Annotated in this window: 53 protein-coding genes, 8 tRNA genes and 1 other annotated feature (2 of these 62 cut by a window edge); of the genes, 24 read left to right on the plus strand and 37 right to left on the minus strand. The window is 51.7% G+C overall.

The window, feature by feature from the left end; translation table 11 throughout:
* The 8 genes in view from gloA to rsxA are tightly spaced (at most 37 nt apart) and all read right to left on the minus strand, a layout consistent with a single transcriptional unit that may run on beyond the window.
* Positions 1 to 199 carry the start of a lactoylglutathione lyase gene (gene gloA / locus CWI69_RS02145; RefSeq protein WP_126761464.1) on the minus strand. The gene continues 200 nt to the left of window position 1, outside the view, so the window shows 199 of its 399 coding nt (coding positions 1-199); it begins with the start codon at positions 197 to 199; the stop codon falls past the left edge of the window.
* Positions 200 to 236: 37 nt separating this feature from the next.
* Entirely contained in the window at positions 237 to 875 is a 639-nt protein-coding gene (nth, locus tag CWI69_RS02150; RefSeq protein ID WP_126761466.1) for an endonuclease III, read from the minus strand.
* A 15-nt stretch (positions 876 to 890) separates the two neighbouring features.
* The gene (locus CWI69_RS02155) at positions 891 to 1,577 is read right to left on the minus strand and encodes an electron transport complex subunit E (protein ID WP_126761468.1); all 687 of its coding nucleotides are present in this window, start codon (positions 1,575 to 1,577) and stop codon (positions 891 to 893) included.
* Positions 1,574 to 2,209 (minus strand): electron transport complex subunit RsxG, encoded by a 636-nt coding sequence (gene rsxG, locus CWI69_RS02160; RefSeq protein ID WP_126761470.1) that lies wholly within the window; start codon positions 2,207 to 2,209, stop codon positions 1,574 to 1,576. The genes CWI69_RS02155 and rsxG overlap by 4 nt, the downstream gene beginning before the upstream one ends.
* The gene (gene rsxD / locus CWI69_RS02165) at positions 2,206 to 3,264 is read right to left on the minus strand and encodes an electron transport complex subunit RsxD (RefSeq protein WP_126761472.1); all 1,059 of its coding nucleotides are present in this window, start codon (positions 3,262 to 3,264) and stop codon (positions 2,206 to 2,208) included. The genes rsxG and rsxD overlap by 4 nt, the downstream gene beginning before the upstream one ends.
* Positions 3,261 to 4,871, minus strand: a complete 1,611-nt coding sequence (gene rsxC, locus CWI69_RS02170) for an electron transport complex subunit RsxC (protein WP_126761474.1) — start codon at positions 4,869 to 4,871, stop codon at positions 3,261 to 3,263. The genes rsxD and rsxC overlap by 4 nt, the downstream gene beginning before the upstream one ends.
* The gene (rsxB, locus tag CWI69_RS02175) at positions 4,871 to 5,434 is read right to left on the minus strand and encodes an electron transport complex subunit RsxB (RefSeq protein ID WP_126761476.1); all 564 of its coding nucleotides are present in this window, start codon (positions 5,432 to 5,434) and stop codon (positions 4,871 to 4,873) included. The genes rsxC and rsxB overlap by 1 nt, the downstream gene beginning before the upstream one ends.
* Positions 5,431 to 6,015 carry an electron transport complex subunit RsxA gene (gene rsxA, locus CWI69_RS02180; protein ID WP_126761478.1) on the minus strand — a complete coding sequence of 195 codons (585 nt, stop codon included), beginning with the start codon at positions 6,013 to 6,015 and terminating at the stop codon, positions 5,431 to 5,433. The genes rsxB and rsxA overlap by 4 nt, the downstream gene beginning before the upstream one ends.
* A 176-nt stretch (positions 6,016 to 6,191) precedes the next feature.
* On the opposite strand from rsxA, the gene CWI69_RS02185 reads away from it, so the two are divergent.
* Both CWI69_RS02185 and CWI69_RS02190 read left to right on the plus strand, forming a co-directional pair.
* Entirely contained in the window at positions 6,192 to 6,716 is a 525-nt protein-coding gene (locus CWI69_RS02185) for a phosphatase PAP2 family protein (protein WP_126761480.1), read from the plus strand.
* A gap of 13 nt (positions 6,717 to 6,729) precedes the next feature.
* Entirely contained in the window at positions 6,730 to 7,818 is a 1,089-nt protein-coding gene (locus CWI69_RS02190; protein WP_126761482.1) for an MJ1255/VC2487 family glycosyltransferase, read from the plus strand.
* A 1-nt stretch (position 7,819) separates the two neighbouring features.
* On the opposite strand, the gene CWI69_RS02195 is transcribed toward CWI69_RS02190, so the two are convergent.
* From CWI69_RS02195 to CWI69_RS02205, 3 genes are all read right to left on the minus strand, one after another.
* Positions 7,820 to 7,896 (minus strand) — tRNA-Asn (locus CWI69_RS02195).
* Between the two features lie 38 nt (positions 7,897 to 7,934).
* Positions 7,935 to 8,011 (minus strand) — tRNA-Asn (locus tag CWI69_RS02200).
* A gap of 529 nt (positions 8,012 to 8,540) precedes the next feature.
* Positions 8,541 to 9,725, minus strand: coding sequence for a pyridoxal phosphate-dependent aminotransferase (locus tag CWI69_RS02205; protein ID WP_126761484.1), 1,185 nt, complete (start codon positions 9,723 to 9,725; stop codon positions 8,541 to 8,543).
* A gap of 203 nt (positions 9,726 to 9,928) precedes the next feature.
* Here CWI69_RS02205 and CWI69_RS02210 point away from each other — a divergent pair, with 203 nt between their 5' ends.
* The 3 genes from CWI69_RS02210 to CWI69_RS02220 are packed head-to-tail and all read left to right on the plus strand — an operon-like array spanning position 9,929 to position 13,804.
* Positions 9,929 to 11,287, plus strand: coding sequence for an MATE family efflux transporter (locus tag CWI69_RS02210; RefSeq protein ID WP_126761486.1), 1,359 nt, complete (start codon positions 9,929 to 9,931; stop codon positions 11,285 to 11,287).
* Positions 11,287 to 13,311 (plus strand): excinuclease ABC subunit UvrB, encoded by a 2,025-nt coding sequence (gene uvrB, locus CWI69_RS02215; protein WP_126761488.1) that lies wholly within the window; start codon positions 11,287 to 11,289, stop codon positions 13,309 to 13,311. Before CWI69_RS02210 ends, uvrB begins: the two co-directional genes overlap by 1 nt.
* 4 nt (positions 13,312 to 13,315) lie before the next feature.
* On the plus strand, positions 13,316 to 13,804 hold the full coding sequence (locus tag CWI69_RS02220; RefSeq protein WP_126761490.1) for a DUF2919 family protein: 489 nt from the start codon (positions 13,316 to 13,318) through the stop codon (positions 13,802 to 13,804).
* Positions 13,805 to 13,916: 112 nt separating this feature from the next.
* On the opposite strand, the gene CWI69_RS02225 is transcribed toward CWI69_RS02220, so the two are convergent.
* Both CWI69_RS02225 and CWI69_RS02230 read right to left on the minus strand, forming a co-directional pair.
* A tRNA-Val gene (locus CWI69_RS02225) sits at positions 13,917 to 13,992 on the minus strand.
* Between the two features lie 39 nt (positions 13,993 to 14,031).
* Positions 14,032 to 14,107 (minus strand) — tRNA-Val (locus CWI69_RS02230).
* 217 nt (positions 14,108 to 14,324) lie between these two features.
* On the opposite strand from CWI69_RS02230, the gene gltX reads away from it, so the two are divergent.
* From gltX to CWI69_RS02260, 6 genes are all read left to right on the plus strand, one after another.
* On the plus strand, positions 14,325 to 15,737 hold the full coding sequence (gltX, locus tag CWI69_RS02235; RefSeq protein ID WP_126761492.1) for a glutamate--tRNA ligase: 1,413 nt from the start codon (positions 14,325 to 14,327) through the stop codon (positions 15,735 to 15,737).
* 12 nt (positions 15,738 to 15,749) lie between these two features.
* A complete protein-coding gene (can, locus tag CWI69_RS02240; RefSeq protein ID WP_126761494.1) occupies positions 15,750 to 16,379 on the plus strand; it encodes a carbonate dehydratase in 630 nt (209 codons plus the stop codon).
* A 168-nt stretch (positions 16,380 to 16,547) separates the two neighbouring features.
* Positions 16,548 to 16,623, plus strand: a tRNA-Ala gene (locus tag CWI69_RS02245).
* Between the two features lie 37 nt (positions 16,624 to 16,660).
* Positions 16,661 to 16,736, plus strand: a tRNA-Glu gene (locus CWI69_RS02250).
* A gap of 36 nt (positions 16,737 to 16,772) precedes the next feature.
* Positions 16,773 to 16,848, plus strand: a tRNA-Glu gene (locus CWI69_RS02255).
* Between the two features lie 59 nt (positions 16,849 to 16,907).
* Positions 16,908 to 16,983 (plus strand) — tRNA-Glu (locus CWI69_RS02260).
* Between the two features lie 124 nt (positions 16,984 to 17,107).
* Here CWI69_RS02260 and CWI69_RS02265 read toward each other — a convergent pair.
* Positions 17,108 to 17,728 carry an arylesterase gene (locus CWI69_RS02265; RefSeq protein WP_126761496.1) on the minus strand — a complete coding sequence of 207 codons (621 nt, stop codon included), beginning with the start codon at positions 17,726 to 17,728 and terminating at the stop codon, positions 17,108 to 17,110.
* Between the two features lie 2 nt (positions 17,729 to 17,730).
* Here CWI69_RS02265 and CWI69_RS02270 point away from each other — a divergent pair, with 2 nt between their 5' ends.
* Positions 17,731 to 18,411: an ABC transporter ATP-binding protein gene (locus CWI69_RS02270; protein ID WP_126761498.1), complete on the plus strand. Its 681-nt coding sequence runs from the start codon at positions 17,731 to 17,733 to the stop codon at positions 18,409 to 18,411.
* Positions 18,401 to 20,914, plus strand: coding sequence for an ABC transporter permease (locus tag CWI69_RS02275; protein WP_126761500.1), 2,514 nt, complete (start codon positions 18,401 to 18,403; stop codon positions 20,912 to 20,914). Before CWI69_RS02270 ends, CWI69_RS02275 begins: the two co-directional genes overlap by 11 nt.
* On the opposite strand, the gene CWI69_RS02280 is transcribed toward CWI69_RS02275, so the two are convergent.
* Both CWI69_RS02280 and CWI69_RS02285 read right to left on the minus strand, forming a co-directional pair.
* The gene (locus tag CWI69_RS02280; RefSeq protein WP_126761502.1) at positions 20,895 to 21,782 is read right to left on the minus strand and encodes an alpha/beta hydrolase family protein; all 888 of its coding nucleotides are present in this window, start codon (positions 21,780 to 21,782) and stop codon (positions 20,895 to 20,897) included. The genes CWI69_RS02275 and CWI69_RS02280 overlap by 20 nt on opposite strands.
* The gene (locus CWI69_RS02285; RefSeq protein WP_126761504.1) at positions 21,763 to 22,317 is read right to left on the minus strand and encodes an inner membrane-spanning protein YciB; all 555 of its coding nucleotides are present in this window, start codon (positions 22,315 to 22,317) and stop codon (positions 21,763 to 21,765) included. The genes CWI69_RS02280 and CWI69_RS02285 overlap by 20 nt, the downstream gene beginning before the upstream one ends.
* A gap of 106 nt (positions 22,318 to 22,423) precedes the next feature.
* Here CWI69_RS02285 and CWI69_RS02290 point away from each other — a divergent pair, with 106 nt between their 5' ends.
* Positions 22,424 to 23,350, plus strand: a complete 927-nt coding sequence (locus tag CWI69_RS02290) for a TIGR01777 family oxidoreductase (protein WP_338051825.1) — start codon at positions 22,424 to 22,426, stop codon at positions 23,348 to 23,350.
* On the opposite strand, the gene trpA is transcribed toward CWI69_RS02290, so the two are convergent.
* The 7 genes from trpA to smpB form a co-directional block, all read right to left on the minus strand.
* Positions 23,283 to 24,113, minus strand: a complete 831-nt coding sequence (gene trpA / locus CWI69_RS02295) for a tryptophan synthase subunit alpha (protein ID WP_126761506.1) — start codon at positions 24,111 to 24,113, stop codon at positions 23,283 to 23,285. The genes CWI69_RS02290 and trpA overlap by 68 nt on opposite strands.
* Positions 24,113 to 25,306 (minus strand): tryptophan synthase subunit beta, encoded by a 1,194-nt coding sequence (gene trpB / locus CWI69_RS02300; protein WP_126761508.1) that lies wholly within the window; start codon positions 25,304 to 25,306, stop codon positions 24,113 to 24,115. The genes trpA and trpB overlap by 1 nt, the downstream gene beginning before the upstream one ends.
* The gene (gene trpCF, locus CWI69_RS02305; RefSeq protein WP_126761510.1) at positions 25,299 to 26,687 is read right to left on the minus strand and encodes a bifunctional indole-3-glycerol-phosphate synthase TrpC/phosphoribosylanthranilate isomerase TrpF; all 1,389 of its coding nucleotides are present in this window, start codon (positions 26,685 to 26,687) and stop codon (positions 25,299 to 25,301) included. Before trpCF ends, trpB begins: the two co-directional genes overlap by 8 nt.
* Positions 26,680 to 27,684, minus strand: coding sequence for an anthranilate phosphoribosyltransferase (gene trpD, locus CWI69_RS02310; RefSeq protein WP_126761512.1), 1,005 nt, complete (start codon positions 27,682 to 27,684; stop codon positions 26,680 to 26,682). Before trpD ends, trpCF begins: the two co-directional genes overlap by 8 nt.
* Complete coding sequence (locus CWI69_RS02315; RefSeq protein WP_126761514.1) at positions 27,684 to 28,307, minus strand: aminodeoxychorismate/anthranilate synthase component II; 624 nt, start codon at positions 28,305 to 28,307, stop codon at positions 27,684 to 27,686. Before CWI69_RS02315 ends, trpD begins: the two co-directional genes overlap by 1 nt.
* Positions 28,304 to 29,932: an anthranilate synthase component 1 gene (locus CWI69_RS02320; protein WP_126761516.1), complete on the minus strand. Its 1,629-nt coding sequence runs from the start codon at positions 29,930 to 29,932 to the stop codon at positions 28,304 to 28,306. The genes CWI69_RS02315 and CWI69_RS02320 overlap by 4 nt, the downstream gene beginning before the upstream one ends.
* A 59-nt stretch (positions 29,933 to 29,991) precedes the next feature.
* Positions 29,992 to 30,088, minus strand: a sequence feature (Trp leader region).
* 166 nt (positions 30,089 to 30,254) lie between these two features.
* A complete protein-coding gene (gene smpB / locus CWI69_RS02325) occupies positions 30,255 to 30,734 on the minus strand; it encodes an SsrA-binding protein SmpB (protein WP_126761518.1) in 480 nt (159 codons plus the stop codon).
* A gap of 124 nt (positions 30,735 to 30,858) precedes the next feature.
* Here smpB and CWI69_RS02330 point away from each other — a divergent pair, with 124 nt between their 5' ends.
* The 7 genes from CWI69_RS02330 to CWI69_RS02360 are packed head-to-tail and all read left to right on the plus strand — an operon-like array spanning position 30,859 to position 35,817.
* Positions 30,859 to 31,296, plus strand: a complete 438-nt coding sequence (locus CWI69_RS02330; protein ID WP_126761520.1) for a type II toxin-antitoxin system RatA family toxin — start codon at positions 30,859 to 30,861, stop codon at positions 31,294 to 31,296.
* Entirely contained in the window at positions 31,297 to 31,638 is a 342-nt protein-coding gene (locus CWI69_RS02335; RefSeq protein WP_126761522.1) for an RnfH family protein, read from the plus strand.
* On the plus strand, positions 31,622 to 32,131 hold the full coding sequence (gene sixA, locus CWI69_RS02340; RefSeq protein ID WP_157984228.1) for a phosphohistidine phosphatase SixA: 510 nt from the start codon (positions 31,622 to 31,624) through the stop codon (positions 32,129 to 32,131). The genes CWI69_RS02335 and sixA overlap by 17 nt, the downstream gene beginning before the upstream one ends.
* 16 nt (positions 32,132 to 32,147) lie before the next feature.
* The gene (prmB, locus tag CWI69_RS02345; RefSeq protein WP_241971016.1) at positions 32,148 to 33,050 is read left to right on the plus strand and encodes a 50S ribosomal protein L3 N(5)-glutamine methyltransferase; all 903 of its coding nucleotides are present in this window, start codon (positions 32,148 to 32,150) and stop codon (positions 33,048 to 33,050) included.
* An 8-nt stretch (positions 33,051 to 33,058) separates the two neighbouring features.
* Positions 33,059 to 34,144, plus strand: a complete 1,086-nt coding sequence (aroC, locus tag CWI69_RS02350) for a chorismate synthase (RefSeq protein WP_126761525.1) — start codon at positions 33,059 to 33,061, stop codon at positions 34,142 to 34,144.
* A gap of 3 nt (positions 34,145 to 34,147) precedes the next feature.
* A complete protein-coding gene (locus CWI69_RS02355) occupies positions 34,148 to 34,690 on the plus strand; it encodes an elongation factor P hydroxylase (protein WP_126761527.1) in 543 nt (180 codons plus the stop codon).
* A complete protein-coding gene (locus tag CWI69_RS02360; RefSeq protein ID WP_126761529.1) occupies positions 34,687 to 35,817 on the plus strand; it encodes an ATP-NAD kinase family protein in 1,131 nt (376 codons plus the stop codon). Before CWI69_RS02355 ends, CWI69_RS02360 begins: the two co-directional genes overlap by 4 nt.
* On the opposite strand, the gene CWI69_RS02365 is transcribed toward CWI69_RS02360, so the two are convergent.
* A complete protein-coding gene (locus CWI69_RS02365; RefSeq protein ID WP_126761531.1) occupies positions 35,814 to 36,134 on the minus strand; it encodes a 2Fe-2S iron-sulfur cluster-binding protein in 321 nt (106 codons plus the stop codon). The two genes, CWI69_RS02360 and CWI69_RS02365, sit on opposite strands and share 4 nt — an antisense overlap.
* Before the next feature lie 170 nt (positions 36,135 to 36,304).
* Between CWI69_RS02365 and CWI69_RS02370 the strand changes: the two genes are divergently transcribed.
* Positions 36,305 to 37,597, plus strand: coding sequence for an NCS2 family permease (locus CWI69_RS02370; protein ID WP_275070090.1), 1,293 nt, complete (start codon positions 36,305 to 36,307; stop codon positions 37,595 to 37,597).
* A gap of 6 nt (positions 37,598 to 37,603) precedes the next feature.
* Positions 37,604 to 38,089: a xanthine phosphoribosyltransferase gene (gpt, locus tag CWI69_RS02375; protein WP_126761535.1), complete on the plus strand. Its 486-nt coding sequence runs from the start codon at positions 37,604 to 37,606 to the stop codon at positions 38,087 to 38,089.
* A gap of 74 nt (positions 38,090 to 38,163) precedes the next feature.
* Here gpt and CWI69_RS02380 read toward each other — a convergent pair whose 3' ends face one another.
* The 3 genes from CWI69_RS02380 to tsaA all read right to left on the minus strand — a co-directional run bounded on the left by CWI69_RS02380 (position 38,164) and on the right by tsaA (position 42,833).
* The gene (locus CWI69_RS02380; protein ID WP_126761537.1) at positions 38,164 to 40,026 is read right to left on the minus strand and encodes a sensor domain-containing diguanylate cyclase; all 1,863 of its coding nucleotides are present in this window, start codon (positions 40,024 to 40,026) and stop codon (positions 38,164 to 38,166) included.
* A 322-nt stretch (positions 40,027 to 40,348) separates the two neighbouring features.
* Entirely contained in the window at positions 40,349 to 42,061 is a 1,713-nt protein-coding gene (locus CWI69_RS02385) for a proline--tRNA ligase (protein ID WP_126761539.1), read from the minus strand.
* A 64-nt stretch (positions 42,062 to 42,125) separates the two neighbouring features.
* Entirely contained in the window at positions 42,126 to 42,833 is a 708-nt protein-coding gene (gene tsaA / locus CWI69_RS02390; protein ID WP_126761541.1) for a tRNA (N6-threonylcarbamoyladenosine(37)-N6)-methyltransferase TrmO, read from the minus strand.
* 214 nt (positions 42,834 to 43,047) lie between these two features.
* On the opposite strand from tsaA, the gene CWI69_RS02395 reads away from it, so the two are divergent.
* Entirely contained in the window at positions 43,048 to 43,692 is a 645-nt protein-coding gene (locus CWI69_RS02395) for a hypothetical protein (RefSeq protein WP_126761543.1), read from the plus strand.
* 99 nt (positions 43,693 to 43,791) lie between these two features.
* On the opposite strand, the gene CWI69_RS02400 is transcribed toward CWI69_RS02395, so the two are convergent.
* The 10 genes from CWI69_RS02400 to CWI69_RS02445 all read right to left on the minus strand — a co-directional run.
* A complete protein-coding gene (locus CWI69_RS02400) occupies positions 43,792 to 44,424 on the minus strand; it encodes a hypothetical protein (protein ID WP_126761545.1) in 633 nt (210 codons plus the stop codon).
* Positions 44,425 to 44,605: 181 nt separating this feature from the next.
* Positions 44,606 to 45,010 carry an H-NS family histone-like protein gene (locus CWI69_RS02405; RefSeq protein ID WP_126761546.1) on the minus strand — a complete coding sequence of 135 codons (405 nt, stop codon included), beginning with the start codon at positions 45,008 to 45,010 and terminating at the stop codon, positions 44,606 to 44,608.
* Between the two features lie 102 nt (positions 45,011 to 45,112).
* Entirely contained in the window at positions 45,113 to 46,756 is a 1,644-nt protein-coding gene (locus tag CWI69_RS02410; protein ID WP_126761548.1) for an electron transfer flavoprotein-ubiquinone oxidoreductase, read from the minus strand.
* A 12-nt stretch (positions 46,757 to 46,768) separates the two neighbouring features.
* On the minus strand, positions 46,769 to 48,994 hold the full coding sequence (locus CWI69_RS02415; protein WP_126761550.1) for a putative bifunctional diguanylate cyclase/phosphodiesterase: 2,226 nt from the start codon (positions 48,992 to 48,994) through the stop codon (positions 46,769 to 46,771).
* A gap of 2 nt (positions 48,995 to 48,996) precedes the next feature.
* Positions 48,997 to 50,943 carry an acetoacetate--CoA ligase gene (locus CWI69_RS02420; RefSeq protein WP_126761552.1) on the minus strand — a complete coding sequence of 649 codons (1,947 nt, stop codon included), beginning with the start codon at positions 50,941 to 50,943 and terminating at the stop codon, positions 48,997 to 48,999.
* A 19-nt stretch (positions 50,944 to 50,962) separates the two neighbouring features.
* On the minus strand, positions 50,963 to 51,868 hold the full coding sequence (locus tag CWI69_RS02425) for a hydroxymethylglutaryl-CoA lyase (protein ID WP_126761554.1): 906 nt from the start codon (positions 51,866 to 51,868) through the stop codon (positions 50,963 to 50,965).
* Between the two features lie 2 nt (positions 51,869 to 51,870).
* Entirely contained in the window at positions 51,871 to 53,838 is a 1,968-nt protein-coding gene (locus CWI69_RS02430; RefSeq protein ID WP_126761555.1) for an acetyl/propionyl/methylcrotonyl-CoA carboxylase subunit alpha, read from the minus strand.
* Positions 53,835 to 54,623 carry an enoyl-CoA hydratase-related protein gene (locus tag CWI69_RS02435; protein ID WP_126761557.1) on the minus strand — a complete coding sequence of 263 codons (789 nt, stop codon included), beginning with the start codon at positions 54,621 to 54,623 and terminating at the stop codon, positions 53,835 to 53,837. The genes CWI69_RS02430 and CWI69_RS02435 overlap by 4 nt, the downstream gene beginning before the upstream one ends.
* Before the next feature lie 11 nt (positions 54,624 to 54,634).
* On the minus strand, positions 54,635 to 56,242 hold the full coding sequence (locus CWI69_RS02440) for a carboxyl transferase domain-containing protein (RefSeq protein ID WP_126761559.1): 1,608 nt from the start codon (positions 56,240 to 56,242) through the stop codon (positions 54,635 to 54,637).
* Between the two features lie 17 nt (positions 56,243 to 56,259).
* Positions 56,260 to 56,637, minus strand: partial view of an isovaleryl-CoA dehydrogenase gene (locus tag CWI69_RS02445; RefSeq protein ID WP_126761560.1) — the end only. Its footprint extends 792 nt past the window's final position; only the last 378 of its 1,170 coding nucleotides appear in the window; its start codon lies beyond the right edge, outside the window; its stop codon occupies positions 56,260 to 56,262.

Genomic DNA, 56,637 nt, shown 5'->3' on the forward strand with positions numbered 1-56,637 from the left:
CGTATTCGCTCTTGTCCCAATTGTACGTCAGCTCAAGCACTGTATGGTCTTTTTCATCGCCGTAACCAACGAAGGCGAGGGTGTAGGTGTACTCTTCATTATCCGTCTGGCGTAGTAGTTTCATGCCCATCAGTTCAGTGTAGAACTTGATAGAGCGGTCCAGATCGCCGACACGCAACATGGTGTGTAGCATTCGCATAGCGTACTCCTTACTTGTCTGAATTCAGCGGTCGAAATCAATCGTCCGAGGTTTTGTCTTTATACTCGCATAAATCTTCGATAATGCAGCTGCCGCAACGGGGTTTACGTGCGATGCAGGTGTAGCGACCGTGCAGGATAAACCAATGGTGCGCATCCACTTTAAACTCGCTCGGTATCACTTTCTCTAGTTTGTCTTCAACGGCACGAACCGTTTTACCAGGCGCAAACTTCGTGCGGTTCGAAACCCGAAAAATGTGGGTATCCACGGCAATGGTTGGCCAGCCGAAGGCAGTATTGAGAACCACGTTGGCGGTCTTGCGGCCCACTCCCGGAAGCGCTTCTAATGCGGCACGGTCTTCGGGTACTTCGCCGTCGTGTTTGTCGACCAGAATTTTTGCGGTTTTAATTACGTTTTCAGCTTTGGCGTTAAATAAACCGATGGTTTTAATGTAATCCTTGACGCCATCGACGCCAAGTTCGAGCATTTGCTCTGGTGTGTTGGCGACCGGGAAGAGTTTGCGGGTAGCTTTGTTCACGCCGACATCGGTGGCCTGCGCCGAAAGCATCACCGCAATCAGCAACTCGAAACTTGAGTCAAACTCAAGTTCCGTGGTGGGGTTGGGATTATTCTCCCGCAGGCGCGTTAATATCTCGATACGTTTTTGTTTGTTCATGATTCCGGTAAATTGTTATTGCGCTGTGACGCGAACACGGGTGACTTCTTTCGCCGGCTTGGTGGCACGCTGCTCACGGTAATGATCAATCAGATTCTTAATCGCAATGATAAAGCCCATGGCAATAAATGCACCAGGCGGTAATATCGCCAGTAACAGTGGGTAATCCACTGCAAACAGCTCAATTCTTAATGCTGCGGCCCAGTCGCCGAGCAGCAGTTCAGCACCATCGAACAGGGTGCCGTTGCCGATGACTTCACGAATGCCGCCTAACACGATAAGCACTAAGGTAAAGCCAAGCCCCATCATTAAACCGTCAAACGCCGAGCGCCGCCACGGATTCTTTGAGGCGAAAGCTTCGGCCCGACCTATGATGGCACAGTTGGTGACAATCAGTGGAATAAAAATCCCCAACGACTGATATAAGCCATACACGTAGGCATTCATCAGTAACTGAATCATAGTCACAAAGGTGGCAATGACCATCACAAACACCGGAATTCGAATTTCTTTCGGAACCCAGTTGCGGACCAGCGAAACGGTAATATTCGAACCTACCAGCACCAGCAAGGTGGCCAGCCCCAGCCCCAGAGCATTGGTGACCGTGGCGGTCACTGCTAATAATGGGCACAGGCCAAGCAGTTGTACTAAGGCCGGATTGTTTTCCCAGAGTCCTTGCCAGGTAATACTCTTGTAGCTCATGACGATTGACCTCCGCAGGCGGTGGTTTGTTGCAGCCACTGGTCTTTATTGCGTTTAAATTTGGAGACGGTGCGCGCGACCGCTTGCACGACTGCGCGTGGGGTAATAGTAGCACCGGTAAATTGATCGAAGACGCCACCGTCGCGTTGCACGGCCCAGCGCTGATCATCAGGTCCGGTCACGGTCATGCCGTTGAAGCTGGTGATCCAGTCGCTTTTGCGGCGCTCGATTTTATCGCCCAGTCCCGGCGTTTCCTGATGCTTGAGGGTACGCACCCCGGCAACGGTATTGTCCCAGTTAATGGCGACCAGCAAGCGAATACCACCGGAATAGCCATTGGGCGCGACCACTTCGAAAGCGGCGGCGGTGGGTTCGCCGTTTTGGGTTGCCAGATACATAGGCGTCGGCGATGCAGCCAGGGCGGGATCGTCAATTAACCGGCAACTCGCATAAAGGTCGTTGTCGTGCGCTTGCGGTGGGATCAATTGATTCAGCACCTGCAGCAGTTCACGCTGTTGTTCACGGGCGATGGGCTCGGCGGTCAGCCGCGCAGTCAGCATCACCAACAGGGTAGCGACCACGGCAAAAGCCGCGAGGATGAGTCCGTTACGTTGCATACTGCGGGCGATCATGATTTCTCTCCATGGCCGTAGGCGACGGGCTGGGTGTACTTATCAATCACGGGAACCGTCATGTTGGCCAGCAACACGGCAAAAGCTACGGCGTCAGGGTAACCACCCCAGGTACGGATTGCGAATACCAGGAAGCCGATGAGTAAGCCGAAATACAGGCGGCCGCGGTTTGAGGTCGCAGCAGTGACCGGATCCGTGGCAATAAAGAAGGCGCCGAGCATGGTGGCACCGCTGAACAGGTGCATGACCGGCGACACGCTCTGGTCAGGGCTGAACATCCAGGCCAGGGCAGCTGGAACGGCTAAACCGAGCAACATACCTACCGGAATGTGCCAGTTGATCACCCGCACTTTAAGTAGGACTAGACCACCTAACAGGAACGCGGCGTTGACCCATTGCCAGCCCAAACCGGCAATACTGCCGAAAATCGGTTGTTGCAGTGCTTCGTCGATGGTCATTTCGTGATTCAGGGCAGTGCGCAGGCTGTCCAGTGGCGTTGCCATGGTCATGCCATCGGCGCCCATGCGCAATTGTTCTAAATCGTAACCACTGGGGGTGTAGCCGGTGAAAATAAGTACCGCGCTGTCAAAGAAACTAAGGTCGATCTGGCTCAGTTGCACCGGCAGCGGCCAGCTGGTCATTTGTACCGGAAAACTAATCAGCAGTACCACGTAACCGGCCATGGCGGGATTAAAGATGTTCATTCCGACGCCACCGTAAACATGTTTAACGATGATGATGGAGAACGCCGTACCTATGACAATAATCCACCAGGGGGCGAAACCAGGAATGCTGATGCCCAGTAAAATTGCGGTAACCAGGGCGGTATGATCGTGCCAGGCGGATTCTATTGGCCGGCCGCGGAGTTTCATGCACAGTGCTTCGGCGACCCAGGCGGTGATAACGGCCAGCATAAGCTGCCAAATCACACCCCAACCGAAGAAATAAATAATCGTCAGTAAACCCGGTACCAGAGCCAGATAAACCCAGCGCATGACCTGTTTTGTGGTGCGACGTTGATGACTGTGCGGCGACGCAGCGAGTTTAAAGGTCATGCGTTATCCTCGTCGTTTGATGACGCTTGTTCATCGGCAGCTTTTTGTTGTGCGGCTTTGCGCGCTTTGGCGCGGGCAATGGCGGCCTGAACCGCGTCCTGCGGATTATCACCGCCAGATTTTACTTGTTCCTGCTGCGCTTTCTTACGCGCTTCCGCAGCTTTGCGATGGCGCTCCAGCCGTTGTTCTTTTTCGCGTTCTAAGCGTTCGTTGCGCGCTTCAAAGCGCTCGCGGGCAATTTCCGCTTTGGCTTTCTCGCGCGCGATATTACGGATCTCGGCTTTTGCCTTACGGTAATAATGTACCAGCGGAATTTCACTCGGGCAGACGTAAGCGCATGCGCCGCATTCGATACAATCAAACAGATTCTGCTTTTCCAGACCTTCGTGATCTTTGGCTTTCGCCAACCACTGCAGCTGTTGCGGTAACAGCTCGGCCGGGCAGACATCGGAACAGGCGCCGCAACGGATGCAGGGCATTTCCTGTTGTGCAGGAGCCAGCTCAGTGGTGCTGGGAACCAGCAGGCAGTTACTGATTTTCACAATGGGTACATCGACGTCGGGCAGGGTAAAGCCCATCATGGGTCCGCCCATGATAATGCGTTGTTCGTTATCCTGCGCCTGAAAGCCGGTTTGCTGCAGCACATGGGCCACCGGTGTGCCAATCCGCACCCAATAGTTGCCCGGTTTGGCGACGGCTTCACCGGTCACCGTAACCACCCGTTCGGTCAGCGCTTCACCGTGACGAATGGCGCGGCTCACGGCGTAAGCGGTACCGACGTTCTGCATGATCAGGCCGATATCAATGGGTAAACCACGGCTTGGCACCTGGCGTCCGGTTAATAACTGGATCAGTTGTTTTTCACCGCCCGACGGATATTTGGTGGGCACCACCCGTAAACTGAAATGCGGGTGCTGTTGCAGCACGTCCTGCATTGCTGCGATAGCTTCAGGCTTATTGTCTTCAATGGCGACCAGACCTTTGTTGCAACCGGCAAGGTGCAACAAAATTTCCGCGCCGTCGATAATACTCTCGGCATGCTCGCGCATCAGCCGATCGTCGGCACTGATGTAGGGTTCACACTCGACACCGTTAATAATCAGGTAATCAATCGGGCGTTGCAGAGCTAGTTTCTGTGCTGTCGGGAAGCCGGCGCCACCTAAGCCGGCAATACCGGCGAGGCGAATGCTGTCCAGCAGCTCGGCGCGGGAAACCTGAGTGTAATCGGTTAGCCCTTGTTGCGGTACGCTCTCATCTTCACCGTCAGCACGGATGCGGATGACGATATCCGCCATACCGGACGGATGCGCGATGCGGCCGGGACCAATCGCTGTCACCGTGCCCGAAGTTGGTGCATGCACAGGCAAACCCTGGCCCGTGGTCGATTGGGTTAACGGTTGACCGCGCAAAACGCGCTCGTCGACCGCAACACAGATCTCGCCAGGTGCGCCGGTATGTTGTTTGATCGGCACCACGTAGGTGGCAGCCAATGCCAATTGGCCGATGGGCGAGTGATTGGACAGTTCTTTTCGCTCTGGTGGATGAATGCCACCCGGGAATGTCCAGATTTTACCAGTTTCGATAGCCTTCTTGGCTGCTGCGGACATCAGGACTTTGCCTCCACAATCTGTACTGGAATTTTTTCCAGATCCCACTGCCAGTTATCTGGTCGCGTTGGCACCGGTACCATATCGATACAATCGACGGGGCAGGGCTCGACACAAAGATCACAACCGGTGCACTCATGGGCAATCACTGTATGCATATGTTTGGCAGCGCCCAAAATCGCATCGACCGGACACGCCTGGATACACTTAGTACAACCGATACATTCATCTTCGCGAATCACCGCGACCTTCTTCACGTCTTCGGTGCCATGGGCCGAGTCGAGCGGTTTTGGCTCGACGCCCAGCAAGTCCGCTAAAGCTTTGATGGTCGCTTCGCCACCCGGCGGGCATTTATTGATGTCTTCGCCGTTGGCGATAGCCTGGGCGTATGGCCGACAGCCGGGATAACCGCACTGGCCGCACTGGGTTTGTGGTAACAGGGCGTCGATTTGTTCAACGATAGGATCGCTTTCCACCCGGAAGCGCACCGCGGCAAAACCGAGCACCAGACCGAAGATAAGCGCTAATACGCCAATGGCAATCAGAGCGGTAACAATACTCATGAAAGGGTCACCAGGCCGCTAAAGCCCATAAAGGCAAGTGACATTAAGCCCGCCGTGATCATGCCAACCGCCGCACCTTTGAAGGGTAAAGGTACGTCTGCTGCAGCGAGGCGTTCACGCAGGGCAGAGAATAAAATTAACACCAGTGAGAAGCCGATAGCGGCACCGAAGCCGTACACGATAGACTCAATGAAATTGTGTTGTTCGTTGATGTTCAGCAGCGCCACACCCAGCACCGCACAGTTCGTGGTGATCAAGGGTAAGAAGATGCCCAGCAAGCGATACAAGGTCGGGCTGGTTTTATGCACCACCATTTCGGTGAACTGCACCACCACGGCGATAACCAAGATAAAGCTAAGGGTCTGCAGGGCGAGCAGATCAAAAGGTGCCAGTAAATAATGATTTACCAGGTAGCTGCACACCGATGCGAGCGTCAGCACGAAGGTCGTGGCCGCAGACATACCGATGGCGGTCTCAAGCTTGTTGGAAACCCCCATAAAGGGGCACAAACCGAGAAACTTCACCAATACGAAGTTGTTGACTAGTACTGTCGCTACCAGCAGTAGCAAATACTCACCCATTTGAATCGCCCGAATCAGCTATTAAATCTTGCGTATTATCGAATGTTTAGCGCTATGAAACAACCGACAGACTGTAGTGTTATTGAACTTTGTCACGGAATCTTCACGGTGCTGTAGCAAAACCGCCATTTTTACCGGGTAAATTGACCGCAACAACAGGAACGAAGGAGCCTGTTATGGTTCGCTGGTTAGCTACTTTGAGTCGCTATGACCAACAATGGTTTTGTTGGTGTTCGCAACGGTCGCAAAGCTTTCAGCAACAACGCTGGATACGCGTGTTGTCACGCACAGGTGACGGTCACTGTTACGCACTCATTGCACTGCTTTTAGGCTCCACCAGCGCGGCTCCCGGCAACGCATTCGTACTGACCTTAGCTGCCGGCTTTAGCATCGAAATTCCATTGTTCATCTTAATCAAGCGCTGGCTCAAACGCCCCCGTCCTTATCAAACCTTATCAATCACTGCGGTGATACGCGCGCACGACCAGTTTAGTTTTCCGTCGGGCCACACCACCGCGGCATTCTTATTCGCCGGTATCGCCAGTAGCTTTTATCCGGCGTGGACCCCGCTGTGGATGAGCTGGGCTACCGGCGTCGGACTTTCCCGTATCTTGCTTGGTGTGCATTACCCCGGCGATATTCTCGCCGGAGCAGTACTTGGCAGCGGTTTAGCATTCATAGCGTTGCAACTGATAAGTTAACAGGAGTTTATCTATGCGCATATTAGTCGGAGTTCAAGGCACTGGGAACGGTCATCTAAGTCGTTGTACGGCTTTAGCTGAAGCGTTGCAACAGCATCCCTCGGTGCAGGTTGATTATTTAATATCCGGCCGCGCCCGTGAACACTTTTTTGATATGGAGGCATTCCCTGGCTGGCAATGGCGCAAAGGCCTATCCTTTGCAGTCGAGCACGGTCAGATCAATGTGCGTAAAACCCTGGCCCAGAACGACTGGAAACAGTTCTGGGACGATGTTAAAGCACTGGATTTAACTGCCTATGATTTAGTGGTAACGGATTATGAACCGGTGGTTGCCTGGGCGGCGCGGCGTCAGGGTAAACGTTGTATCGGTATCGGCCGGCAATATGCCTTTTATAAACCGACGCAGACCCTGAAATTGCCCTGGTTCTATCAACAGCTGATCCGCTGGTTCGCGCCAGTACAGGATGTCGTCGGCATGCATTGGGTGGCTGACGGCAATCATATTTTGCCGCCTATCGTGCATCATCGCGCGGTTGCCGAGCAAATTGAAACGGATCGTTACCTGGTTTATCTGCCCTTTGAGTCGCTGCTTAATGTCCATCGTTTGCTGGTGCAGTTTCCCCAGTACAAATTCAGTGTCTTCCATCCTGATGCCAAGCGTCAGCGCATCGCCGGTATCGATTATTACCCACCGTCCAGACAGCGCTTTGCTGAGCATTTTGTTAAGGCGGAAGGGGTCATTAGCAATGCCGGCTTTGAAACCAGCTGTGAGGCTCTGGCGTACGGTAAAAAGCTATTAGTACGACCACTGGCAGGGCAATTTGAACAACTGGCAAATGCCCGCTGTCTGGCCGAGCTGGGATTGGCGTCGCAACTGAGTGAGATTACCCCTTCGAGTCTTGCCGATTGGTTTGCGACCGCTCAGCGGAATCAATGCTTCTGGCCTGATGTCGGCGCGGAAATTGCGGCCTGGTTGGCGGCTGGGGCGGAGACGCCGGTGGCAGAACTAAGTCGTCGCTTATGGCGACAGGCGGATCAAAGTGATTATCGGGATTTATTACGGAGTGATTTACGAAGTGATTTGCGTTTGCAACGAAGCTAGCTGGCTCCCCAGGTTGGATTCGAACCAACGACACATGGATTAACAGTCCACCGCTCTAACCAACTGAGCTACTGGGGAATTGCAAGGGTATGGGTCGTGTTAGAGATGATGAGAGTTGGCTCCCCAGGTTGGATTCGAACCAACGACACATGGATTAACAGTCCACCGCTCTAACCAACTGAGCTACTGGGGAACTCATCGAACTCACCTAACAACGGGAGCGAATGTTAAAGGTGCCTGCGCGGCCTGTCAATAGTAAAAATGCGCGTTTGCGCGTTTTCTGTTCAGGGCTGCAAAAAATAGTTTTTGTCAAGTCACGGAAACTTGCGCGACTATAACATAAAGCATAATGCGCAATCGTTGTCGGTTATCCACAGCGAGGGCAAAGGCACGTCACTCATGGGCTTGCAGATCTTATCCACTAAATCTGTGGATAACCTTGTGAACAGATATGTGAGAAGCCTTAAATTACGCTGGTTTGCGGGCGATTAAGAGATTGATTAAAAAGTGAGTTTAAAAATATAAACAACGATGAATCAATAGCTTACACTAAACCATTGATATCGTCTCAATTTCTTTTTTTAATTATTTTTGCTTGTACAGCGATTCACCAGTAGTTGTGTATTTCTTCATTCATTTGATGAATTTTTGGCACAAAAAATGCCCCGAAACCGTGAAGATCGGGGCATTTTATAAATTATGTTGTGGCGAGAATAACTTACTTAATTGTTAGCAAAAGCTGTAATGCGTGCTACGGCTTCTTTGAGCGTGTCCAGATCCGTCGCGAAGGACAGGCGACAATGTCCGGGCGCACCAAATGCTGAACCTGGTACCAGTGCCACTTTGTTTTCTTTCAGAAGTGCTTCACACCACTCGATATCAGAGATTAAACCTTTCTCTGCCATCATTGCTTCGATATTAGCGAAAACATAGAAGGTGCCATCGCCCTCAATGCAGCGCATGCCCGGAATAGCGTTCAGTGCTGCAACTAAATAGTCGTGGCGTTTTTTGAACTCGCTGACCATATTGGTGATGCAGCTCTGGTCGCCGTTGAGTGCTGCGAGCGCTGCGTACTGGCTGATACTGGCCGGGTTTGACGTGCTTTGTGACTGCATCTTCTTCATCGCAGCGATGAGAGGTTTAGGTCCCGCAGCATAGCCAATGCGCCAACCGGTCATCGCATAAGCTTTGGAAACTCCCGACAGCAGGACAATGCGGTGACGTAAATCAGGCGCGGCCATGGCGATGTTGGCGAACGGGAAGTCTGCCCACAGAATATGTTCATACATATCGTCGCTGGCAATCAGTACCTGAGGGTGACTGCGCAATACATCAGCCAGCGCCGCCAGTTCTTCTTTCGTATAGGCCGTGCCCGTAGGGTTCGACGGACTATTAAGGAACAACAAGCGGGTTTTCGGGGTAATGGCTGCGGCCAGTTGTTCAGGGGTAATTTTATAGCGCTGCTCGATGCCTGCATTGATGAACTTAGGTTCAGCACCGACAAGTTTGGCCATATCCGGGTAGGAAACCCAATAAGGTGCCGGAATCAAAACTTCGTCGCCCGGATTCAGCCACACGCTCAGTAAGTTAAAAATGCTGTGCTTACCACCGGCTGAAATTAAGATCTCAGGCAGCTCGTAGGTCAGTTCATTGTCGCGTTTAAACTTGTTGATAACGGCTTGTTTGAGTTCGACGATACCGTCAACTGCCGTGTATTTTGTATGACCTGCATCAATCGCAGCCTTGGCTGCTGTTTTTATAAACTCAGGGGTATCAAAGTCCGGCTCACCAACGCCCAGACCAATGACATCATGGCCTGCTGATTTTAACTCGGCGGCTTTTTGCGACACGGCCAGCGTTGGAGAAGGTTGTATTGCATTGATGCGATCGGATAATGGGTAGTTCACGGCACTTTCCTGTGGGTCTAAATGAAGGTGTTTACTATATGATCCCAAGCTGTTTTTGTCCATGATCGCAACTCGTATCAGGGCATTCTTTTGTGCGCTACATGGCGTCAATGGGGTAAATCCGTTACACTAGCTGACTTCGCATACGTCTGACAATAATCGTGAAATCTAACTTACAATCACTGGTGTAAATGGAACTCTGAATGGCCTCAGCAGTATCGGCAAAATCACTAACCAATGACCCAATTCCAGCTACGCTCTGGCAAATGACCTGGCCAGTGATCATTGGTGTCCTGACTCTGATCAGCTTTAATGTTGTTGATACCTTCTTTGTCGGGATGTTGGGTACGGATCCGCTTGCTGCTGTGAGCTTTACCTTCCCGGTAACTTTTAGTGTGGTAAGTCTGGCCATAGGTCTGGGGATTGGTACCTCCGCCGTGCTGGCGCGTAAGCGTGGAGCGGGCAATGTTGATCATGCGCGCTTTGATGGGGTTATTGCCTTAACGGTTTCGGCATTACTGGTTGCGGCATTGTCACTGCTCGGCTTCTTATTCATGGATCCGATTTTTGCCGCGTTGCAGGCGCAGGAACGACTGTTACCACTGATCCACGACTACATGATCTTATGGTTCGCCGGCGCGACCTTTTTAGTGATTCCTATGGTCGGTAACGCGGTGCTGCGCTCGTCCGGCGATACCCGCACACCCTCTATCATCATGGCTTCCGGCGGTCTGTTAAACGCCATTTTCGATCCCATTCTGATTTTTGGCCTGGGTCCTATTCCGGCAATGGGTGTGCAGGGTGCAGCACTTGCCAGTGTGCTGAGCTGGTCCATTGGTACGATACTGGTGCTGTGGTACCTGTACTACAAAGGGTTAATTAGCTTTAAAGTGCCTGAGCATGCGCACCCGGTGAAGTCAGCCCGGCAAATTCTTAATATTGGTTTACCTGCAGCTGGTGCCAATATGCTTACGCCCTTAGCCATGGCGGTAATGACCGCGATTATTGCATCTTACGGCGCCCCTGCAGTGGCAGCTTTTGGCGTTGGCACGCGGCTGGAATCTTTAGCGAGTGTCATCATTCTGGCACTGTCGATGAGTCTGCCGCCACTTATCAGTCAAAACCTTGGTGCAATGCAACATGACCGGGTGCGCGAGGCCTATCTGACAGCGATCCGCAGTGTGGTAGTGGTGCAGTTGGTGATTTATCTTATTTTAGTGATTGGCGCCCCTTATATTGCTCAGGTCTTTACCGACGATGCTGAAGTGGCGCGTATTATCCGCTTATTTATTTATATTATGCCGCTGGGTTATGGCATGCAGGGCATTATCATTTTGACCAACTCGAGCTTTAATGCGATGCACGAGCCGATGTCGGCGTTAGCACTAAGTATTGTGCGGCTATTTGTGATGTTTGTGCCCCTTAGCTATCTCGGCTCATTAATTGCTGATATTCCGGGCTTATTTGTCGGGGGCGTGGTTGCGAATGTACTCACCGCTGGCATTGCCTGGCAATGGTTTCAGCGCGGTCTGCGAAAACAACGAAACGAGGAGGTTGCTTAATGGCACGTTCGTTCGAATTAGTCTCTGAGTATAAACCGGCCGGGGACCAACCCCAGGCCATCGAAAGCTTAGTGGACAATCTTGAAGCAGGCCTGGCGCATCAAACCTTGCTGGGGGTCACCGGCTCGGGTAAGACCTTTACTATGGCCAATGTGATTCAAAACGTGCAACGGCCAACTTTGATTCTGGCACACAATAAGACGCTGGCGGCACAGCTGTATGGCGAGATGAAAGAATTCTTCCCCAATAATGCGGTGGAGTACTTCGTTTCCTATTACGACTATTATCAGCCAGAAGCTTATGTGCCAACCACCGATACCTTTATTGAAAAAGACGCATCGATAAACGATCACATCGAGCAAATGCGACTGTCAGCGACCAAAGCGCTGATGGAGCGTCGCGACGTTATTCTGGTCGCCTCAGTGTCCTGTATTTACGGTTTGGGTGATCCTGAATCCTATATGAAAATGATGCTTCACCTGCGCCGCGGTGACATCATTGATCAGCGCGATGTACTGCGCCGTCTGGCGCAGTTGCAATACAAACGCAACGACGCAGCATTTGAGCGTGGTACCTACCGGGTACGCGGTGAAGTTATCGATATTTTTCCTGCTGAATCTGAAGAAATGGCGGTACGGCTTGAGTTATTTGACGATGAAATTGATCGCATCAGCTTTTTCGAGCCGCTGACCGGGCAGGTGACGCAGGCCGATGTCGCGCGCGCAACGATTTATCCGAAAACGCACTATGTGACACCACGCGAAACCATTTTAAAAGCTATTGAGCAGATCAAAGAAGAGCTGAAAGATCGCAAGCAGGAGCTGCTTGCGGCAAACAAGCTGGTAGAAGAGCAGCGGGTTTCTCAGCGCACCCAGTACGATATTGAAATGATGCTGGAGCTCGGCTATTGCTCGGGCATTGAAAACTATTCCCGTTACCTGTCTGGCCGTGCGCCGGGCGAGCCACCACCGACCTTGCTGGATTATCTGCCGGACGATGCCTTGTTGATTATCGACGAATCGCACGTGACGGTGTCGCAAGTGGGCGCCATGTACAAAGGGGATCGCTCGCGCAAAGAGAATCTGGTTAATTATGGCTTCCGTCTGCCTTCAGCACTGGATAACCGGCCACTGAAGTTTGCTGAATTTGAGTCCATTGCGCCGCAAACGATTTATGTCTCGGCGACACCGGGTAAGTATGAAATCGAAAAATCCGCGGGCGAAGTGATTGAGCAGGTGGTGCGACCCACGGGGCTGATTGACCCGATAATTGAAGTGCGTCCGGTGGCGACTCAGGTGGATGATCTGATGTCTGAAGTGCGGCTCCGGGTTGAACGGAAAGAACGCGTGCTGGCGACCACTCTGACCAAGAAAATGGCAGAGGATCTCAGCGACTACCTTGATGAACACGGTATTAAAGTACGTTACCTCCACTCAGATATCGACACGGTGGAGCGGATGGAAATTATTCGCGACTTGCGACTGGGTGAATTTGACGTACTGGTTGGTATCAACCTGCTGCGTGAGGGTCTGGATATGCCGGAAGTCAGCCTGGTTGCAATTCTGGATGCCGATAAAGAGGGCTTTTTACGCTCTGACCGCGCTTTGATTCAGACCATTGGTCGCGCGGCGCGTAATGTTAACGGTAAAGCGATTTTATACGGTGATAAAATTACCGGCTCGATGCAGCGTGCCATTGACGAAACCGATCGCCGCCGTGAGAAGCAGGTGGCGTACAACGTAGAACATGGTATTACGCCGAAAGGGCTGACCAAAGGTGTGACCGATGTCATGGATTTAGGCGGCGCGAGAAAACGTCGTAAGAGCCATGACGAGCGTCGTGCGGTAGCCGAAGCGGAAGCCAAATACGACGTGAACTTGAATGATCCGGTGGCGTTGATGAAGGTGTTAGAGCGCACCGAAAAAGAAATGTACCAGGCGGCGAAAGACCTCGAGTTTGAAAAAGCAGCACAACTGCGTGATGACGTCGGTAGCTTACGCGAACGACTGAAACTTCTGGGGTAGGTGTATGCAACTGCAACTGGGTGATGAACGTTATATTACGGCCGATGGTCAGCTGCGCACACCATTGGCGCTGATGTTTGTCCTGGCGCTATTTTTGCGCGGCTATCTGGCCTGGATCATCTCGCTCACCTTTAGTGAAGATCGCTCGCGTTTGTTGCAGTTCTTCTACTCCAACACGGAACAGTTTGTGCTGACCTTGAGTGTCGGTTTGCCGGCGCTTGCCGTAGTGGTGATGCTGACGCAGATAAAAGCGGATATGCCAGCCTGGGTGCCAAGGTTTGCACGTATCGCGCCAGTATTACTATGGCTCAGCTGGCTTGCTGATGGGGTTTTATTATTTAGCTTAGTGGCGGCAAATTGGCCGCATTTCGCATTTGTTAAAGCGCTGATTATTTTTGCCTGGCTGATTGCGTTCTGGTTACTGCTGTATTCGCGCCATCTGAAACGCTTTTTCGAGTTATTAGCAAGTGAAAAAGCAAGCGACGAGGGGTAGTTTAGCGAAGTGAATTACATTGCGGAGATGGCAGGTTTTGCCCAGTGAGGTACATTGCGGAACCGGCTAGCTTCCCCGTAGTAGAACTACGGGCTACTAAACGCTTGGGAAGTGGTGGATGGTACTGGGCTCGAACCAGTGACCCCCGCCTTGTAAGGGCGGTGCTCTCCCAGCTGAGCTAACCATCCATCTGGGTAGTGCTTGCAACGTTTTGCAGAGGAGTAGAGTGGTGGATGGTACTGGGCTCGAACCAGTGACCCTCGCCTTGTAAGGGCGATGCTCTCCCAACTGAGCTAACCATCCGTTTTCTCTGCGTTGCGGGGCGGTATTATAGGGAGCTACGCTGCCCTGTCAATAAAAAATATCACCCTTATGTACTGACTGCTGCCTTTTTATTCAATTCGCCGACGATTCATTGACGAATAACACAGGATTCACCAAAACCAGTGATGCGAGTCCGCGCGGTTGTTGGTAAACTACGCTGCAAAATAACCCGAATGATGCGGAGAATGCAACTATTATGACGGTAGTCACTCGATTTGCCCCCAGTCCAACTGGATACCTACATGTCGGCGGCGCGCGCACGGCACTTTATTCCTGGCTGGTTGCCAAAGCAGCCGGTGGGAAGTTCGTATTACGTATTGAAGATACTGACCGCGAACGTTCTACTCAGCCCGCAATCGATGCCATTCTGGAAGGTATGGAATGGTTAGGATTAACCTGGGACGACGGTCCGTACTACCAAACCAAACGTTTCGATCGTTACACCCACTTTATCGACAAGCTGCTGGCGGAAGATAAAGCTTACAAATGCTATTGCTCGACTGAACGCCTGGAAAAAATGCGGGAAGAACAAATGGAGCGGGGCGAAAAGCCGCGTTACGACGGTCATTGCCGCGACAACCCAAATGTCAGTGGCGATCGCTTTGTAGTGCGTTTTCGCAATCCGCAAACGGGTTCGGTTAAGTTTAACGACCATATTCGTGGACCAATCGAATTCGCCAACACCGAACTTGATGATTTGATCATCTCACGTAGCGACGGCACACCGACCTATAACTTCTGCGTGGTCATCGACGACTGGGAAATGGACATCACCCACGTGGTGCGTGGCGAAGACCATATTAATAATACGCCGCGGCAGATCAATATTCTGCAAGCCCTTGGTGCGCCAGTGCCTGAGTACGCGCATGTTTCGATGATTCTTGGCGATGATGGCAAGAAGCTGTCAAAACGTCACGGTGCGGTTAGCGTGATGCAATACCGCGATGATGGCTACCTGCCCGAAGCAGTACTGAACTATCTGGTGCGTTTGGGCTGGTCACATGGCGATCAGGAAATCTTCAGCCTGGACGAGATGATTAAGTACTTCCGCTTAGATGACGTCAATAAAGCTGCGTCAGCCTTTAACACGGAAAAATTAAACTGGCTTAACCAACACTATATGAAAGCCTTGCCGGTTGGCGAAGTGGCCGAGCATTTGCAGTGGCACTTCAGTGACCAGGCCATTGACGTCAGCAAAGGTCCAGCGTTGGAAAAAATCATCCCGTTATTGGCTGATCGGGTGAAAACCTTAAAAGAAATGGCAACCTCAGCGCGCTATTTCTACGAAGAATTTGAAGCCTTTGATGAAGCTGCAGCGAAAAAGCACTTACGTCCTGTGGCGCGCGAAGCTCTTGAGGCAGTCAAAGATCGTCTGGCCAGTTTGGATGACTGGAATGCTGCAACCATTCAAGCGGCGATCCAGACCACGGCTGATGATCTCGGGGTCGGTATGGGTAAAGTAGGGATGCCATTACGCGTTGCTGCGACCGGTTCTGGTAATTCACCGTCGCTGGATGTCACGCTTGAGCTCCTGGATCAGAAGCAGGTGATTGGACGCATCGCGCGAGCGATTTCGTTCATTAATGAGCGTGAACAAGCACAACAATAGGACGCCCGAGCGATGCCAAAAATTCGACAGTTACTCGCCAAGAACAGAGAGTGGGCGCAGCGTCAGCTCGAGCTTGATCCTGAGTTTTTTGCCAATTTGGTAAACCAGCAGACGCCGGAATTTCTCTGGATTGGCTGTTCCGACAGCCGTGTTCCTGCCAATCAGGTGGTGGACATGGCACCGGGAGAATTGTTTGTTCATCGCAATGTGGCGAACCAGGTGATTCAGACGGATTTCAACTGTTTGTCAGTGGTGCAGTACGCGGTAGATGCATTAAAGGTAAAGCACATACTGGTGGTTGGTCATTACGGCTGTGGTGGCGTTCGTGCTGCTACAGAGAGCTGCTCGCATGGTTTAGTCGATCACTGGTTGTATCCCATTAAAGATATTTACCGTGAGCATCATGATGAACTTGAAGGGCTTGATGATGACGCCCGGGTCGACCGTTTATGCGAATTAAACGTTATCGAGCAAGTCCGCAACCTGGCAAAAACAACTATTGTGCAAAGTGCCTGGGATCGCGGCCAGGAGCTGGCGATTCACGGTTGGGTTTACAGCCTGAAAGATGGCTTAGTTCGTAATATGGATGTCACCGTGCGGGATCGCGAATCGCTGGACCGGATTTATCATTTCGACGCTTAACCACAGTGCTGTGCGATAAATTTTATCGCACAATTTTAAGGCGGTTCGGCGAGGTTTTGCGCGAACTGCCTAAAAATGGAGCAAACGCTTCATTTTGCCAAAAAAAAGGTTGACGGTGAGGCCGCAATTACCATAGAATTCGCCCCGCTGTCAGGGTACTGAAGTACTGGGGCTATAGCTCAGCTGGGAGAGCGCTTGCATGGCATGCAAGAGGTCAGCGGTTCGATCCCGCTTAGCTCCACCAATTCACTTCAGCACTCGTGTTGCAAAGTAAGATATGCGTCCCCTTCGTCTAGAGGCCTAGGACACCGCCCTTTCACGGCGGTAACAGGGGTTCGAATCCCCTAGGGGACGCCAACTTACTCAACGCAACCAGCCGATTGCAAGTCCGGGGTCCCCTTCGTCTAGAGGCCTAGGACACCGCCCTTTCACGGCGGTAACAGGGGTTCGAATCCCCTAGGGGACGCCACATATTCAAAACGTTACGCACCATGGCTTGTGCACTACGCAAAAGCCAGCAAGTCCAGGGTCCCCTTCGTCTAGAGGCCTAGGACACCGCCCTTTCACGGCGGTAACAGGGGTTCGAATCCCCTAGGGGACGCCACTTCTTCAAGATAAAAATCCAACCGTTACTCGTTACTCGTACATTCGCTACGCTCACTATTCGTTGTTCGTAATTTCACTTCCGAACAGCAAAGCGTACGAATAACGAACAACGGAGCGTACGATTAACGCTCTAGCAAGTTCAAAAGATGCGGCTCCATAATGTCAGCGATATCATCTTGCGCGTCTTCATTGGGGTGTATGCCATCGTTCTGCATCAATTCCGGGTTTAATGCAATCTGCTCCATAAAGAAGGGTACCAGCAGGGTATCGGTCGATGTCGTCAGGTCTGGGAAAATATCCGCAAACATGTCGCTGTAGCGCCGGCCGTAGTTCGGCGGAATTCTTATCTGACTCACCGCAACTTTAATATTCTCCGCTTGTAACCGGTTTATGATTTGTAACAAATTAGCTTTGATCGTAGTTGGCGTGAAGCCACGTAAACCATCATTACCACCGAGCTCAACGAATACCGCATCGGGTTGATGGGTTTTGATAATACCTTCGAGACGGTTTAAGGCGCCCTGAGTGGTGTCACCGCTGATACTGGCGTTAATGAGTTCGATCGAGGGATGCGTTTGTTGCCAGCGTTGCTGCAACACGCCAACCCATGACTGTTGTTGTGACATGCCGTAACCGGCACTTAAGCTATCGCCTAAAACGACCAGTGAGACATTTCCGTAAACTGGACGTACAAGTACTAATAATGCGACGATAAATCCAAATTTTATTAGGAAATTTTTCATAAATGCTTATTCAAACCACTCAATTAAGAAAAGATGTCGAGACTAGTGAAGGTATTCTACACATTTTACAACCTACGAGCTTACAAATTGAAGCCGGCGAAACCGTCGCTATTGTAGGCGCATCGGGTTCCGGTAAGTCGACTCTGTTAAGTCTGCTTGCCGGTTTAGACCTCGCTAGTGCCGGAGATGTTTCAATAGATAACGTAAATTTGGGCGATTTGGATGAGGAGCAGCGGGCAAAAGTTCGCGCCGACAAGGTTGGCTTCATTTTTCAATCGTTTTTACTTATTCCAAGTTTGACGGCTTTGGAGAACGTTATGTTGCCGGCTGAACTGGCGGGTAATAAAAATGCAGAAAAGCAAGCACGCGAGCTGCTTGGCAAGGTGGGGCTGGGTGATCGTCTGACCCATTATCCGAATCAGCTCTCAGGGGGCGAACAACAGCGGGTAGCGATTGCGCGCGCGTTTGTCGGCACTCCGAAGATTTTGTTTGCTGATGAGCCAACCGGGAATCTGGATGCGGCAACGGGCCACAAAGTCGAAGATCTGTTGTTTGAAATGAATCAGGAGTCGGGAACCACTTTAATCATGGTGACGCACGACAGCGAACTGGCAGAGCGCTGTCAACGGGTGTTGCGGATGGAGGCCGGTAAACTGGCCGAGGTGGAACGCGATGTGGCATAAAATTTCCTGGCGACTATTAAAGCACGAGTTGCGCCGGGGTGAACTGACGATTATGGCTGCAGCCATAGTGTTGTCGGTGACTGCGGTGCTTTCTCTTGCGTTATTTACCGAACGCTTACAGGCCGGTTTAACCGAGCGCAGCGCCGAATTCCTGGCAGCGGATCGGGTGCTGAGCTCACGGCGGGATATTCCCCAGGACTGGCTCGATCGCGCCAAGGAGGAAGGGCTTCGGACCGCCGATCGGGTGGTGTTTAACTCGATGGCGTTTGCCAATGAAGAACTGGCTTTGGTTGATGTGAAAGCCGTCAGCGAGGGTTATCCGTTGCGCGGCGAGCTGCGCACTGCCCAGCAACCCTATGCCGCTGATGAACTGGCGCAAGGCTTGCCGGATGCAGGTGAAGCCTGGGTTGCCGCGGCACTGTTTCAGGAACTGAACTTAAGCGTCGGCGATAATCTTGAGATAGGTGACAGTACCTTTGCGGTGACCCGGGTTTTAACCTATGAACCTGACGTTGGTTTTTCGGTATTTACCGACAGCCCCAACGTGTTAATTAATTACAGCGAACTGGAAGGTACCGGGCTTATCCAACCCGGCAGTCGAGTGCGGTTTAATCTGCTCTTTGCCGGTGAAAATGACGCCCTGAATCGCTACGAAGAGTGGTTGAAGCCACAGCTCAATGACGACACCCACAATTGGCGCAGCATTGAAGATGGTGATTCGCCACTGGCACGCAGTTTACGCCGGGCCGAGCGCTTTATGTTGCTGGCCAGCTTGTTAGGCGTGGTGCTGGCCGCAACTGCGGTGGCAGTCGCTGCGCAACGTTATTGTCAGCGTAATTACGATGTGGTGGCCATCTTTAAAACCCTCGGGGCACAACGGGCGCAAATCCAAAAGGTGTTTATCCTGCATCTGCTGTTGTTGACGGGGTTCAGTATTGTCACTGGTTTGGTGCTGGGGTGGCTGATCCAGGGGCAGGTGGTCGATCTGGTGGCACGCTACTTTGACGTCAATCTGCCAGCCGGAAGTGGCCGCGGTTATTTACTTGCGGCGGGCACAGGTTTGGTCAGTGCAGTGATGTTTACCTTGTACCCGTTGTTGCGGTTGATCGAAATTCCGCCATTACGGGTGTTAAACCGCGAACTCACCGGTACCGATCGCTGGCGCTGGCTACACTGGGTCGCCTCGGGTGGTACCATTTATTTATTGTTATGGCTGTACAGTCAGCAGTGGCTGTTATCGACAGCACTCTTCGCAGGTGGTGCTTTGGCGGCGGTAGTGTTGCTGCTGGTGAGCCGCTTCTTTATTCGCGCCAGTCGTCAGGCGGGCATGCAAGCTGGCAGCGCCTGGCGCCTGGCAATGGCAGGGCTGCAACGGCGGGCGCAGGCGAACAGTGTGCAAATGCTAAGCTTCTCGACCGCAATCATGTTGTTACTGATGGTGCTGGCATTACGCCACGAATTGCTGGCGGATTGGCAAAAGCAACTGCCGGATGATGCGCCGAACTATTTCTTAGTGAATGTCGCTGAAGATAGTGTTGAGCAGTTAAAACAGCGTTTTGATGAGCGCGATGTCCAGGTCAACGACATGTACCCTATTGTGCCGGGTCGCATGACCGCCGTAAATGATGTGGCCGTGGTCGACGAGGTGAGTAAGGAGGAACGCGAGAGTGAAGAAGCGCCATCCTCGGAGCAGCGCGAGGGGTTTGGGCGTGAATTATCCTTAACCTGGCGCGACACCTTACCACCGAATAATACTGTCGTAGCAGGCCAATGGTGGGGTGATGATCCAAAGCCACAAGTGTCAATTGAAAGTGAAGTTGCTGAACGCATGCGTCTTGGTATTGGCGATGAGTTGACCTTTAATATTGGTGGCGAGGTCTTTAGTGTCCCGGTTACCAGTATTCGTGAAGTGAACTGGGGCTCGTTGCAACCGAATTTCTATATGATATTCAACACAGCAACACTGTCCGATTTCCCGGCCAGCTACATTTCCAGCTTCAATCTGCCGGAAGAACGGAAAAGCGAACTCTATGAACTGTTCAAGCCGTTTCCGCAGGTTTCCCTGATCGATCTTGATGCCATTATGGATCAGCTGCGCGAGGTGATTGACCAGGTCAGTATTGCCATTCTGTTTGTCCTGATCTTAGTTATTGTAGCCGGCATTCTGGTGTTATTGGCCCAGGTACAGGCGTCAATGGAGGAGCGGCAAAAGGAACTGGTGATCCTAAGAACCTTAGGTGCTCCGGCAAAATTATTAAGTCGTAGTGTGACCTATGAGTTTATCGTGCTGGGAGCCATCAGTGGTTTTATTGCCACAATTGCGATGGAACTGTCCTTGTATATATTGCAGACGCAGGTGTTTGAACTGGCCGCGACATTCCATTGGCGCTTCTGGCTCATTGGTCCGCTGGCAGGTGCTGTAATTGTCGGTACTATGGGACGTTTAGCCTGTAATCGGCTGGTCCGCCGTAACACTGCTCAGCTTATTCGACGCTTGGCATAGCCCGGTCGGTCGGCAATTCGGCAGTAAATTGCGGTAACAGGAGTTCCGCCCACAGTTTCTCAAAACGTGGGCGGAATAACGCAAAATGGCCAATGCTGGTTAAATCAAAGTCGGCGGGTTCAATGCGTAGCCGGCGTTGCGGCGCACTGCGATAGAAGTCATGCATGGCATCGATGTTGCGATAGGTCAGTAGCTCGTCATCACTGAAGCCTATGCTGATGATGGGTGTTTTGACTGCGGCATAGGTCTGGTACAGATGTTCTGCGCCGACCAGGTAATCCGGATGTAAACACCAGCGGCGCCATTGTGCCATGGCTGATTTCGGAACATTACCAACAATCCCCAGACGGGCGCCCGGGAAATAGCCAACTAAAGGAAGTAACCAGGGCACGATGGCCCACCACAGCAGCAAGGACTTGTATTTGAGGCTGGGCTTAGTATCGCGCCAGTACCCGGTCCCGGTGGCGACGGTGATCATGCGCTCGACCTGATCGGTGTGCTTGAGCATGCCAAACAGCTGGCCGCCGATACTGTGCGCGAACCAAACTACTGGTAATTCAGGAAAGTCAGTCAGACATTTATCTAATACTGCTTGGGCATCAAGGGTTGCCCAGTCGGTTATCGAACTATCAAAATGGCGTAAGGAGTCTTCCTGAGCCAGACCAATGCCGTAATAGTCAAAACCGATGACGTGATAGCCTTGCTGTGACAGCCAACTGCAAAAATCAGCATAATAGCTGTGCGGTACCGCCATCGCTGGTGCCATAATGACGACTTTGCTGGCGTTGTCAGCGGGATAATGATGTAAATAAATGGTCCGCCCCGGAGCACTGTCCAGGGGGATCCGCTTATTCAATTTCTTCGGCATCTTTTTCCCGATCGGTGTGGTGCTTAAACATGTAGGCACCGGTGAATATGGTGAACACTAATGTCGCTCCCAGAGTACCGAACACTTTAAAGTTGACCCAGGCATCAAGGGTCCAGTATTCGGCGATATAAAGGTTTACCGCCGCCAGTGCCAGCGTGAAGATGACCCAGGCATAGGTCAGCCGGCGCCAGGCAAAATCGGGTAGGTTGATTTCTTCACCGAGAAATTGCTGCAGCGGGCTGCGTTTTTTCCACCACAGACCGATAAGTAGCAACAATGCAATGGCGACATAAATGACCGTGACTTTGAGTTTGATGAACCACTCGTCATGCAGTAACAGAGTTACGGCGCCGAAAATCAAAACGACACACAAGATAATCCAGTGGCGTGGAGTGATGACCTCACGCATAAATTTGAGTGAGATGATTTGTAAAACCGTACCGAGCATCAGTACGCCGGTCGCCAAAAAGATATCGCCTATTAGGTAAAAGACGAAAAACAGTGCGATAGGTAAATATTCGAGCACAAACAGCATGGTCATTTCCAAAAATACACAATAATACGAGTTTGCCAGAAAAGTTTGTTGCCGACTACCAACAATGACTAAACTTAAAGGTAGTCTAGCTACCACAAGGAGTCGAATGATGAAATTACTGATCACCGGAGGAACCGGACTGATTGGCACCGAGCTTATAGGTCGGTTACGCGACAGGTACGAGATCACGGTGCTAAGTCGCGAGCCGGAGGAAGCTTCGAAGCGTTTTGGCAAGGGCGTACAGGCGCTGAGGAGCCTCGACGATGTGAGCGATTTAAGCGATTTCTATGGTGTTATTAACCTGCAAGGCGAGGGCATTGCTGATAAACGCTGGACCGCGCGCCAGAAAACCCGGTTACAGGAAAGCCGTTGGGAAATCACCCGCAAGCTGAGCGAGCGGATGCGAGCCTGTGAGCAGCCGCCGAAGGTATTTATTAGTGGCTCGGCGATTGGCTACTATGGTGCACAGGGCGACGAAGTGATGACCGAAGATAAGACGGTCGACTTGCCCGATGATTTCGCCCACAAGTTATGTGCTGAATGGGAGCGCCTGGCGCTTGAAGCACAGTCGGTAACCCGCGTATGCGTGGTGCGCACCGGTGTGGTTTTAGCCAGCGATGACAGCGCCCTGCAAAAAATGTTACCGCCTTACCTGCTGGGCCTTGGTGGGCCATTAGGTAACGGTAAGCAATACTTCTCGTGGATTCATCTGCAGGACATCGCGAGGGTATTTGAATTTTTACTCGAGCACGATGACTGTCAGGGCGTTTATAACGGCACTGCGCCAGATCCGCTGCCGCAGGAGCTGTTTAGTGCCAAAATTGCCAAAGTGTTACGGAAGTCGCATTTCATGCGCGTGCCAGCATGGGTTTTGAAGCTGCTGCTAGGTGAAATGTCGCAAATGCTGCTAACCGGCCAGCGGGTCGAACCGGCACGGTTGCAGCAAGCGGGATTTGAGTTTGAGTTTAGCTCTGCTGAAGCAGCGCTGCGCGATTGTTTGTTGCCTTCTTCATCTTCCGAACAAAACTCGTAAGCTCTTCTTTCAGACGCGTTGGGTCCTGGTGGTGGTTAGCGATAAAGTTAACCACTGCCGAGCCACTGATAGCACCCGCAGCACCAGCTGCCAGCGCTGCTTCTACGTGTTCCGGCTGAGCGATACCAAAACCCAACAGTGGCGGCGCACTGTCGGCGTCTTTTAAGGCTTGAATAACCGCGGTCGCAGGCTTTTGCATACTACTTTCCGTGCCTGTAACACCGGCGCGACTCAGCAGGTAGACGTAACCCTCGCTGCGCGCGGCGATGCTTTTTAACCGTTCATTGCTGGCGTCCGGCGGCGCAATAAATATAGGTGCCACGCCGTGAGCGTGTGCAGCTTCAATGAAAGGCGCACTTTCCCGCTCGGGCACATCGGCGATCAGTACTGAATCGACACCCGCGGCCGCGCAGCGTTGATAGAAATTATCCAGACCTGCGCTGGCAACCAGATTCGCGTACACCAGCAAGCCGATAGGGATATCAGCGTGACGGGCGCGAATTTCGGTGAGCATGGCAAAGCAATCGGAAATCTTCGTGCCAGCTGCTAAGGCGCGAATCGCTGCTTTTTGGATGGTCGGGCCGTCGGCAACGGGATCGGAAAACGGGAAACCGAGCTCCAGTGCGTCCGCACCGCCAGCGACCAGCGCCTCGATCACCTCAAGGCTCTGGCTGGGGTTGGGGTCGCCCAGGGTAACAAAAGGGACAAAAGCGCCTTGATCGGCAGCGTCAAGTCGTTCAAACATGGCTTGATAGCGATTCATTAGGCCTGCTCCTGCTGTTGAAAGATGCGACGGACGTGGTCAATGTCTTTATCGCCACGGCCCGATAAATTAATCAGTAGAATTTCCGGTGCATCAGGCTCGGCTGCACGCTTAAGTGCATAGGCCAGCGCATGAGCGGACTCCAGTGCCGGAATGATACCTTCTTTTTCTGCTAACAGTTTAAAAGCGTCCAGCGCCTCGTCGTCAGTGACCGACTCATAGCGCGCCCGGCCAATGCTTTGCAGATAAGCATGCTGCGGCCCTACGCCGGGGTAATCGAGCCCGGCAGAGACCGAATAGCTTTCTTCGATTTGTCCTTCGTCGGTTTGCATCAGGAACGATTTGCAGCCATGTAAAATGCCCGGATGACCGGCGGTCAGGGTGGCACCGTGGTGCGCGGTCTTCAGGCCTTTGCCAGCAGGCTCCACGCCAACCAGCTCGACGCCTTCTTCATCAATGAACTCTGCGAACATACCGATGGCATTTGAACCGCCGCCGACACAGGCGATAACTTCATCAGGCAAACGTCCGGCGCGCTCTATAACTTGCGCTTTAGCTTCGGCACCGATCATGCGATGGAACTCCCGCACAATTGTTGGGAAGGGGTGCGGGCCTGCGGCTGTACCGAGCAGATAGTGGGTGTCGTGGTAGCTTGCCGTCCAGTCGCGTAAAGCTTCGTTTACCGCGTCTTTCAGGGTGCCGCTGCCGGTGTCTACCGGTACAACTTTAGCGCCCATCAACTCCATGCGAAACACATTCGGCTGTTGCCGTTCGACATCTTTCTTGCCCATGTAAATAATGCACTCAAGATCAAGCAAGGCGCAGGCAAGGGCGGTGGCGGTACCGTGTTGACCGGCGCCGGTTTCAGCGATGATGCGCTTTTTACCCATACGCTTGGCCAGTAGGGCCTGACCGAGCACCTGGTTGGTTTTGTGCGCGCCGCCGTGCAATAAATCTTCCCGTTTAAGGTAGATTTTTGTGCCGTTAGGGCTATCAACAGGCAGGTTACGGCACAGTGACAGCGGGGTCGGCCGACCCAGATAGTTTTTCAGTAAATCTTTAAATTCTTTTTGGAATTCGGGATCTTGCTGAGCATCGGCAAAAGCCTGCTCAAGCTGGTCCAGAGCCGGGAGTAGGATCTCCGGGACAAACTGTCCGCCAAACTCTCCGAAATAAGCTGGATAGTTACTCATGATTTTGTTTCCCATACTGACGAATCTGTTGAAACAACTGCGCGATTTTACCGGCGTCTTTGACGCCTTTGTCACGCTCTAAACTTGAATTGAAATCGAAACGGGCGAGCCCGGTTTGCCGCGCTGCGTCGAGGTTATGAAGCCCCAGACCGCCGGCCAGAATACAGCGCTGGCGTTCGCTCTGGCTAAGATCGGCTAACAGCTCCCAGGCAAAGGTTTCACCGCTGCCGCCCTGCAGGTTATCCAGCAGAATGTGATCTGCGGCACTTTGCGGTAACAATAACGGAGCTTCCGCGCGGTGAACCTGCCAGATCTGGGTGTTCGCGGGCAGCGCCTGTTTTAGCTGAGCAATGTAATCGCTATCTTCATGGCCATGCAGCTGTACCGCATGCAATCCTAAACGTGTCGCGGTGCTGGCAACTTCCTTCAGGGGCCGGTCCGCAAAGACGCCCACCCAACCCAGATCCGGTTCAGCAGCGATGAGCTGTTGTGCTTGCTCCGGAGTCACCGACCGCGGCGAGGCTGGTACAAAGATCAACCCGCCGTAAGCGGCACCGGCAGCACGGACGACGTGTGCATCGCTCACCTGACTGAGACCGCAAACTTTGTGCTTACCGTAAATCAGCTCGCGGCAGGCTTGATCAATATTGGCTTGTGACGTGAGGGCGCTGCCGATGAGAAAACCATCAACGTAAGGCGCGGTCTCCCGCACATCCTCGTGGCTGCTGTAACCTGACTCCGCCACCAGCAGCACGCCTTCAGGCGCCAAGTTGCTGAGTTCACGACTGCGCTGCGGATCAATACTTAAATCGTGTAGGTTACGGTTGTTGATGCCAATAATAGTGGCACCAAGGTCTCCGGCGCGCTGCATTTCCGCCTCGGTGCTGACCTCGGTCAGTACATCCATATTGTAGTCGGCAGCCAGCTGGGCTAACGTCCGATACTGCTCATCATTAAGAATCGACAGCATCAGCAAAATTGCGTCGGCCCCAAAGTGGCGTGCCAGCAGCACCTGCAACGGCTCGACAATGAAATCCTTGCACAATACCGGCACATCGACCGCGCAACTTACGGCAGTGAGATAGTTAAAGTCACCTTGGAAATAATCCGGTTCAGTCAGCACTGAAATGGCGTCGGCGTAACGGCTATAGGTCTGAGCAATGTGCACCGGATGAAAGTTGTCGCGGATCAAGCCTTTCGACGGTGACGCCTTCTTGCACTCAAGGATAAAACTGCTGCGAGGTTTGCTAAGGGCACGTGCCAGACTACGCTGGCTGAGCTGTAGCTCGCGCTTTAGCTCGTCAACCGGGTAGGCGGCTGCCATTTCTGCCAGGCGTTCGCGGCGTTTGGCAACAATGGTTTGTAAGATAGTATCAGCCACGGTTGAACTCCTGTAACTGCTGCAAGTGAATCATGGCCTGGCCGCTGGCCAAATGTTCAAGTACGGCGTCGGTTGCCAGATGCAGGGTATCGTACTGGCCAGCAAGATAAAGTAATCCGGCTGTACTGATAGCCACCGCGTGGGCGTGGGCATCCGGTGCTGTGCCTGCAAGAATACGTTTTAAGGCAATGGCGTTGAAGTCAGCGTCGCCGCCCTGCAATGCACTGACCGGTGATGACTGAAGACCGAAGTCACTTGGTTGCAGTTGATATTCATGCAACTCGCCGTCCCGCAATTCGACCACCTGGGTGGCACCGTGTAAAGCAATTTCATCCAGCCCTGAACCGTGTACGACCATGGCGCGCTGGCAGCCTAATAGTCTGAGGGTTTCAGCCAGCGGCCGGCACCAGGCCGGGTCGTACACGCCAAGCTGTTGCACGTCGGGTCGCGCCGGATTGACCAATGGCCCAAGCAGATTAAACAGAGTACGGGTTTTCAGGGTTTGCCTTACCGGCATCGCATAGCGAACCCCGGGGTGATAATGGGGCGCGAATAAAAAGCAAAAATTAAAGGCATCAAGCTGTTGCGCCGCAACGGCTGGATCCTGCGTGACCGAAAGGCCGAGACTTTCCAGTACATCGGCAGAACCTGAACGGGATGACACGCTACGGTTACCGTGTTTGGCAACTGTGAGTCCCATACTTGCCGCAAGCAAGGCCGCCGTGGTGGAAATATTAATGGTATTGCTGCCATCGCCACCGGTACCGCAGCTGTCGACTACCAGGCGGTCAGGGCGGTTAAAGGTTTTGGCTGCACGACGCAGGGCAAGTGCCGCTCCAGCCATCTCTTCCGGTTTCTCACCACGCATTTTCATGCTGATCAACAACGCAGTGATCTGGATTTCGTTGAGCTCACCTTTTACCAGATGGTCAAATAACCGCTCACTTGCGGTCATGGATAAGCTGGATCCGGCTAGAAGTTGTTTAATTGCTTCCATTACTGCTGCTCCGTACGGAAAAGAAATTCAATGGTTTGCGCCAGCAGCTGACTGCCGCGCCCAGTAAGTATAGATTCAGGATGAAATTGAAAACCCACAGCGCGGTGTGCGGCAAAATAAGCGGCCATCGGGATACTTTCTGTTCCACTGCTACCAGTACTCTGAAAGTCCGCCAATAGTTCAATACTTTCAGGTAATTCATAGCCCGCAAGGCTATGGTAACGTGCGACCGGCAACTGCTGTGGTAAATCAGCAAAAATAGGATGCTTACGGCAGCTGACGGTACTGCTTTTACCGTGCACGGTTTCACCGCAACGACGAACCTGCGCGCCGTAAGCTTCCAGCAGTGCCTGAAACCCTAAGCAGATCCCCAGCAAAGGATAACGTCCTTTAGCATAGTCGATCACCTGCATCAGGTTGCCAGCTTGCTGCGGATGGCCCGGTCCCGGCGACAGGCAAATCAGCTGTGGCCCCTGGTATGCGTCAAGACTGCGCTGCAGGGTGCTCATTGCCACGGTATTACGGTAAACCACCAATGGGTAGCCGAGTTGCCGTAACTCATCTACCAGGTTGTAACTAAAGGAGTCGATGTTGTCGATCATTACGATACGTGCCGGCTTCATGGCTGTGACTCCTGTGTTGACTCAGTGTCTTCGCTGGCATACGTGGCGCGAATGGCAGCAATCACTGCCTGAGCTTTACCTTCGGTTTCGGCGACTTCCGCCGCTGCCACTGAGTCGGCAACTACGCCAGCGCCCGCTTGCACATAGGCCTTGCCATCGCGCACCAGAGCAGAGCGAATGACGATACAGGTATCCATGTCGCCGCGTCCTGACAAATAACCTACGGCGCCACCGTAGCTGCCGCGGCGCTGTTGCTCGTACTGGCGGATCAAGCGGGCGGCACTGACTTTCGGCGCGCCGACCAGGGTGCCCATGTTCATGCAGGCGCGGTAAGCATTAAGCGCATCCAGATCATCGGCCAGCTGGGCCACCACTCGTGAAACAAGATGCATGACGTGGGAATAGCGGTCGACTTGCAACAGGTCCGCGACATAACGGCTGCCCGGATTGGCAATACGTGCCAGATCGTTGCGGGCGAGGTCTACCAGCATGAGATGCTCCGCCAGTTCTTTCTGATCGCAGCGTAACTCCAGCTCAAGTCGGCTATCCAAATCATAGTTAATACTACCGTCGGAGTTCTTACCGCGCGGTCGGGTGCCGGCAATAGGGTAGAGCTCAACTTGATTGGTGGCTGCGGTGTACTTCAGGGCCGACTCGGGCGACGCGCCGAACAGGACAAAGTCTTCGGTCTGCAGGTAAAACATGTAAGGCGAAGGATTTGCAGCTTTAAGTTGGGCATAGGCCGCGAGACTGTCGGGACAGGCCAGGGCAAACTGACGCGATGGCACCACCTGAAAAATATCGCCGTCGGCAATGTGTTCCTGCAGCTCCGTTACCCAGGTCGCATAAACGTCGCGGCTCGGCGTTGCTGCAACATTCTGATCGACCACCTGCTGTGAATGACGAACCACGTCGGCAGCTGCCATGGGCAGTTGGCAGTGGGCAACGATCTCGCCGAGCTGTTGGGTCAATGTCGCATAATAATTTGCTGAGTCAGGGCCGCTGAGCAGGGTGGCAAGTAACTCAGTCGTTCGCTCCTGATGATCGACTACCAGCAGGCTTTCGGCCAGATAAAACTGATAATCCGGGCAATTATTGTCGGCCTCGGGAACCTCAGGTAACTGCTCCATACTGGCAATGTAGTCGTAGCCGAACACGCCAGCTACGAAAAGTGAGAAATCATGGTCGCTGCTGCCTGTCAGTGCGGTTAACTGGTGTTGCACAATACGCAATGGCTGCTCGGTACTCTGATGGCGTAACCGTTGCTCTTCATCGAGCTCGTTCAGGGCGGTGCTGGCGGTGTAAAAGTTGCACTCAAGCTGGCTGTCGCTTGCCGTGATTTCGGCAAGATCCTGCAAACGTTGCTGCAGGTAGGGCAATAACTGCGCGCCGTTCGCGGTTAAAGCGCGAATAACCACGCTGCTGCCGTTGCAGGTAAATTGCAGCGCAGCCTGCACCATGATCAGACTTTTCAGATGCTTGCGTGACTGTATTTCTGCTGAATCAAGCAGCAATGTATTGGGTTTGTCAGCGCACAGCCGTTGGTACAACTGCTGGGTATCGGCGGTATACGGCAAGCGCAGATGTAGCGAATGATAGTAGCCGGATTGTTGTTCAAATTGCACGTGATTGCCCTTACTTAAGTTATCAAAACTGTTGGTATTTTTTTCATGACAACGGGCATAAAAAAAAACCCGCTGACTTAGCGGGTTTTCATCAAATTACGTGTTAAATACGCACAGATGCATCGCCCGCTAGTTCGGGAAATGCCACCACCACTGTACTGATTTCTGCACGTAATTTTTTGTCATCACTAGCTCTCAAGTGTTCTTTCAGTTCTTTCTGTTCTTTCAAAACAAAAATCTCAAAAAGAGAAGTTGTATAAGTTGCAAGTGGCTAAATTAACCGATGCCAAAGGTGACTGTCAACCGCTTTTTTAAGCGCTGCTTACCGCGCGTTGTGTTTTAAGATCCGTGATTTCTGGCGTTGCCAATCGCGTTCTTTGACCGTGTCACGTTTGTCGTGCGATTTTTTACCTTTAGCTAAGTAGATTTCCAGCTTAACCAGATGCTGTTTCCAGTACATCGCGGTGGCAACAATCGAGTAGCCTTCGCGTTCACTGGCACCGATCAACTTGTCTAACTCGCGCTTCTTTAATAGCAGCTTGCGCGAACGCTCCGGGTCACAGACCACATGGGAGGACGCGGCCAGCAAGGGTTGAATTTGCGCACCCAGCAGGTAGGCCTCACCATCGCGGATAATGACGTAGGTATCGGAGATATTCGCCTTACCGGCGCGAATACTCTTAACTTCCCAGCCTTGCAACGCAATGCCAGCTTCGAATTTGTCTTCCAGGAAATACTCATGGCGCGCTTTCTTGTTTAGCGCGATGGTTCCGGAATTATTTGGGGATTTAGATTTGCTCATGCCGGCTATTATACGCATACGATTTAAAAAGAAAATTTGTTTATCGGGCAAACTTTAGAATGGGTGATTCAACCGGCAAAGTACGCTATCATGCGGACATTTTTAACAGGCCAAGGAACCCATTATGCCAAGCATTGAGCGAAGCGCGTTAGTGCCTTACAGCGACGCGCAAATGTTTGCATTAGTGAACGACATTGAAAGTTATCCAGAATTTGTTCCGGGCTGTCGCTCGGCGCGGGTCGTAGAACAGGACGCCACCACTAAAGTTGCGCGGCTGGATATAAGTAAAGCGGGAATTGGCAAGTCGTTTACCACGCGCAATCAGCTTGAGCCACCAGGACGCATCGGTATGGAACTGGTTGACGGCCCGTTTAAATACCTGCGTGGCGGTTGGCACTTCGAGCCGTTAAGTGATAATGCCTGTAAAATTGTGCTGAAATTAGAGTTTGAATTTGCCAATCGTTTCCTGGGATTAGCTTTTGGCAATATTTTTAATGAAATACAAAGCCGAATGGTAGATGCTTTTGTGAAGCGTGCCGAACAGGTTTATGGAACTGCGTAAATGAGCTTAAAGCACATTCAAATTGAAGTGGCTTATGCGACCCCTGAACGCCAGCAGATCATTCCGGTCCGCGTGGTGGAAGGTGCGACTGTTGCTGAATGTATCGCGCAGTCGAATATTACGCGCTACTTCCCTGAAATTGATCTCGAACAGCAGAAAGTCGGTATCTGGAGTAAAGCAGTTAAACTTGACCATCAACCGCGAGAGGGTGATCGTATCGAGATCTACCGGCCGCTCATAGCTGATCCCAAAGCCATTCGACGTCAACGCGCCGAACGGGCAAAAGATGACGGTCGTGCAGATCCTGTCACTGGAGGCCGTCGGCGTGAGCAAACCAGTTAAGTTATATATTATCCGCCATGGTGAGGCGCAGCCGCCACAAGGGTTGCGGGGCGATGCCATTCGTCCGCTAAGTACCTACGGTGAACAGGAAGTCATGGCCAGCGGCCACTGGTTAGCCAATTATCTGGCTGAGCAAAATGCTGACGCCCTCGACTGGCTGATCGTCAGTCCTTATATTCGCGCCCGGCAAACCGCTTCGTTGTTACGCCGCCAGGTCAAGGTGCAGAACGAACAAGTTAACGATGCGATTACCCCGGATGGCCAGGCGGAACAAGTCAGCGACTGGCTGTTCGCCGAGCTGCAGCATCGTGGTTCTAAAGTCAAACACGTTGCTATCGTGTCGCACATGCCTTTTGTCAGTTATCTTGTGGCGGCACTCGATAAAACCATCGAACCTATGCTGTTTCCGACTGCGGGCATTGCTGAACTGGTGCTTGACGCCGAACAATGGCGGGGCAAGTTTATCCGTATGGCCGTTGCCGAGCCTGATTAACTTTTTGGAGTGTTTTGTGGAATCACCTATTCACGAACTCGTTAGTGTTGAAGATTATTGGCGCTGGGGCATCAGCTCGTTACAGCGTGCTGATGTATTCTTTGGTCATGGTACGGACAATGCGGCAAGTGAAACCTTAGTGTTGCTGGCACATGTGGTGCACCTGGATATCGCGCAACTGGATGAATTTCGTGGGGCGCGGCTGACACTGAGCGAGCGCGAAGCCTTCGTTAAACTGGTACAACGCCGGATCGAGGAACGTAAGCCCGCCGCCTATTTAACCGGTGAAGCCTGGTTTGCGGGATTACCCTTTAAAGTTGACGAGCGGGTGCTGGTACCGCGCTCACCCATCGCTGAGCTCATTGAACAAGAATTTCAGCCCTGGTTGGCCGAAGCCCCGCAGCATATTCTCGATTTATGTACCGGTAGTGCCTGTATCGCCATTGCCTGTGCTTATGCATTTCCGGAAGCTGAAGTGGATGCGCTGGATATCTCAACGGATGCGTTGGCCGTGGCCGAAGAGAATATCGCCTTTCACCAGCTTGAACACCGGGTATTTCCGATGCAGTCTGATCTGTACAGCGCAGTTGCCGGTCAGCGGTACGATTTAATCGTGACGAATCCGCCTTATGTTGATGCCGAAGACATGGCTGACCTGCCGGCTGAGTTCCACCACGAACCCGAATTGGGTCTGGCCGCAGGCGACGATGGTCTTGATTTGGTGCGCACCATACTGCGCGAAGCGCCGGACCATTTAACCGAGCAGGGCATTCTTATCTGTGAAGTGGGCAATTCCATGGTGCATCTGGCCGAGCTGTACCCTGATGTGCCATTTACCTGGCTCTCTTTCGAACGCGGCGGTGATGGCGTATTCTTACTGACACGACATGAACTGCTTGAACACCAGAGCAAATTTTAGGAACCACTATGCCGGGCAATAGTTTTGGAGAGTTATTTCGGGTGACCACCTTTGGCGAAAGCCATGGTCCTGCGATTGGTGCTATTGTCGATGGCTGTCCGGCGGGCCTAAAGCTAAGTGAAGCAGATTTACAACACGAACTCGATCGCCGTAAGCCGGGCCAGAATCGTTATACCACAGCGCGGCGCGAAGCCGACGAGGTGAAAATCCTGTCGGGCGTATTTGAAGGTGTCACCACCGGCACGCCGATAGGTTTACTGATCGAAAACACCGATCAGCGCAGCAAAGACTATTCAGACATTAAAGACCTGTTTCGCCCGGGGCATGCGGATTACACTTACCATCATAAGTACGGTGTGCGTGATTACCGCGGCGGTGGTCGCTCCTCAGCACGGGAAACCGCAATGCGGGTTGCCGCTGGTGCCATTGCTAAGAAACTGCTGGCCGAGCAGTTTGGCGTCGCCTTTAACGCTGGGGTGGTGCAAATTGGTCCGCATCAGACGGCACCGGATAAAGCTTCCTTTGACTGGCAACAGGTGCGGGAAAATCCGTTATTCTGCCCCGATGCCGTGCTTGCGGAAAAAGCTGGCGAGTACCTGCGGGAGTTATTAAAGCAGGGCGACTCAGTAGGTGCACGGGTGCGCCTGGAAGTGACAGGTGTGCCGGTAGGCCTTGGCGAGCCGGTTTTTGATCGTTTTGATGCTGATTTAGCTAAAGCGCTGATGAGCATCAACGCAGTGAAAGCCGTCAGCATTGGTGATGGCTTTGCCGTCGCCGCACAATTAGGTAGCGAGCATCGCGATGAAATCAGTGCCACTGAGGGCTTCCTTAGTAATCATGCCGGTGGCGTGCTGGGTGGCATCACGAGTGGGCAGACGGTAATTGCTGAAGTCGCTTTCAAGCCGACCTCGAGTATCACCAAGCCTGGCCAGACCATTGATCGGTTCGGCCAACAACAGACCGTGGTCACCCGCGGCCGGCACGATCCCTGTGTGGGTATTCGTGGTGTGCCTATTGTTGAAGCAATGGCAGCTTTGGTGATCGTTGATCATTGGTTAAGACAGCGCGCACAAAACCCAAATCCACAGCTATAAGCCATGTCGCACGCAGATTATCAGACGCTCATAAAACTATTTGACGACTGTTTTTACGCAGATTATCGCACGCGCCTGGTCGCCGGTGATGATGAACCTTTGTATCGCGCCGCAAGCACGCCCGCTGCTGACCACGAGATTGTTTTCGCGCACGGCTTCTTCGCCTCGGCGCTGCATGAGATTGCCCACTGGTGTATTGCCGGTCCGGCGCGCCGGCAGCTTGAAGATTATGGCTACTGGTACGAACCTGATGGCCGTGACGCCGCTCAACAAGCTCAATTTGAGCAGGTTGAGCGCAAGCCTCAGGCACTGGAATGGCTGTTCTCGTTGTGCGCGGGCGTTCCTTTTCAGGTGAGTGTCGATAACTTAAATGGTGCGTCAGTGGATCGCCAGGCTTTCACCGCTGCCGTGCAGCAGCAGCTGGTAACCTATCTGACCGAAGGGCTTCCGCCGCGGGCGGAGCGTTTCGCCCGGGCGTTGGCCCAAACCTATCAACAACCCTGGCCAAGCGCCCGGCAGTTGCTCAACTATCAAGGTGTTGCATGAACAGGTTTCATATTGGCTTAGTCGTTAATCCATTGGCGGGTCTGGGTGGCAGTGTGGCCTTAAAGGGCAGTGACGGTGCTGATACCGCTGCATTAGCCCAGCAACTCGGGGCTGAAGCGAAAGCACCGCAACGGGCGGCTCAGGCGCTTGAGCAACTCCTGAATGATGCAGCACAGATTAAGATTTCAACAGGGGCGGGCCTGTTAGGGGAGCAAAGTTGCCAGCTTGCCGGACTGCAGTGCGAGGTTGTTTATCAGGGCGCCGACCCCTCTACCGCAACGGATAGCAAGGAGCTGGCGCGCCGGCTGATTGAGGACGCCAAGGTTGACCTGCTGGTGTTTGCCGGCGGTGACGGTACAGCCCGTGATATCCATGGGATATGCCCGGCAGAGCAGCCGGTGTTAGGCATTCCTGCCGGGGTTAAGATTCACTCGGGCGTTTATGCGGTCAGCCCACGCGCAGCTGGCAAAGTTATGGCGCAAATGGTGCGTGGTGAGTTAACCACAGTGACTCACGCCGATGTCATGGATATTGATGAAACCGCATTTCGCCAGGGCACAGTGCGGGCGAAACGCTTCGGTGAATTACTGGTGCCGGCCGAGCTGCGTTATGTGCAGGCGGTAAAAATGGGCGGCAGGGAAAGTGATGAACTGGTGCTTGCTGATATTGCCGCTGATTTCATTGAAAGTATGGAAGACGATGTGCTGTACATTATGGGCTCAGGCTCGACTGTGGCCGCCATCATGGAAGACTTACAGCTGCCGAATACGTTGTTAGGCGTGGATGTTGTCAAAAATGGCAAGTTATTCGCGCAGGATGTCACGGCAAAGCAGCTTGAACAATGGATCATCAAGGAACAACAAGCGGCGGTGATCGTCGTCACCGTCATTGGCGGGCAAGGGCACTTATTTGGTCGCGGTAACCAACAACTCAGTTCTAAACTGCTGGCGCATTTAGGTAAAGATGCTATTCGGGTCGTTGCCAGCAAGCGTAAACTGCAACACCTGGACGGCAGACCCTTATTGGTCGATACCGGTGATCATCAGGTTGATGACGCGTTAAGTGGCGTGATCCGTGTGACCACCGGTTATCATGATGAAGTCTTTATGCAGATTGCCGCGCCCTAAAATTGCGAGCGCGGTAAATAAACGGTAATTCCATCAAGCTCGTCGGTCATTTCGATCTGACAACTTAAGCGACTATTTTCTTTCGGATCGATGGCCATATCCAGCATATCTTCTTCGCGTTCGGAAGCCGGTGGTAGTTTATCTTCCCACTCTTTTGCGACATAACAGTGGCAGGTTGCACAGGACATCACGCCGCCGCATTCGCCAATAATACCGTCAATCATGTTATCCACGGCACCTTCCATCAGGCTCTGTCCAACTGGGATCTCAGCTTCAAACTGGCCACCGTCATGATCGATAAAAATAGCTTTTGGCATCTATAACTCCTTACTTACAGCTCATGCTGAGCGGTCTCTGTGAATCTATTTTAGTCGGACATTCTACCATAGGTAAGTTAGGCAATTGGACTCAGATTCAGGTAAAATGGCGCGATTTTTTTAACTGCAACTTAGCTACGGGCCAAGAGTGGGGAACACGAATGCAGGCGGTGTTAGAAAAACTTTTTCAAATAAAAGCACAGGGAAGTTCGGTAAAAGCTGAGATGATAGGTGGTGTCACGACCTTCCTGACGATGGCCTACATTATTTTCGTCAATCCATCTATTCTCAGTCAGGCGGGCATGGATTATGGTGCGGTCTTTGTCGCTACCTGCCTGGCCGCCGCTATTGGCTGTTTGATCATGGGCTTATGGGCGAACTACCCGGTTGCCCTCGCTCCTGGAATGGGGCTAAACGCGTTTTTCACCTACAGCGTTGTGCTCGGCATGGGATATGAATGGCAGGCCGCATTGGGGGCCGTGTTCTTCTCAGGTATTCTGTTTTTTGTTTTATCGGCACTAAAGATCCGCGCCTGGATCATTAATTCGATTCCGGTGACGCTGCGGCTTGCGATAGCTGCGGGTATTGGCGCGTTTCTCGCGCTCATCGGTCTGCAAAACGCCAATATCATTGTCGGACATGATGCGACTCTGGTGACTTTAGGTGATCTGTCTCAAATCTCGGTGCTTCTGGCTGGGTTAGGATTCTTCTTGATCATCGGGTTAGTTGCCCGCAAGGTTCAGGGTGCAGCACTTATCAGCATTTTGTTTATCACCCTGCTCGGTTGGTTGTTGGGCGATGTCAGCTATCAGGGGATAGTCGCTATGCCCCCGAGTCTGGCACCCACCTTTATGCAACTCGATATTGCCGGCGCTTTTGATGTAGCGATGCTAAGCGTTATTTTCGCGTTTTTATTCGTTGACTTGTTCGATACCTCGGGCACCTTAATGGCCGTGGCGCAACGGGCGGGCATGACTGATGCGAAGGGAAATCTACCCCGACTAGAGAAAGCGTTGATGGCGGATAGCACTGCCTCTGTTGCAGGTTCTATGCTGGGTACCTCAACGACAACGAGTTATATTGAGTCAGCATCGGGTGTCGCTTCTGGTGGTAAAACAGGACTGACCGCCGTTATCGTCGGCCTGTTGTTTATATTAGCTATATTTTTTGCCCCGCTTGCGGGCATGGTGCCAGCCTATGCTACGGCTGGCGCAATTATTTATGTATCGGTGTTAATGTTATTTACGTTACGTTCGGTAGACTGGGACGATGTCACCGAGGCCGCACCTGTTGCGGTGGTATTGTTAATGACACCTTTAACGTATTCAATTGCTGACGGTATCGCGTTAGGCTTTATTAGTTATGTGGTGGTGAAAGCCCTGGGAGGGCGTTACCACGATCTTAACTGGAGTGTCGCTATACTGGCTGCTTTATTCATCGCAAAATTTATCTGGTTGGGGTAATTCATCATGGGATGGCATGAAAATCGCGAATTTTTCGTATCTTGGGAAGAACTGCACCGCGCTACGAAAGAGTTGGCGCGCCGGCAACTACCTGCTGAGCAATGGCAGGGCATAATCGCGGTGAGCCGCGGCGGTCTGGTTCCAGCTGCCATTGTGGCACGTGAGCTGAATGTGCGCTTAGTTGAAAGCGTTTGCGTGAGCTCGTACGACCATGACAGCCAGCGTGACAGCGTCACTCTGGTTAAAGATGTGAGCTGCACCGACGACGGCGCTGGCTTCCTGGTCATTGATGACTTGGTCGATACCGGTAACACTATGAAGTTCTTACGTCAGCGCTTGCCCAAAGCAAAATTTATTACGGTGTATGCAAAACCGGCAGGCATGAAGTTGGTCGATGATTACGTCGCCGATCTCGAGCAGGAAACCTGGATCCACTTCCCATGGGACATGCACCTGCACTACGTCGAGCCGCTGGCTGGGCAGGAAAGCTAAAGATAAAAAAGCCGGGCATTTTGCCCGGCTTCGCATGATCTTTATAAAGTCATGGAATAAGTGGAAAAGACCCCTTAGCGTATAGCGCCAAAAGCGTCGATCCGGTTATGAATCTCACTAACTTCAATTGGCTCTGAAAAGTAATAGCCTTGGATCTGCTCACAGTGAAAGGCTCTGACGAGTTGAAACTGCTCGACCGATTCTACGCCTTCGGCCAGGCAGGTCATGCCCATATCCCTCGCAGTTCTTATAATATTCAAACACATTGATGCTGCTTTCTGTTCCTCAACGATCTCATTAATAAATGACTTGTCGATCTTAAGCGTCGAGATCGGAAGCTGCTTCAAATAGGCCAGACTTGAATAACCTGTGCCAAAATCATCCAACGAGAAGCTGAACCCCATGTCGATAATCTTATGCATGGCTTCAACAACCGAATCGAAGTCTTCAATGATAGAACTTTCGACTATCTCAATGTCGATACAAGAAGGCTTGATAATGCCGCCATCGATATGCAGTCTTAACCAGCTATGAAATTCTTTAGACTGAATAGTATCGGCAGAGATATTTACAGAAATTTTGGCTGTAAATAAGCCTTGGCGTTCCCATCGGGAAAATTCCCTGGCCGCGCTATCGATGACCCATTGATCCAGACGTAACATTTTCCCGCTCTCTTTCGCGGATTCGACGATTTCTAATGGCGAAACAACCCCAAGTGTAGGATGGTTCCAGCGCAACAGAGCTTCAAACCCAACGACATTTTGATCAACAGAACGAACCTTTGGTTGATACACCAACCTCAATTTATCGTTAAAAATAGCGTCATCAAGACCACGAGTGACTTCAAAGAAACGCTCTGACTGTGCTCTTCGCCAAGGGGATACTATTTCATATTGAATACCTTTATTTTTCTGGAGGTAGTCGAGGGAAATATCAAGACTCTTTAAGACTTCTTGATAAGGATGAGAGGCTTCCTCGGAGATGAAGACTACATTGATATTGGGAGTAAAATCCTCAACCGACGTTCTAAATGGGTCAAGCAGCGCTTCTTTTAGCTTGCGAAGTAACTCATGTTGGGCTTTTTCACTCGTAAACTCTTCTTTTGAATCCGAGAAATAGGTGATGAGTCGATCAGATTTCGTTATTGCAAAAACAACCTTTTCAAAGTCAGCAAAAAAGCGCTGAACCCGGTTCGACAACTCATACAAGATCTCATCGCCCACAGCACGGCCGTACGCTCTTGATATTACGGGGAAGTTGGCTCCTTCGAGAGCTGCTATGCAATAGGGAGATGAAGCGCTCTCCGGGGTCGAGATGCGACTTATCTCATCGGCAAAGGCATGCTCCCAATACGCATTCGTTACTGGATCCTTTGACAACTTCAGTTGCATTGACGCGCGCTCAATAGTGTCCTCTGTGGTCTGGAAAATCTCGTGTTGTGCGACGTCGAGGAGTGCGATGAGGGTACGTTCTTCCCGTTCAGACATTTTCCGCGGGCGCGGGTCAAAGATGCAGAGGGTACCGAGTGGTAGACCCTCAGGATCTCGAAGTACTGCGCCAGCGTAGAAGCGGATATAGGGGGATCCCGTAACCAGAGGATTATCCTTGAACCTCTCATCAGCGCGTGCATCTTCGATCACCAAAATTTCATCTTCATGGATAGCATGAGCACAAAAAGCGACTTCTCTCGACGTCTCTTTTGCGTCTAATCCACACTTGGACAAAAACCACTGCCTGTTTACATCAATAAGGGAAATTGTTGCGACCTCAACATCAAAGATGGTCTGTGCTAACCGGGTAATACGGTCAAACTGTGCTCCGGGTTGCGAGTCCAGTAAATTCGATGCGTGTAGAGAAGCAAGTCTTTCTTTTTCTCTTCGGTGGTCGGCGGGTATCGACGCATCTTTTTGGTTCGAGTGTTCCTTCGACTGTGACATTGGCCGTTTCCCTCAGGCTTCTAGTTGAACATCAATTCTAAAATTTATTTAGTACGATGACAAATAGCGACAAAAATTCACCATTTAGTGAATTGTTGCAATCCCTAATTTGTATAATGGCTCAAAGGCAGATCTCATATCAGATGCGGGCTCTAACCCACCAGCTGAATATGCAAAACAGGCGGCATACATGACGGTCCCCCCAAAATAGAACCATGACATAGGTGACATTTTCATAAATTTGACAGGCCCCAGTCGCTGGAATGTCCAACGCTGGGGCGCTTCAATTTTGTTCGGATGTTTTATGTTGATATGGCAGCGATTAGTCGTGCAAAGCCTTTTGGAGGGTCTGCAAAGCTTCGGCAATAGCGACTTTCGTTTTCTCGCCGCTACGGCGGTTTTTGTATTCGACTGCTTGCTCGTCAAGATTGCGCTCGCCAATTACGATTTGATGCGGTATTCCGATCAATTCCATGTCGGCAAACATGACGCCCGGACGCTCTTTGCGATCATCAAATAACACGTCGATTCCGGCGGTTTTCAGTTCAGCATAGAGTTGCTCTGCTGTCTCTTGTACCCGCACGGATTTGTGCATATTCATTGGCACGATAGCGACCTGGAAAGGCGCTAACGCGTCAGGCCAGGTGATGCCAAATTTGTCGTGGTTCTGCTCGATAGCAGAGGCGACAATACGGGAAACGCCAATACCATAGCAGCCCATGGTTAACATCTCGTGTTTCCCGGTGTCGGTCAGCACACCCACTTTCATCGCTTCTGAATACTTGGTGCCCAATTGGAAAATATGGCCGACTTCAATTCCCCGCTTAATTTGCAGGGTACCCTGACCACACGGGCTTGGATCGCCTTCTACCACGTTGCGTAAATCTGCGACTGCTGGCAATGCAACGTCACGCTCCCAGTTGATACCGAAGAAATGATAGCCATCTTCGTTGGCGCCTGCGGCAAAATCTGCCATCACGGCAACGCTGCGATCAATAACCAGCTCCAGTGGCAGATCCACAGGACCTAAAGAGCCGGGGCCTGCGCCTATTGCTGCGCGAATTTCTTCTTCGCTTGCGAAAACTAACGGACTTGTAACTTGTGGCAATTTCGCCGCTTTAATTTCATTCAGGTTGTGGTCACCGCGGATCATCAGGGCCACCAACTGGCCTTCTTCAGCGCCATGCACAATCAGAGTTTTTACAGTTTGGGTAACCGGCAGTTTGAATTGCTCGGTTAAAGCATCGATGGTTTTCGCGTTAGGTGTGGCGATTTTTTCCATCTGCGCTTGTCCAGCAGGGCGTTCTTGCGCCGGTGCAACAGCTTCGGCTAACTCAACGTTTGCGGCGTAATCAGAGCTGTCAGAGAAAGCAATGTCATCTTCGCCGGACTCAGCCAGAACATGAAATTCGTGGGAGGAGCTACCACCAATCGAGCCGGTATCGGCAATCACCGGACGGAAGTCTAATCCGAGGCGCTCAAAAATCCGACAGTAAGCTTTATGCATAGCGTCATAGGTTTCTTGCAAGCTGGCCTGATCCAGGTGGAAAGAGTAGGCATCTTTCATAATAAACTCGCGCGCACGCATCACACCAAAGCGCGGGCGGATCTCATCGCGGAACTTCGTCTGAATCTGGAACAAGTTCAGCGGCAACTGTTTGTAGCTGTTAATTTCTTTACGGACTAACTCTGAGATAACTTCTTCATGGGTTGGACCAAGCACGAAATCACGTTGGTTACGGTCATGCAAACGCAGTAGCTCCGGGCCATAGTCTTCCCATCGGCCTGACTCTTCCCATAAATCTGCCGGCTGCACCATTGGCATCAGGACTTCTAAGGCACCCGCATTTTCCATTTCTTCCCGAACCACAGCTTCGACTTTGCGTAACACCCGCAATCCGGTTGGCGTCCAGGTATACAATCCCGCCGCAACTTTCCGGATCATACCCGCGCGCAGCATGAGTTGATGGCTGATGACTTCTGCATCAGCGGGCGTTTCTTTCAAAGTACCTAATAAATAGTGACTGGTACGCATGATTCCCGATAGTCCTTGTGCGAATGAATAGATAGAGTGAAATTCTATCAGCAGCAGCACCTAGTCAAAAGGCTTTACTGATGTTTATCACATGATTTTCGTTATTTTCGACCTGCCATTGCACATTGAGATCATACAAGCGGACACCGTAGACCTTATCCGTCACCTTTTGCTGGTGGTAAGCAGGTCGTGGATCTTGTTGCAGCACCTGGGTAATCAGCTGCTCTAGCTGCGGATAGCTGTCAGCAAGCTGTTCGATACTGCGCTTAGCAGCGCTGGAAAACCGCACGGCCATCGCTGCAGCAGGTGCATGTTGCGCAAAGCTTGCTTGCGCCTCAGGTAAGGCATCGGCGTAGGGAACATAAGGTTTGATGTCGATAACCGGCGTCCCCTGCACCCAATCACCACCTTCGACATGCAAGAAGGTCTGCTGATGGTGCTGTTCAATGCCGAGCAGCTTGACCACCGACATGCCGATGCCATTCGGACGGAAGGTCGAGCGCGTGGCAAACACGCCGACCTTCTGATTGCCACCAAGCCGCGGCGGGCGCACCAGTGGTTGCCAGCCCTGGGCGAGGTTCTGATGAAACAGGAATAACACCCAGATATGACTAAAACGGTCGAGTCCGCGGGTGGTTTCCGGCACCGCGTAGTCACCGTTAAGCACAATGGTCGCTGTGGCCGCAGTGACCAGGCCCGGTTGACGGGGCACCGCAAACTTTTCCGCGTAGGGCGAGCGAATCTCGCCGATGGGTTCGAGTGAGTAGGTCATGGCTCTGCTTGCTTGGGATGATTGGCGAATTTCAACATAAAATTGCGGAATTGGCGAACTTAGAATCGCTTGCGTTGGGTGCTGTTGTTTGTAAGATTCTGATAAATAACAAAAATGTTGTTTTGGCACGTTATCTGCATATACATCTTCATAGTTTCAATAAACGACTTGAACTAACGATTAATAATTAACTAAGAAATGTGGGAGATTTAACATGACACGTCAACAAAGCGTTTGGTTTTCAGCTTTATTTTTAATCGCCTCAGTAACGGCATTAAGTTTACCTTTAGCCAGCGTTGCTAACGCTCACGAGCGTACCATCGAAGCAAGCTACAGTGTGAGTGAAGCAACGGAATTAAGTATCGAATCCGGTGTCGGCACTGTCACTTTTGAACGTGCGAAAGGAAGTACTTTAGAAATCGAGCTTCATGTCGAAGAAAGTGACGCATCGTTTTTTGGTGAAGCTAACCTGGATGCAGTTGAGCTTGTTGCTGAGCAAAACGGTGATCGGTTAGATTTGCGCGTACCGGAGCAAGAGAACATCAAGCTCGATTGGACCATTCGATTACCACAGGTTGCTGCAGTGGAACTTGACCTTGGCGTTGGCGAAATTACTGGTTCTCTTGATGCTGCAGATATGAATGTTGATCTGGGTGTTGGCGAGATTGACCTGGTGATTGTGGGCGCTATCGCTGATGTAAAAACGGACGTTGGTATCGGTGAAGTTAAGATCATCGGCGGCGACAGCACTTCAAACGAGCGCCACTTTATCAGCGCGTCAGGCAAAGCCCGCGGGCAGGGTGATGCGCGGGTTAATATCGATGTAGGTATCGGTGAAATCCGGATCGAAATTCAATAATTGCCAATAAGCTTAATTTCATAAATAAAAAAGGCGCACGAAGCGCCTTTTTTATATTTCCAGTAGCACTTAAAAAGTACCACTGGCGGGGGCCATCAGTTAATTGTTATCAATTAACGTTGTCACGTAATCCGCTTCAAACACCTGGCCTTCGAAAAGGTCGGTATCGATAACACCGGTGACGCTGACCACGTCATTTACGTCAACTTGTTGATAACCTTCGTCGTCGACTGGATTGTACGCCATTTCATCCACTTCGACCGTGAGCAAGCGGGCACCTGTGTTAAGAGTGAACTCTTCTGCGCCGGCATCAACAGAGGTGACTGTGCCGCGTACAGTTGCCTGAGAGACCACAATCGGCACCGTGAAGGTGAAGACTTGATCTTCCTCATCGATACTATTGGCGTAAAAATAGGTACCAATGTTTTCTACGTAGACACTGCTCGCTTCAATGCTCGTCATCTCATAGAAATCATCGTCAATTAACCCGGAAACAGTAACATTATCGCCAGGCAAAAGCTTATAAGCATCGGCATCGCGATCACCGTCATCCATTTCTACCGTTACCAGTCCGTCACCATAATCAAGTTCAAAAGTATCGGCCGAGACTGATTCTACGGTACCGCTGATTTGAATCCAGGTGTCGTCAGCTTGTAAATAAGGATTCTGAGCCCACGCTGGAGCCGTAAGTAAAACGCTGGAAATTAGTGCTACCAATTTATTGGTTTTCATAGTTTCCTCCTTGTTTTAACTAGCTTAAAAAGCATAGGAAATGGTTAGTAAGTTTGTCAAGTTTATGGGGAATGTGCGGCGGTGTATTATTAAAGCTTAGCAAAGCTAATTAACTGGATGAAGAAATAAAAAAAAGCCCCGCAAAAGCGGAGCTTTTATTATTAAAACGTATTTTCAAAGATTATTTAATTAAGTATTTATCCAGGCTATGACCTTTTGCCAGGGCATCTTTAAGTGCGTTTGGCATGCGTCCCTGACCGGTCCAGGTGATACGCTCACCATTGGCATCACTAATAGCATATTTAGGTGGTTTAGGCGTGCGTTTACGCTGTTTTTTAGCGCTTGGCAGCGGACCATCAACCAAATCATCAACGCCAATGCCAGCGTCGTTCATGGCTTTTCTAAGCTCTTGAATTTTTTCCTGCTTCTCAGCTTCTAATTTTCTTAACTCTGCTTCTTCTTCGCGACGGTCATCTATGACTTTCGCTAATTTAGTTTGTACGGATTCTAATTCAGCAATAGATAATTCCTTTACAGCAGCTTTAAGACGTCGTCCGTGTGTCAGAATATCTATAAAGTCACTCATATTATTTTCCAATTTTCGTTGATTAATGAACTAAGGAACCGCTATTAAATATAAATTAAAAGCAGACAGCAAGCTTATTTTTCTGTCTGCTTTCGCTTACTTTTACATATTAGGATAAGTTGGACCACCGCCACCTTCTGGGGTAACCCAGGTTATATTCTGGCTCGGATCTTTAATATCGCAAGTTTTACAGTGAATACAGTTTTGCGCGTTTATTTTAAATACCGCCTGACCTTCTTCTTCGACCACTTCATAAACACCAGCAGGACAATAACGCTGGGCGGGTTCAGCGTATTCAGGAAGATTTACCGTCAACGGAATATCTGCGTCTTTCAATTGCAAATGGCAGGGTTGATCTTCTGCATGGTTGGTATTTGAAATATACACCGACGACAAACGATCAAAAGTTAGTTTATTGTCGGGTTTAGGATAATCAATAGGTTCATATTTAGTCGCTTTGCCCGTGCATTTAAAATCTGGGTTTTCATCTTTAATGGTGAACGGAAGCTTACCACCGAACCAATTCTGGTCGAGCGTGTTATATGCGCCACCTAGCCAGGTTCCGAGTTTATGAATCGCCGGGCCGAAATTACGCGAACGGTACAACTCGTCATAAAGCCATGATTGCTTAAAGCGCTCAGTGAACTCTGTGAGTTCAGTCTGCGATTGCCCGTCGGAGATGGCGTCAAAAAGTGATTCAGCCGCCAATAAGCCGGATTTCATTGCGGTGTGATTACCTTTGATCTTAGCGAAATTCAACGTACCGGCATTACAGCCGACCAGCAGGCCGCCAGGCAGGGTCATTTTAGGTAGTGAGTAAAAACCACCTTTAGTAATCGCACGGGCGCCGTAGGTGACACGTTTTCCGTCCTTCAGCACTTTGGCAATTTCTGGGTGAGTTTTAAACTGTTGGAACTCCTGAAACGGATTCAGATAAGGATTGGCGTAGTTTAAGTCGATGATCAAGCCAACGTAGACCTGACCGTCTTCCGCGTGATAGAGATAGCCGCCACCGCTGGCATCGTTAGTAAGTGGCCAACCGGCACTGTGGACTACCAGGCCGGGTTGATGTTGTTCGGCGGGAACATCCCAGATCTCTTTAAAGCCAATGGCATAATGCTGCGGCGATGTGCCTTCGGCTAAATCAAACTCGGCCTGCAGGCGTTTGCCTAAATGACCACGGCAGCCTTCGGCAAAGACCGTATATTTAGCGCGCAATTCCATACCTGGTTCATAGCCGTCTTTCTTCTCGCCCTCAGCGTTAACGCCCATGTCGCCGGTAATGACACCGGCCACTTTGCCGTCTTCAATGATGACATCAGCGGCTGGGAAGCCTGGGAATATTTCCACCCCCATGCTTTCTGCCTGCTCAGCCAGCCAGCGGCATAACTTACCCATGCTGGCAATGTAATTTCCTTTGTTATGAAAGGTCTTCGGCACCATGAAATTTGGTAACCGACGTGCTGATTGCGCGTCTTTAAAATAAAAAATGTGGTCGTCTGTGACCTCGGTAGTTAACGGCGCACCACGCTCTTGCCAATCAGGAAATAGCTCATCAAGTGCACGGGTTTCGAATACTGCGCCGGAGAGAATATGGGCACCGACTTCAGAGCCTTTTTCAACCACACAGATCATGAGTTCTTGTTCTTTTTCCTGAGCGAGTTGTGCGAGACGACAGGCGGTGGCAAGTCCCGCCGGTCCGGCACCGACGATAACGACATCAAATTCCATACTTTCGCGTTGCATAAGGGACTCCTGTTAAAACACTGATGGGCGTTGCTGTTGCAGAGTAAAAGGTTGTTGCAGCAGTGCCGTTAGTTCTTCTGCGGGAAGCGCCGGCGCTAAATAGTGGCCTTGCGCGAGCACGCAATTTCGTTGTAATAGAAAATCGGTTTGTTGTTGCTCTTCGACGGCAACAGCAATGACTTGCAAATTAAGATTCTGAGCAAGACGGATAACACTTTCAACTAGTTCGGTTTGCACCGCCTGTGCTGGTACTTCAGCAATTAGTTCTGGTGCAATTTTTACCACATGCGGCGGACAGTAGCTAATCGCTTCGAGTAATGAATTGCTGACCCCGGTAACGTTAACGCACACACGCATGCCAAGTTTCTTAAGTTGTTCAACGGTCACTTTATGGCTACGACAAAGTTGCAGGTAAACCGATTCATCAAATTCAAGCTGGAGACTGTCCGGACTTAATTGGGCACGTTTACGGTAATGGGTGACCAGTTCTGGCAATTCCGGCATGGTTAATTGGCGTAGCGACAAGTTAAGACACATGGTGAGTTTACTGTCGTACTGTTTTTGCCATTGGGACAATTGCTGGTATGCAGTTTTAAAAATGAACTCGGTGATGGAAAAAATTAATCCGGTCTGTTCCAACAGGTCGAGAAACTTGCGTGGTTCAATCAGCTCGCCGTCCGCAGTTCGCCAGCGTAACAGGGCTTCAACCCCGACAATTGTCGATTCGCGTAACTGTATGATGGGTTGGTAATGCAACTCCAGCTGATTGTTCTCCAATGCAGATCGTAACGCTTGCAAACGCTCACGGCGTTGATTGAGTTCAAGTTGCTGATCGCGATGATAAAACTCGATGCCGAAGTAACCTTGTTGCCGCGCACAGTAAAGTGCACTGTCGGCATTGTATAGCAAGCTGTCGACATCGTAGTTGGCGTCTTTCGCGTAAGCGATGCCAATTGAGGCGGAGCAATAGATTTCATGCTGATCGATAAATAGCTGCGGCATGATATTGTGGCGGATCGCTTCGGCCAATGCCTGCGTGAGCTCATCATTAGCAAGTTCGCAAACCACAACAAAGGTATCAACGGTGGTGCGGGAAATAAAAGCGCCTGCAGGCAGGACTTTTTGCACGCGCAAGGCAATGCGTTTGATAATCTCATCGCCGATCGTGTGACCAAGCGCATGGTTCAGATCGCGAAAAGCATCAATGCTTATCACTAATATTACCAACGGGCGCTGATTGCGTTCCACATCGGGAATCTTATTCTGTAAATAGCGCAGTAAGCCGTTGCGATTAGGTAACTCTGTCAGTGCGTCATGATCCGAAAGGAAAATCAGTCTGTCTTCGGTCTTATGCATTTGCTTGAGTTGCTCGGTTGCCTGTCTGACCAACTGCTGGCGTGCGTGCAGGCGTTGGTGCAACTGATGTGAGCGCCAACCGAGGAAAAGCCCGCCCAGACTCAATAACAAGCCGCCGAAAAGCACCATGGGAACACTGGCGGAATACATATCATCCAAACGTTCCGGGGTTGGCCAAAGTTGCACCTGCCATTCGTTCGAAGCAAATTTTAACGGTAGATTTACCGCCCATTTATCGCGTAAATCATCATTTCCCGCAAAGCGATAGACGGTTTGTTCGTCCATGCTGATTTCGACTTGATAACCTTCGGTGATCTCACTCCGGATCAGGCCATCAAAGAAATGATCAATATCGACCACCAGGGTTAGAAAGTTAGATGTTTGGCCATTTTCGTAGCCAGCAGCAAGTACGATATCGCCTATTGCGTCAGAAAAAGGCCCGGCGCGGCCACTGCGGGCGTGGGGCAGAAGTGGATTCGCGCTAAGTTTCGCGGCAATTTCAGAATCACGGAAATTCTCTGTAGTTAGCGGCTGAACTTGTTTCGATGCCCGTTCAAAAAGCACATCAAAGTTTTCATCCAGCACTAAAATGCGACGTAAAGACGGATAATACAAAAACAAAGCTGTTGATTCGTCGGCCAGTGTCAGTAATTCCTGTTCGGGGTCACGGGCCAGATTTCGGGCAGTCCATTCGGTAGCGAACGCGTAGGTCAGCAAGACCTGGCGGAAATGATCTTCCAGCTGGCGGGTGTCTTCCTGCAAACGCTCTGCTATCGCTTTATTTTCTGAGCGCAGCACCACCTGTGCGGCCAATAGGGTAAGCACGATGCCAAGTAAGGCTATCAATAGCAGTCGTCGTGCTAATCCCCAGTGGCCGCGCATGGTCAGTTCAGTTCCTTACGATTGGCAAATTGTTCAAGGGCTTCCGGGTTTGCCAGCGCATCGGTATTTTTCACGGTTTCACCGTGGATCACCTGACGCACGGCCAGTTCAACGATCTTCCCGCTGATGGTGCGCGGAATATCGTTCACTTGTGCGATGATCGCGGGTACATGACGCGGAGTCGCATTCGCCCGAATGGTTTGACGGATTTGCTGCTGTAGTTCGTCATCCAGTGTTACGCCTTCACGTAGCCGAACAAACAACACCACACGTTCGTCGTCCTGCCAACTTTGTCCGACTGCAATGCTCTCCAGTACCGCATCAATTTTCTCCACCTGACGGTAAATTTCAGCCGTACCTATACGCACACCGCCGGGGTTGAGCACCGCATCGGAGCGCCCGTAAATAATAACTCCGTCATGTTCGGTGAGTTCAGCGTAATCGCCATGTGCCCAGGTGTTGTCGAAGCGGGCAAAGTAAGCGTTAAAATAGCGCTGGCCGTCGTCATCGTTCCAGAACCCAATAGGCATGCAGGGAAAGCTATTGCGGCAGACCAGTTCGCCTTTTTCACCTTTTACGCATTCGCCTTGATCGTTGTATACCTGCACATCCAGACCCAGTCCGCGGCACTGCAATTCGCCACGGTACACTGGAAGGACAGGGCAGCCCAGCGCAAAACACGAAACAATGTCGGTACCGCCTGAGATCGAAGACAAACAGAGATCGGTTTTGATATCACGATAGACGTAATCAAAGCTCTCCGGAGCCAGTACTGAACCGGTAGTCAGGATACTACGCAGAGCTCTCAAGTCATGTGATTGTGCTGGTTTACAGTCAGCTTTTTCTAATGCTGAAAGGTACTTAGCACTGGTGCCAAACACGCTGATACCTTCCTGTTCAGCAATGTCCCACAGTATCGACGGTTGTGGATAAAACGGTGAGCCGTCGAATAACACCAGGGTTGAGCCCTGGGCGAGGCCTGAAACCAGCCAGTTCCACATCATCCAGCCACAGGTGGTGAAGTAGAAGAACACGTCGTCGCGGCCAAGATCCGTATGCAGTGCATGCTCTTTCATGTGCTGCAGCAAGGTGCCGCCAGCACCATGCACGATGCACTTCGGCACGCCGGTGGTGCCTGAGCTAAACATGATATAGAGCGGGTCATTAAAGCCGGTGGTGACAAATTCGAGAGGGGCAGACGGCGCATCTTCAGCAATCCAGTCATGCCACCACTGGTTATCCTGCGGTTGGGCCTGGTCAACGTTTGCAAATTTAACCATAACAAAGAGTTCGACGCTGCTAAGCTCAGCCCGGATTGCCTGGGTCTTGTCACTGATATCGAGACGTTTACCGTTATAGAAATAACCGTCCACAGTTAAAAATACTTTGGGTTCAATTTGGCCGAAGCGGTCGAGTACACCTTGTACACCGAAATCCGGCGAACAGGACGACCAGATTGCACCAAGACTGGTCGTGGCGAGCATCGCGACGATGGTTTCGATGCAGTTGGGCATCATCGCAGCAACGCGGTCGCCTTTTTTAATCCCATGCTGCTTGAACTGATAGGCCACGGCCGCGACTTGTCGGTGCAGTTCCTGATAGCTGATGGCTTCACGGCTGCCGTCTTCACCGCGGAACACAATAGCGGTGCGATCATCGTTATAACGCAGAAGATTTTCGGCAAAGTTTAATTGGGCTTGCGGAAACCAGGTTGCGCCTGGCATTTTCTCTTGCCCGGTTACCGTAGTCGTTCCTGGATCACCCATTACTTCGAGGTAGTTCCAAAGGTAACGCCAGAATTCGGCGCTATGATCGACTGACCAGGCGTGGAGATCGTGATAGTTAGCCAAAGCGAGGCCAAAATCTAAATTGATGCGCTGCATGAAATCAGTCATGCGCGCTTCAGCTATGGTATCTGCGGATGGTTGCCACATCATTTTCGTTGTCATTTTGGGCCTCCCGGTGTTTTTAGTTACTGGTTTGCTTAGCTAACTCGGCAAGCGCTACGTTAGAGCGTGGTTGCTGCCCAAGACTCTGGCAAATCCGCTGTCCGGCGCCAATTAAGGCTGCTAAGTCAATGCCCGTGTCATAGCCCATACCGTGGAGCATATACACCACATCTTCTGTGGCCAGGTTACCACTGGCACCTTTGGCATAAGGGCAGCCGCCTAAACCGGCCACGGCGCTATCAATGGTGCGCACGCCTAAAGGTAGGCAACTGGCGATATTGGCCAATGCCTGGCCGTAGGTGTTGTGAAAGTGCAGCGCCAGGTGGGGCATTGGCACCTTCTCTGCGACAGCTGCAAGCATGCGCTGCGCTTTGAGCGGTGTGCCGACGCCAATGGTATCGCCAAGGGATACTTCGTAGCAGCCCATGGCGAATAGCTGCTCTGCGACCCAGGCGACTTGCGCAGGGGCAATTTCGCCATCATAGGGACAACCTAAAACGCAACTGACATAGCCGCGGACACGGATATTTGCCTGCTGTGCAGCTTCAATAACCGGCTCAAACCGGGCCAGACTCTCGGCAATTGAGCAGTTGATATTTTTCTGGCTGAAGCCTTCTGAAGCCGCACCAAAAATAGCGACTTCGTCAGCGCCTGCTGCACGGGCGGCTTCAAAACCTTTGAGGTTAGGTGTCAGCGCGGCATAAGTTACACCAGATCGGCGTTCAATCGCGGCGAACACGTCGGCGCTGTCAGCCATTTGCGGCACCCATTTGGGGCTGACAAATGAACCGGTTTCAATATAGCCAAGGCCAGCAGCACTGAGATCGTCTACCAGTTGAATTTTCGCAGCCAGGGTTACCGCCTGCTCATTTTGCAAGCCATCGCGCGGTCCAACTTCAACAATTTTTACCGTTGCTTCGCTCATGCTTACTCCTCGTCTGCTGCGATACTCAGCAGCTCAGCGCCATCGCTGACCAGGTCACCGGCGGCAAAGAACACCTGTTCCACTTCACCAGCATAGGCTGCCCGGATGGTGTATTCCATTTTCATGGCTTCCATGATGACCAGCGGTTGCTCGGCTTCGACTTTATCACCGGCTTTGACCAATACTTCGACAATGGTGCCGTTCATTGGTGCGGTCATTGAACCTTCGCCGGCGTCCTGAATTAAGGTATCGGCAACTAAATGGCGCGCGAAGCGCACACTGTGCTGGTCGGAAAATACGGTAATATCCTGTGCCGTGGCCATGACATAGACGAAGTATTGATGGCCATCGCGGGTAACCTGCAAACGGTCACCGTGCAAGCTTGCCAGCCATGCGGAGTCATCAAAATTGCTGTACCAGTGGCCGTCACGTTGGCGCATACGCACATCTAACGAGGTGTCGTTGTGTTTTAGCTCAAGACTGAACTGTTCGCTTTGGTTAACGCGAAAACCGCGGGCCTGTTGCCAGATAGTGGCGTCCGCCTGCTGTTTTTCATAAAGATTTTCTGCCAGCGCTGCCAATACAGCATAACTTTCGATAGCGTCGGGTAGAGCGGCACTGAATAAGGCATCGTGATGCTGTTCAATGAAACGAGTGGTCAGCTCAGCACGCTGAAAATCAGGATGTCGGGCAATACTGCGCAAGAAGTCGATATTGGTGCGCACACCAGCGATACGGTAGTCATCCAGCGCCCGAACCAAACGCCGCAGGGCAATCGTACGATTCTCGCCCCAGACCACCAGTTTGGCGATCATGGGATCATAATAGGCACTGACTTCGTCGCCTTCGATGACACCGCTATCAATGCGCACATTGGCTGAGGTTTCCGGGGTTCTCAGATGATGCAAGACGCCGGTGCTGGGCAGAAAGTCATGCGCTGGGTCTTCGGCATAGATACGTGCCTCGAAAGCATGGCCGGTCAGCTGGATCTGATCCTGACTTAACGGCAAAGTGTCACCACTGGCGACCATTAACTGCCAGGCCACGAGATCCTGTCCGGTCACCATCTCGGTCACCGGATGCTCGACCTGCAGACGAGTATTCATTTCCATGAAATAGAAACTGTTATCCACATCAAGCAAGAATTCGACGGTACCTGCGCCGATATAATCAATGGCTTGTGCGGCGCGGATGGCCGCTTCACCCATGGCCTGGCGGGTGCGTTCGCTCAATGCCGGTGCCGGCGCCTCTTCGATGACCTTCTGGTGGCGTCGTTGTACTGAACAATCACGTTCAGCAAGGTACACAGCGTTGCCGTGCTGGTCACAGAACACCTGAATTTCAACATGGCGGGGGCGGGTGATGTATTTTTCCACCAGCATTTTGTCGTTGCCAAAGGATGCCTGTGCTTCGCGTTTGGCTGAATCGAATGCGGCTTTGAATTCACTGGTCTTTTCGACGACCCGCATGCCTTTACCACCGCCACCGTAAGCGGCTTTCAATAACACCGGATAACCAATAGTTTCCGCTTCGGCAGCAAGTTTTTCCAAACCCTGTTCATTGCCGTGATAGCCAGGTACCAGGGGTACTTCGGCCTCACTCATGATGGATTTAGCGGCACTTTTAGAGCCCATGGCTGCGATCGCACTGGTAGGCGGACCGACAAATATGATGTTTTCCCCCGCACAGGCATCGGCGAACGCTTCATTTTCCGATAAAAAGCCATAGCCGGGGTGAATGGCATCGGCGCCAGTTTGCTTGGCCGCGGCAATAATTTTATCGATCACCAGGTAACTTTCGGCACTCGGAGCCGGACCAATAAAGACACTCTCATCCGCCATCAGCACGTGCTGGGCGTGACGATCTGCCTCTGAATAGACGGCTACCGTAGCTATACCGAGCTCGCGCGCTGTGCGCATAATGCGACAGGCGATTTCACCACGGTTGGCAATTAGCAATTTGTTGATCATTGCGAATCCTTCTTCCAATTTGGGCTGCGCTTTTCTAAAAACGCTGAGAGACCTTCTTGTCCTTCTGACGACACACGAATCGCAGCAATGCGTTCGATGGTCAGGCGTTGATGCGTGGCATCAATAGGCTGTTGGTCAAGGTCGGCGATGAGTTGCTTAGCAGCACTAACGGCAGCGGGACTGTTGCCCAGCATGGCATCGGTATAACGCGTTAACGCGGTATCAAAATCGTCAACAATTTCGTGTACCAGACCCATTTGTAACGCTTCAGTGGCAGCAAAACGTTCCGCTGTAAGCATGTAGCGGCGTGCCTGCCGGGTACCGATAGCGCGCATGACATAAGGACTGATCACCGCTGGAATGAGACCAATTTTTACTTCGCTCAAACAAAAACTGGTGCGCTGTTCAGCCAGCACGATGTCGCAACAGGCTGCCAGACCAACCGCGCCACCAAATGCTGCGCCCTGGACCAGGGCAATCGTTGGCTTACTGAGTTCATCCAGACGTTGCATCAGTTGCGCCAGTTCTCCGGCATCGGCCATATTTTCATCGTAGTTCTTATCGGCCATTGAGCGCATCCAGCCTAAATCAGCACCAGCGGAAAAGTTGCGGCCATTGGACGCCAGCACGACCAGACGGCAGTCCGGCGCTTGCTCAATTTGCTGGAAGGCGTCAAGTAGCTCACTGATCATGACATCGTCAAAGGCGTTATGCACTTCGGGACGGTTCAACCTGAGCGTGGCGACCTGATTAGCAAAGGTCAGCGTGATAAAGCGATAACTCATGCGAACTCCTGTTACATCCGGAATACGCCGAACTTAGTGTCGGCAATCGGTGCGTTGTTGGCAGCGGCAAGGCTTAAACCTAAAACTGTACGCGTCTGCGCCGGATCGATGATGCCATCATCCCATAGCCGGCCTGAGGCGTAGTAGGGGTGACCCTGCTTCTCGTATTGTTCGACGATCGGTTGTTTTAGTTTTTTCTCGTCGGCGGCTGACATGGTTTCACCCTTACGGGCAAGATTGTCTTTGGTGACCTGCGCCATAACGCCTGCGGCTTGCTCGCCGCCCATCACGGAGATACGGGCATTGGGCCACATGAACATCAGCGTGGGGTCATAAGCACGGCCACACATACCGTAATTACCCGCACCATAACTGCCACCGATCAACACCGTAAACTTAGGCACCTGGGCACAGCTGACGGCGGTTACCATTTTGGCGCCGTGTTTGGCGATGCCCTCGGCTTCATATTTTTTCCCGACCATAAAGCCGGTGATGTTTTGTAAAAACACCAGTGGAATTTTGCGTTGCGCGCAGAGTTCAATAAAGTGCGCGCCTTTTTGTGCTGATTCGGAAAACAAAATACCGTTATTGGCGACAATCCCCACCGGGTATCCGTGGATGCGGGCGAAGCCTGTCACCAGGGTATTACCGTAGTTTTGTTTAAATTCATCAAAGTCCGAATCATCGACCACCCGGGCTATGACTTCACGCACGTCGTAGGGCTTGCGTAAGTCGGTACCGACGATGCCATACAGCTCTTTACTGTCGTAGCGGGGCGGTTTCACTGGCGTCGGCGTATTCGGTTTCGCAGGCTGGAAGTTCAGCCGTGCGACCGAACGTCGTGCCAGGGCTAATGCATGTTCATCGTTCATAGCAAAATGATCAGCAACCCCGGAAACCCGGGTGTGCACATCAGCACCACCTAGTTCTTCGGCACTGACTTCTTCGCCCGTAGCTGCTTTAACCAACGGCGGTCCGGCAAGGAAAATAGTGCCTTGCTCTTTAACGATGATACTTTCGTCAGCCATCGCCGGCACATAAGCACCGCCAGCGGTACACAAGCCCATCACCACGGCAATCTGCGGAATGCCTTTAGCGGACATATTGGCCTGGTTGAAAAAGATCCGGCCGAAATGGTCGCGATCCGGAAATACTTCGTCCTGGCGGGGTAAAAATGCACCGCCAGAGTCGACTAAATAGATGCAGGGCAGGTGACAACGTTCGGCAATTTCTTGTGCGCGCAGATGCTTTTTCACGGTCAACGGGTAGTAGGTACCGCCCTTTACCGTGGCATCATTAGCGACGATCATGCATTGTACGCCTTCCACCTGACCGATACCGGCGACCACACCCGCTGCCGGTACGTCATCGTCGTAGCATTCCCAGGCAGCGAACTGACCAAGTTCGAGGAACGGCGAGCCACTATCAACCAGCTTCTCAATGCGCTGGCGCGCCAGTAATTTGCCGCGTGAGAGATGGCGTTCCTGATATTTCGGACCACCACCTTGTTTAATTTTTTCAACGTTGGCGAACAGGTCATCAACGACTTCCTGCATCGACTCGGCGTTGGCGAGAAAGGTCTCGTCTTTGGTATTCACTGAGCTGGATAGAACCGTCACAATTACGCTCCTCTAGCTTAAGCTGATTCACTGAACAGTTCGCGACCGATCAGCATGCGGCGAATTTCCGACGTACCGGCACCGATTTCATACAGTTTGGCGTCACGTAACAGGCGTCCAGTCGGGTACTCGTTAATGTAGCCGTTACCGCCTAATAATTGAATGGCATCCAAAGCAAGTTGTGTTGCCAGTTCAGCGGCGTAAAGAATTGCACCGGCGGCGTCTTTACGGGTGGTTTCACCGCGGTCACAGCTTTGTGCCACGGCGTAGACATAGGCACGGGCCGCATTGGTTCGGGTGTACATGTCGGCAACTTTACCTTGCACCAACTGGAACTGACCGATGCTTTGGCCAAACTGCTTGCGGTCGTGTAAATAAGGTACGACGACATCAAG

The sequence above is a fragment of the Pseudidiomarina halophila genome, assembly GCF_003987215.1.
In the GTDB taxonomy this organism is placed as follows: domain Bacteria; phylum Pseudomonadota; class Gammaproteobacteria; order Enterobacterales; family Alteromonadaceae; genus Pseudidiomarina; species Pseudidiomarina halophila.

What these genes read in the sequence shown, in the direction of transcription:
- rsxB (WP_126761476.1), bottom strand. Translation starts at nt 5,434, where the DNA reads ATGAGTATTGTTACCGCTCTGATTGCCATTGGCGTATTAGCGCTTATC.
- CWI69_RS02435 (WP_126761557.1), bottom strand. Translation starts at nt 54,623, where the DNA reads ATGAGTTATCGCTTTATCACGCTGACCTTTGCTAATCAGGTCGCCACG.
- CWI69_RS02330 (WP_126761520.1), top strand. Translation starts at nt 30,859, where the DNA reads ATGCCAAGCATTGAGCGAAGCGCGTTAGTGCCTTACAGCGACGCGCAA.
- trpA (WP_126761506.1), bottom strand. Translation starts at nt 24,113, where the DNA reads ATGAATCGCTATCAAGCCATGTTTGAACGACTTGACGCTGCCGATCAA.
- CWI69_RS02280 (WP_126761502.1), bottom strand. Translation starts at nt 21,782, where the DNA reads ATGCCGAAGAAATTGAATAAGCGGATCCCCCTGGACAGTGCTCCGGGG.
- smpB (WP_126761518.1), bottom strand. Translation starts at nt 30,734, where the DNA reads ATGAGCAAATCTAAATCCCCAAATAATTCCGGAACCATCGCGCTAAAC.
- aroC (WP_126761525.1), top strand. Translation starts at nt 33,059, where the DNA reads ATGCCGGGCAATAGTTTTGGAGAGTTATTTCGGGTGACCACCTTTGGC.
- CWI69_RS02190 (WP_126761482.1), top strand. Translation starts at nt 6,730, where the DNA reads ATGCGCATATTAGTCGGAGTTCAAGGCACTGGGAACGGTCATCTAAGT.
- CWI69_RS02210 (WP_126761486.1), top strand. Translation starts at nt 9,929, where the DNA reads ATGGCCTCAGCAGTATCGGCAAAATCACTAACCAATGACCCAATTCCA.
- CWI69_RS02290 (WP_338051825.1), top strand. Translation starts at nt 22,424, where the DNA reads ATGATGAAATTACTGATCACCGGAGGAACCGGACTGATTGGCACCGAG.
- CWI69_RS02425 (WP_126761554.1), bottom strand. Translation starts at nt 51,868, where the DNA reads ATGAGCGAAGCAACGGTAAAAATTGTTGAAGTTGGACCGCGCGATGGC.
- CWI69_RS02275 (WP_126761500.1), top strand. Translation starts at nt 18,401, where the DNA reads ATGTGGCATAAAATTTCCTGGCGACTATTAAAGCACGAGTTGCGCCGG.
- CWI69_RS02430 (WP_126761555.1), bottom strand. Translation starts at nt 53,838, where the DNA reads ATGATCAACAAATTGCTAATTGCCAACCGTGGTGAAATCGCCTGTCGC.
- rsxC (WP_126761474.1), bottom strand. Translation starts at nt 4,871, where the DNA reads ATGTCCGCAGCAGCCAAGAAGGCTATCGAAACTGGTAAAATCTGGACA.
- CWI69_RS02415 (WP_126761550.1), bottom strand. Translation starts at nt 48,994, where the DNA reads ATGCGCGGCCACTGGGGATTAGCACGACGACTGCTATTGATAGCCTTA.
- rsxA (WP_126761478.1), bottom strand. Translation starts at nt 6,015, where the DNA reads ATGGGTGAGTATTTGCTACTGCTGGTAGCGACAGTACTAGTCAACAAC.
- tsaA (WP_126761541.1), bottom strand. Translation starts at nt 42,833, where the DNA reads ATGACCTACTCACTCGAACCCATCGGCGAGATTCGCTCGCCCTACGCG.
- CWI69_RS02360 (WP_126761529.1), top strand. Translation starts at nt 34,687, where the DNA reads ATGAACAGGTTTCATATTGGCTTAGTCGTTAATCCATTGGCGGGTCTG.
- CWI69_RS02420 (WP_126761552.1), bottom strand. Translation starts at nt 50,943, where the DNA reads ATGACAACGAAAATGATGTGGCAACCATCCGCAGATACCATAGCTGAA.
- trpD (WP_126761512.1), bottom strand. Translation starts at nt 27,684, where the DNA reads ATGGAAGCAATTAAACAACTTCTAGCCGGATCCAGCTTATCCATGACC.
- CWI69_RS02285 (WP_126761504.1), bottom strand. Translation starts at nt 22,317, where the DNA reads ATGCTGTTTGTGCTCGAATATTTACCTATCGCACTGTTTTTCGTCTTT.
- CWI69_RS02395 (WP_126761543.1), top strand. Translation starts at nt 43,048, where the DNA reads ATGACACGTCAACAAAGCGTTTGGTTTTCAGCTTTATTTTTAATCGCC.
- rsxG (WP_126761470.1), bottom strand. Translation starts at nt 2,209, where the DNA reads ATGATCGCCCGCAGTATGCAACGTAACGGACTCATCCTCGCGGCTTTT.
- CWI69_RS02385 (WP_126761539.1), bottom strand. Translation starts at nt 42,061, where the DNA reads ATGCGTACCAGTCACTATTTATTAGGTACTTTGAAAGAAACGCCCGCT.
- CWI69_RS02400 (WP_126761545.1), bottom strand. Translation starts at nt 44,424, where the DNA reads ATGAAAACCAATAAATTGGTAGCACTAATTTCCAGCGTTTTACTTACG.
- CWI69_RS02220 (WP_126761490.1), top strand. Translation starts at nt 13,316, where the DNA reads ATGCAACTGCAACTGGGTGATGAACGTTATATTACGGCCGATGGTCAG.
- CWI69_RS02155 (WP_126761468.1), bottom strand. Translation starts at nt 1,577, where the DNA reads ATGAGCTACAAGAGTATTACCTGGCAAGGACTCTGGGAAAACAATCCG.
- CWI69_RS02405 (WP_126761546.1), bottom strand. Translation starts at nt 45,010, where the DNA reads ATGAGTGACTTTATAGATATTCTGACACACGGACGACGTCTTAAAGCT.
- trpB (WP_126761508.1), bottom strand. Translation starts at nt 25,306, where the DNA reads ATGAGTAACTATCCAGCTTATTTCGGAGAGTTTGGCGGACAGTTTGTC.
- CWI69_RS02365 (WP_126761531.1), bottom strand. Translation starts at nt 36,134, where the DNA reads ATGCCAAAAGCTATTTTTATCGATCATGACGGTGGCCAGTTTGAAGCT.
- CWI69_RS02185 (WP_126761480.1), top strand. Translation starts at nt 6,192, where the DNA reads ATGGTTCGCTGGTTAGCTACTTTGAGTCGCTATGACCAACAATGGTTT.
- CWI69_RS02355 (WP_126761527.1), top strand. Translation starts at nt 34,148, where the DNA reads ATGTCGCACGCAGATTATCAGACGCTCATAAAACTATTTGACGACTGT.
- uvrB (WP_126761488.1), top strand. Translation starts at nt 11,287, where the DNA reads ATGGCACGTTCGTTCGAATTAGTCTCTGAGTATAAACCGGCCGGGGAC.
- CWI69_RS02380 (WP_126761537.1), bottom strand. Translation starts at nt 40,026, where the DNA reads ATGTCACAGTCGAAGGAACACTCGAACCAAAAAGATGCGTCGATACCC.
- CWI69_RS02335 (WP_126761522.1), top strand. Translation starts at nt 31,297, where the DNA reads ATGAGCTTAAAGCACATTCAAATTGAAGTGGCTTATGCGACCCCTGAA.
- rsxD (WP_126761472.1), bottom strand. Translation starts at nt 3,264, where the DNA reads ATGACCTTTAAACTCGCTGCGTCGCCGCACAGTCATCAACGTCGCACC.
- CWI69_RS02270 (WP_126761498.1), top strand. Translation starts at nt 17,731, where the DNA reads ATGCTTATTCAAACCACTCAATTAAGAAAAGATGTCGAGACTAGTGAA.
- CWI69_RS02315 (WP_126761514.1), bottom strand. Translation starts at nt 28,307, where the DNA reads ATGAAGCCGGCACGTATCGTAATGATCGACAACATCGACTCCTTTAGT.
- CWI69_RS02265 (WP_126761496.1), bottom strand. Translation starts at nt 17,728, where the DNA reads ATGAAAAATTTCCTAATAAAATTTGGATTTATCGTCGCATTATTAGTA.
- gltX (WP_126761492.1), top strand. Translation starts at nt 14,325, where the DNA reads ATGACGGTAGTCACTCGATTTGCCCCCAGTCCAACTGGATACCTACAT.
- CWI69_RS02410 (WP_126761548.1), bottom strand. Translation starts at nt 46,756, where the DNA reads ATGCAACGCGAAAGTATGGAATTTGATGTCGTTATCGTCGGTGCCGGA.
- can (WP_126761494.1), top strand. Translation starts at nt 15,750, where the DNA reads ATGCCAAAAATTCGACAGTTACTCGCCAAGAACAGAGAGTGGGCGCAG.
- gpt (WP_126761535.1), top strand. Translation starts at nt 37,604, where the DNA reads ATGGGATGGCATGAAAATCGCGAATTTTTCGTATCTTGGGAAGAACTG.
- nth (WP_126761466.1), bottom strand. Translation starts at nt 875, where the DNA reads ATGAACAAACAAAAACGTATCGAGATATTAACGCGCCTGCGGGAGAAT.